Below are 57,671 nucleotides of genomic sequence, written 5' to 3' on the forward strand. Positions count from 1 at the left end.
CGTCGGTCGGCAATTGCAGGTATTCGGTGTAGAGCACCGCGATGCGGATGCCACGGTTCTTGATCGTCGTGCAGGCCGCCGTGTTAAGCGGCTGCTGACAGCGGACTTGGGTGCTGCCGACGGTCGGAAGCGGATAGGTGGCGTTCGGATCGCAGCTTGCGGACTTCAGGATCAGCTTGTCTTCGACCCCGTCGGTGACGAGAAATACCACTTCCTGCGGCGTATCGCCGGCCTGGTTGGTGCCGCTGCCGGGCGCGGGCATGATGTTGTTGACACCCGTGAGCCCGCCCGCGATGTCCGAGCCGTAGTCGGTGGAACATTGGTTGATGATGACGCAGTTCTGGTGATCCACCGGCATCAGCTGAATGTTGGCGATCTGCGTCCCGGCGGTCGTCGGCGTCGTCAGCGTCTGGACCGTGTTCAATTTGTAGTCAAAGGTGTAGAGGGCAGCCTTGTACGTCGTGTTGTTGAGCGCGGCCATGCACTGCATGACGCCGCCCGAAACGCCCGATTGCGGGCACGTCCATGGCCCCACCATCAATTGTTTGACGGCATTGGTTACGAGATCGATGCGCAGCGTGATGTTGTTGGCGCGTGCAACGGTGAGATTGTCCTTGTTCGACGAGCTCGGGTTCTGGTTATTGGGATGAACCTCATGGCACGCGAACGCACAGTTCCTAGCATAGGACGGCTGGTTCTTCGTTGCCGTGATCATGTTGTTGATGTCGGCCTGCGTTGCCCCAAGCGCCATCGATGGCGAGACGTCCAGCAGCATATAGAAGTTCATGTTGGGCGCGCTTGATGCTCGCGCCGTCGCGGAGCCGCCGACCTGCCAGGTCTGCTTGCCGAGGACGCCGGGAAAATTATTGACGGACTGCGCGGTGTAAGAAACCGTGATGGTCCGCGCGAGACCGGAATCGGTGACGGTGACAGTCGGCGACGGAACAGAAGCCAGGCCGGGAAGATTCGCCTTCGCGGCGAACACAGCTTCCGCGGTCGCCTTGACCACTGCGGTGTCGGTCTGCGTCAGCATCGCCGGCCGCACGGCAGCGATTGCGGCGGCGTCGGCGGCCGCGTCCAGCTGCTCGCGCTTGCGCGAGGCCAGCGTGTAGTCGAGTGTCATACCCAGAAGAAAGACGATCGGAACCAGCGTCAGCGCGAAGATGATGGCGACGTTGGCCTTCCGGTCTGTCGCGAAACAGAGCACTGCGCGGCGGAGCATGAGGTTCATCCTGGCTGCCTTCCTTGGGCAGCGGCCCTTTCCCTGACATCGACGAAAGAAGATTACCGGGGGTCGCCCCCAACACTCGTCCATTCACGGGCTGGAATATGTCGATGGCTGTCTTAACCAACGCTTACAGGCGATCCGCAAACACGGACCGCTCCGGATCGAGATGTCCCATATCGAGAAGGCATCATTAATGTCGCTTAAACGCGACCGCGGAGATTGGCGGTAAAGCAGCAAGAACACCGTAGAACAACGGAGGAAATGCGATTTGCGCCTGCCGACAGAGCCCGCTTCCGGCCCCGGTGCGGCACGGCCCAAACAGAAAATCCGAAACGGCGCGAGGCGCCCTGCTCGCCCGGTTCTGCCCAGGGCTGTCGCATATGAGGAAAAGCGCGAGAGCCCTGACGGCTCTGCCGGGCCCGCGTAGAGCCATATTGCCGTTAGACTCCACGGCGCAAACGTGGACAATGCTCCGACGCACGTCACGTGCGCAGTGCACACCAAGATGCGCCAGGGGAAACAAATGCCGGCTGCCGGTCCGTCGTCCGAACCCATCATTCCAACCGCTCCGCTGACCTCCCAGATGCGCGATTCGCTGCGCGCGATCGTGGGTGAGAAGGGCCTCATCGAGGACGAGCACGGCAAGCAGCCGTTCGTGACGGACTGGCGCGGACTGCTGGTGGGCCGTGCCGGAGCCGTCGTCCGTCCCGGCAGTACCGAGGAGGTCGCGAAGGTGGTCAGGCTCTGCCACGACCATGGGGTCGCGATCGTGCCGCAGGGCGGAAACACGGGCCTGATGGGCGGAGCCACGCCCTGGCCCGCGCATACCGGCATCGTGTTGTCGCTTGGCCGGATGAACCGCGTGCTGGACGTCGATGCCACCGGCTATACCATGACAGTGGAGGCCGGCTGCGTGCTGCAGGCTCTGCAGGAGACAGCAAGCCGGCACGACCGGTTCCTGCCGCTCAGCCTTGGCGCCCAGGGCTCGTGCATGATCGGCGGCAATCTGTCGACCAACGCCGGCGGCGTGCAGGTGCTGCGCTACGGCAATGCCCGCAACCTCGTCCTCGGCCTCGAGGTCGTGCTGGCCAATGGCGAGGTCTGGGACGGGTTGCGTGCACTCAAGAAGGACAATACCGGCTACGACCTCAAGCATCTCTTCATGGGCGCCGAAGGAACGCTCGGCATCATCACGAAGGCCGTGCTCAAGCTCTGGCCGGCTCCCAAGGACGTCTGCACCGCGTGGCTGGCGATCCGGGATCCGCGCGCGGCGCTGGAGATCCTGTCGGAAGCCCATAGCGCCTCCGAGGACAATGTCGGCTCCTGCGAGTTGATGAGCCGCGCCGCCGTCGACATGGTGCTCCGCCACATTCCCGGCACGCAGGATCCGCTTCGAGCGGACACGCCATGGTACCTGCTGCTCGAATGGTCGTCCTCGCGGGCGCGCCAGGACGGGGCCGAGGGCATCGCGGCGAAGATGGAGCAATTCCTCGCCGACCAGCTCGAGGCCGGGCGCGTGATCGACGCGGTGATCGCCCAGACCGGAAGCCAATCGCAGAACATGTGGCGCATCCGGGAAAGCGTCGCCGAGGCGTCCCGCGCCGAGGGGCCGGGGCTCAGCTTTGATGTGTCGGTCGCCATCTCCAGGATTCCGGAGTTCATCGATCTCGGCCTAGCGGCCGTGCGCGACATTCTCCCGAGCATTCGCCCCTATCCTCTGGGGCACATCGGCGACGGCAATCTGCATTTCTCGTTCATGGGGCCATCAGGTATGGATCAGCAGACGCTGACCCAATACAAGGCCGCCATCACCCGTGCCGTGAACGATCTCATCACGTCCATGGGCGGCTCGATCTCGGCGGAACACGGCATCGGCATCGACAAGCTCGACGAGCTCAGCCACTACCGCTCGAAGACCGAACTCGACATCATGCGAACCATCAAGCGCGCGCTCGATCCGCAGAACATCATGAACCCCGGCAAGGTGCTCCGGCTGTGATTGGGCTCCCGGCGCCAACAATTTGTTCAACCTTGGCGGGCCGCAAAGATGTTGCGACCCGCCCGCGGTTCTTAGAGTGCTATCCGCTGCCCTCAAGCCACCGAGCCGCCGCGCGGGTTGACAATCGTATACCCTCGCAGCGAACGCGCGTGCATTCGCGTCGCGCGCCCGCCCGAGTTGGCGTCATAGGCCATCCAGACATCGCCTCCGAGGTGCTGCTCAAGGACGAAAACGTGACCTCGTCGCGCAGCAACCATTCCCGGTGCGGGTGACGTCCGCGGAAAGCGGAGCCAGTTGGACGCAAGATTCAATTCCGGGACGATACGGCCGAATACGCGCAGAGCCGCGCCGCAGCCGCAGAACGAGGAGGGACAACCGGCCGGACGGCCACCGACAACGCCAGCGCCGTGAGCACCGGAGACGGTCGCCGGCGTGGTCGTGCCCCCAGCATCAGTCACTGTCAGTTGTGTCGAGCGGTACGCTTGCAGCGTGGACCTGGAGATCAGCGAAGATCTGGAAGCCAGCGAGGGCCTGGAAGCCCGCTCGCGTCGCGTCTGCGAATACGAGAAGTCGCAGGGCATGGTGACGTTGCATTCAGGAGCTTGATGAATGCGATAAGGGCGCGCTTCCGAAGCGACAGAACCCAGGATAACGAGCACGCACGCAGAAAATACTCGCTTGAACATTGCAAGGACTCCAAATGAGAGACCCTGCCCCGGGACACGAGAAACCAATAACAGTTTGTCTGAAATGGGCCTAAAGCGCGGCTGAAAATGGCTGCGTCGCGTGCCACGACTGCACGATCTCATAGCCTACACGTAGCGCCCGAGATGATTAACTCGCAGCGCACGAATGCTCGATCAGCGCGTCAAGCTCGCGGCGTGCAACCAAGTCGGATTGCGCAAGAAGGATCCAATGAGCGCTCCTCCTCCCCGCGTTGACCGGATCGCCAGGACTCGCTGCCGCTCATTGCATCATCGCGGCCGCGATCTTCTCCGCCGACATCAACACGGGAAAATTGGTGTTGGCGCACGGCACCACCGGGAAGATCGAGGCGTCCACGACGCGCAGGCCCTGGATGCCCTTGACGCGGCCTTCCGTATCGACCACCGCCATCGGATCGTCGGCCCGGCCCATGCGGCACGAGCACGAGGCGTGCCAGACACCGATGGTCGCCTTGCGCACGAAGGCCTCCAGCGCCTCGTCGTGGTTGATCACCTGATCGAAGGTAAAGCCTTCGACGACGAAATTGTCGATCATGTAGTGGCGCAGCGCCGCCGGCCCGTCCATCAGGGCCGCGGCGATCGTGGTCAGGATCCTGTTCGTCGTATTGACCACACCAATTTTGCGCACGCGGTCGGTGTAGGAGGCGGGGAACGGCTTGTCCGTCACCGCCCTGACCGCCTCGCTCATCTGCACGGCCGCCATCTTGCGGAAGCCGCTCATCAGCCGGTCGAGGTCGCGCCGGTCGGACAACAGGTTGAACTCGACGATCGGCTCCGCGGCGGGATCGCGCGAGGCCAGCTTGACTTGCCCCGTCTCCGAATAGGTCTTGTTGACGAAGGTGAGCAGCGAGCCGATCTGCGCACCGACCGCGTGCCAGGCCGACTTGCTGAGCACGACGACGAACATGTCGCCCTTCGGCACGCCTTCGAGTCCCGACGAATAGCGCAGGCCGACCTGCATGTGGCGCCTTGTATGCTCGTTCATGCGCGCGCCGCGGCGGATGTAGGACGACAGCGAAATCGAGGGATGGTCCATCAGGCGCTGGCCGACGCCCGCCAGGCCCATCAGGACTGGGATTCCCAGGTCCTTGAGATGGCCGACCGGACCGATGCCGGCGCGCAGGAGGTGCGCCGGCGAGTGGATCGCGCCGCTGGAGAGGATGATCTCGCGTCCCCGGAACTCCTGCTCACGCCCGCCGACAACGGCCTTCACCCCGACGCATTGCGTGCCTTCGAACAGCAGCTCCCGGACCTCCGTGTCCGTAGAGATCGTGAGGTTGGCGCGCTTGCGGGTGTCGCGATCGAGATAGCCCATCGCGGCCGAGACGCGCTGCTCGGCCTGATTGGAATGCGTCACCGGGAAGAAGCCGTCGACGAATTCGCCGTTCTGGTCCGGCAGATATTGATGGCCGGCCTGCTGGAACGCCTCGGCGAGCGCCTGCGAATGCCTGGTCCAGTGCTCGCGCGGAATCCGGCGGACCGGGATCTTGCCGTCCTTGCCGTGGAAGGGACCGTCGAAATCGAGGTCGCGCTCGACCTTCCTGAAGAAGGGCAGCACGTCGGCCCACGACCAGCCCGCAGCGCCGCGCGCGTCCCATTCATCGTAATCGGTCGGCGCGCCGCGGTTGGCCATCTGGCCGTTGATCGACGAGCCGCCGCCGAGCACGCGCGCCTGCTCGTATTTGCGTAAGGGAGGACGCGCTTCATTCGGATTGTTGTGGCTGACGACCTGGGTCGTGACCTTCAGCTCGGTCCAGTGGAAGCGCGGATCGAAATAGGCGGTGCCGGGATAGCTGTCCCTGATTTCGGCCGGCTCGTTGCCGGGCGGCGTATCCTGTCCGGCTTCGCAAAGCAGGACCTTGTTGGCGCTTTTCGCGGAGAGCCGGTGGGCCAGCACGGACCCCGCCGAGCCGCCGCCCACGATGATGAAGTCGTACACGATTGGCGCTTCCTCTTGTTCTTGTTGGGAGAGCTTAGCGCGTTATTGTTTTGCCGTGGAAGAACTTTGGATTGCGTCGGTGCCTGCTTCTCGTGTCCCGGACGCGCTGCAACGCGTAGCGTTGCTGCGCTGCGTCCAGGACACGAGCGTCACGGCTTGACACAAGGTGCTTACGGCCTGATCGAAAAGTTCTCCGGCGGACCGGCCTTGCGCAAGGGCTCGGCGAGCCGGGCGAACTCGCACAACAGCGAGCGCGTCTTCCGGGGATCGATGATCTCCTCGACCCAGAACTTCTCGGCCGAGCGGAACGGCGAGCGCAGCTTGTTGAGGCGCTCCTGGATTTCCTCCAGCTTCGCCGCCTTGTCCTCGGCCGCGTCGATGTCGGCGCGATAGGCGGCCTCAATGCCGCCTTCGAGCGGGAGCGAACCCCAATAGGCCGACGGCCAGGCATAGCGGATCGAGAAGCGGTCTGCCGGCTGGTGCACGACGCCCGCAACACCGAACGCGTTACGCAGGATCACGGTGCACCAGGGCACGGTGGTCTGGTTGACCGCGGCCATCGCGCGAACGCCGTGACGGATGGTCGCGGCCTTCTCGGCATCGAGGCCGATCATGAAGCCGGGACAATCCATGAGATAGACGATGGGCAGATGGAAGGTCTCGGCGAAGTCGACCCAGCGCACCACCTTCTGGCAGGCATCCGCGGTCCAGGAGCCGCCGTAGTGAAAACTGTCGCTGGCGAGCAGCAGCACCGGCCTGCCCTCGAGCCGTGCAAGGCCGACGATGATCGGCTTGCCGAAGTTCTTGCCGACCTCGAAGAACGAGCCCTTGTCCACGACGGACTCGATGATGGGCCGCATCTTGTAGACCTGCTTGCGGTTGCGCGGCACCGCGTTGAGCAGCGCTTGCTCGCTGCGCTCCGGATTGTCGGTGCAGGGCAAGGTCGGCGACAGCTCGTAGACCGACGACGGCAGATAGGAGAGGAAGCGCCGGGCGCAGGCGAACGCCTCTTCTTCCGTGTCGACGGCGTGATCGACCGCGCCGGCGCGGGTCTGGATGTCGGCGCCGCCGAGCTCTTCCTTCGAGAGGTCCTGCCCCAGCGCCTTCACCACCGGCGGGCCCGCGACGAACATCGCGGACTTCCTGGTCATGATGGAATAGTGGCTGGCGGCAAGGCGCGCGGCGCCAAGACCCGCGACCGAGCCGAGACCGAGTGCCACCACCGGCACGCGCGACAGATTCTCCGTCGTGAACCGATACCAGCGCGTGCCGCCGATGCCGCCCGGCAGATTGGCAGCGCCCTTGGTCTCGATGGTCTTGACCGAGCCGCCGCCGCCGGAGCCTTCGATGATGCGGACGATGGGCAGACGGAGGTCGTGCGCCATCTCCTCCGCCATCAACGGTTTTGCCGAGATCGACGCATCGGCGGAGCCGCCGCGTACGGTGAAATCGTCGCCGACCACGACCACGGTCCGGCCATCGACGCGCGCGCGGCCGAACACGCAGTTCGCCGGCGTCAGTTTCTTCAGCTCGCCGCTGGAATCGTATTCACCGATGCCGGAGACGGCACCGATCTCGTGGAAGCTGCCTTTGTCGATCAGCTTGTCGATACGCTCCCGAACAGTCAGCCGGCCCTGGTCATGCTGTCGCTTGACCTTGTCAACGCCGCCCATCTCCCGCGCGAAGGCTTCGCGCCGGGCGAGCTCGTCGAGTTCCGGCTTCCAGTTCATTCACTCCCTCCGAATTGATCGGCTTGTTATTGTTATGCACGGCCATTGCGACCGGTTTGCGCGGGATACGGTTGTTGAAGACGTCGCCTTCCGCGCCCTCGACCAGGCTGCTGAGCGACCGGCCGAGCTCGAGCATCAGCGGCGCGACTTCGGCATGCAGCCGTTCCTCGTCGTACATCGCGGACAGAAGGCCGATCGTGATGACCACGAAGGTCTGGTACTGCGGCGACCAGATCGGCACCGCGAGCCCGTTGATGTGCGGGCTCCACAGGCCGCAGGCCACGACATAGCCGCGCTCGCGCAGCATCTCCCGGTTGGCTTCAATGCGCGGCTTCAGGATCTTCGCGGCCTCGGGAGCCTCCCGTTCCATGTCCGCGATGAAGGCATCGCCGATCTCCGGCGCCAGCGCCGCGGTGTAGGCCGCGCCCGCGGCGGTCGAGGCCATCGAGATGCGGCTGCCGGTGCCCTCGTGCAGGCCGAGCGCGGTCGCCGAGCGCGCGAACAGGAGATAGACCAGATGGAAGCGATCGGGGATGACGAAGCCGACCGTCCCCGGCACTTGCTCGGCCACTTCCTGGAGTCGTTGGCGGATCATGCTGCGCAGCTGCGCGCCCTTCATCATCGAAGCGCTCATCGCCACCGCGCTCGGGCCGATGCGATATTTTTGATCACGCGGCAGATAGACCAGCTGTCCCATCCGCGTCAGCGTGTGCGTGAGCCGCGACACCGTCGAGCGCGGCAGACCGCAGCGATTTGAGATCTCGAGATTGCCGAGCCTGCTATCGTGGCCCTCGAAGCATCGCAACACGTCGAACGCGCGCGAGACCACCTGGATGACATCTCCCTCGCCGGCATCGCCAGCGAGCATGCCTTGCCTACTCAACCGCTCGGATCGTCGTCCCATGTTCCCTACCGTTTGTTCCGCTGTGCGGAATTAAATTCCACTTGCAGACGACGCTACCTCAGGCATTTTGCGACGACAACAAAAAGGCGATGGCATGCCAGAAATTAAGATCGTCACCGAGGTCGCGGGGCGAATCTGCGCAACTCCCGTGCAGGTTGGAGGAACCGTCGCGGATGGCGATGAGATTGTGGTGGTCGAGGCGATGAAGATGGAGATACCGGTGTCCTCGCCCGCGAGCGGCACCATCACATCGCTGCTGGTGAAGCTGGACGATGTCGTTGCCGAGGGACAGGCTGTTGCGACCGTCGCGAGCTGAGTGTTCTATCCGTCGTCTGCGCGACAATCTGTCAGCCTTATTCGCGCAGGCAACGGTGCGGCGTTGCCATCGCTCGATCGCGGTGACATGATCTGCTGCAAACAAAACGTTGTTTCAAACAAAGAAAGAAAATCTTCGCGGCAAAGCGAGGATCATTGGAGGGAAACATGCTTCGTGGGCTGATCATACTCGCGCCTGCCTTGGTGGCAGGCATTTCTTTTGCGTCTACACGCTACGCGTTCGCCGAAGACGTCAAGCTGCCGGCGACCTTGACCTTCACGGCCTATGACACCGGAACCGCCGGCTTCAACATCGCGGTCGGCGTCGGTAAGATGATGAAGGACAAGTTCGGCACCGACGTGCGCGTGCTCCCCGCAGGCAACGACGTCGCACGGCTCGCGCCGCTGCGCGCCAAGCGGGCGGTCTCCGCGGCGATGGGATCGGGCACCTATTTCGCGCAGGAAGGCGTATTCGAGTTCGGGTCGAAGGAATGGGGCCCGCAGCCGCTCCAGATTCTGCTCTCGTCCGTCGACTGCAATTGCGGCTCGCTCGCTGTCGCTGCCGACACCGGCGTGAAGGAGCTGAAGGACCTCAAGGGCAAGCGTGTCGGCTTCGTGGTCGGCTCGCCCGCGCTGAACCAGAACTCGCTCGCGGTGCTCGCCTTCGCCGGACTGACGCAGAAGGACGTCAAGGCCGTCGAGTTCGCGAGCTACGGCGCGATGTGGAAAGGGCTGATCAACAACGACGTCGATGCCGCCTTCGGCACCACCATCACCGGCCCCGCCAAGGAGGCCGAGACGTCGCCGCGCGGCCTGATCTGGCCGCCGCTGCCGGCCAAGGACAAGGAAGGCTGGGCGCGGATGCAGAAGGTCGGCTCGTTCTTCTTTCCGCAGCTGGCGACCTGCGGCGCCGGCATCTCGCCGGACAAGCCGGTCGAGCTCGGCAATTACCCCTACCCGATCTTCGTCACCTACGCCTCGCAACCCGCCGACCAGGTCTATGCGATCACGAAGGCGATGATTGTAAACTACGATGCCTTTAAGGACTCCGCGCCCGGCGCCGGAGGTCTCGCCGCCGACCGCCAGACCAAGAACTGGGTGGTGCCGGTGCATCCCGGCGCAGTGAAGGCGCTGAAGGAAGCCGGGCAGTGGAGCGATGCGCAGGAGACGCACAACAACAAGCTGATCAAGCGGCAGGAGGTGCTCGGCGCGGCGTGGGCGGAGTACGGCAAGTCCAATCCGCAATCGGACGACAAGTCGTTTCTCGACGGCTGGATGAAGGCGCGCGCAGCGGCGCTTGCGAAGGCCGACATGCCGAACGGGTTCGAGGAATGATGAACTCGCTCTCGGCGCCAAGAGGAAGGTGCGCGCTCCCTCCCCCGCTTGCGGGGGAGGGCTGAGGAGAGGGTCTCTTCTCGGCGGGATTCTCCAGGAGGCGAGAGCCCTCACCCGCGCCTTCGGCGCGACCTCCCCCGCAAGCGGGAGAGATTGAAGCCGCGGCGCGAGCGATTCTGACACTGCCATTCGCCTAGCTTGCTTCCAACAACCCACGCGCGGGATCAATGATGTCTTCTGCTTCCACCTCCACCGCCCCGCAAGACGAGGCCAAGCGGGTCGTCTTCGACGATCCGCACGGCGCCGCCGGGAACATGCAGGAAGCGGAGGTCACGCGCGTGCGCACCTTGCGCGGTGCCTGGCGCTGGATGCTGGTGGTTGCGACGGCCGCGACCATCCTGCTCTGCATCAACCAGCAATTCTCACTGCGCTTCTTCATGGGCTACACCCAGCTCAACACGGAGTATTTCTATCTCCTGATCGCCTTGATGCTGCCGTTCACCTTCCTGATCTTTCCGGGCGCGGAACGCGCACCGCTCGATCGGATTCCCTGGTACGACCTGTTGCTCTTCGTCGTAACGTTCGCGGCAGCACTGGTGTTGATGTCGAACGTGCGCAAGGCGGCAGAGGCCGGCTGGGAGTTCGGCGGCGCGCCCAATAGCGTCATCGCCGCAGGCCTCGTGATGTGGGTGATGCTGATGGAGGCACTCAGGCGCACCGGCGGCTGGAGCCTGCTCTTGAGCGTCCTGCCCTTCACGGTCTATCCGCTATTCGCCGAGGCCGGCTGGCTCGGGCCGTTCCGCGGCACGCAATCGACGCTGGAACAGGCGACCGCCTACCACGTGCTCTCAGGCGAGAGCCTGCTCGGCATCCCCATCCAGGCCTTTGCCGACACCGTGATCGGTTTCCTGGTGTTCGGCACTGCGCTCATGATGACCGGCGCCGGCAAGTTCTTCATCAATCTCTCTTTCGCAATGTGCGGCACCTTCCGCGGCGGTGCGGCGAAGGTCTGCATCTTCGCCAGCGGTCTGCTCGGCATGATGTCGGGCTCGATCATCTCCAACGTGCTGACCGCCGGCACCATGACCATTCCCGTCATGAAGAAGAGCGGCTTCCGCGCCTCCTATGCCGCCGCGATCGAGGCCTGCGCCTCGACCGGCGCGGTGCTGGCGCCCCCGGTGATGGGCGCGACCGCCTTCGTGATCGCGCAGTTTCTCAACGTCAGCTACGCGGAAGTCGCCGTCGCCGCGATCATTCCCGCCGTGCTCTATTACGTCGGCCTGTTCATGCAGGTCGACGCTTACGCCGCGCGCCACGGGCTGAAAGGCATCCCGCGCGCCGATCTGCCGCGCGTCATGGATACGATCAAGGACGGTTGGTACTACGTTTTCGTCATCGCGCTGCTGATCGTGATGCTGCTCTATTTCAAGCGCGAGAGCCACGCGCCGTTCTACGCCACCGCGCTGCTGCTGGTGCTGAACCAGTTCTTCTCCAAGGACACACGCTGGACGTTTGCGACGATCGGTAAGTTCCTCGAGGTCAACGGCCGCACCTTCGTCGAGCTCGTCGGCATCCTCGCCGGGTGCGGCCTGCTGATCGGCGCGTTCTCAATGACCGGCGTGGTGTCGAGCCTTGCCAACGATTTGCTGCACATTGCCGGCGACAATGCCTTCCTGCTGCTCGGCATGTGCGCCCTCACCAGCCTCATCCTCGGCCTCGGGCTGACGACGACGGCCTGCTACATCTTCCTCGCCATCCTGGTCGCCCCCGCGCTGGAGAAGCTCGGGCTGAACAAGATAGCGGTGCACATGTTCATCTTCTACTGGGGCATGCTGTCGTCGATCACACCGCCCGTCGCGATCGCTTCGTTCGCCGCCGCAGGCATCGCGGGCTCGCCGGCGATGAAGACCGGCTGGGAATCGATGTGGGTCGGCAGCATCATCTATTTCATCCCGTTCTTCTTCGTGCTCAATCCGGCGCTGGTGCTGCAGGGACCGAGCCCCTACTTCGCCGGCCTTGGCCTGATGGGACTTGCCGCGTTCGGCACGCTGTTCATCTGTGGCGGCATCCAGGGCTACCAGCCCTTCATCGGCGATCTGCGCGGCACCGGCGCGCTCGAATGGCCGATCCGCGTGCTGCTGGTGATCGGCGGCTTCGTGGTGGCGACGCCGGGCGGGGGAATCATGCCGCTGTCGCAGCTGCAGGTGACGCTGACGGGCCTTGCCATCCTCGTGCCCACGGCCCTGCTGGCGCTTGTCCTGGTCCGGCGGCAGACCATGGTGCCGGACGGGTTGCGCGCCCCCTGATTGCGTTGCACAAGAGAGGCGATGACACCGCTCGCGCCTCTCGCCGCCGCCTGGTCCCGCTCGAAGCCGCCCTTGCTGCGGTTCCTGGACAATTGCCTCAACGAATTCTCCGCGGAAACCTCAGGCCACGTTGCCGATTACATTCCCGAGCTGGGCAAGGCCGATCCTGCCTATTTCGGCATCAGCCTCGCGACGCTGGATGGCCACGTCTACGAGGTCGGCGACTCCAGGGTGCCCTTCACCATCCAGTCGATGTCGAAGCCGTTCGTGTTCGCGCTGGCGCTGGACCTTCTGGGTGCCGGCAAGGTCGAAAGCGCGATCGGCGTCGAGCCCTCCGGCGATCCCTTCAACTCGATCCGGCTCAATTCGGAGAACCACCCGTTCAACCCGATGGTCAATGCCGGCGCGATCGCCTGCACCGGGCTGATCTACGACAGCAAGGGTGCGGACGCTTTCGAGCAAATCCGTCTCGCGCTCGGCCGCTTTGCCGGACGCGAGCTCGCGCTGGACGAGGCCGTCTACGCGTCCGAGAGCCAGACCGGCGACCGCAACCGGGCGATCGGCTATCTTCTCAAGACCAACGCGGTGATCTCCGACAATGTCGCGGGGGTCCTCGACGTCTATTTCCGGCAATGCGCCGTGCTGGTCACGGCGCGCGACATCGCGGTGATGGCGGCGACGCTCGCCAATCGCGGCATCAATCCGGTCACGGGCGAGCAGGTGCTGAGCGCCTACGCCATCTCGCGCACGCTGTCGGTGATGACCTCGTCGGGCATGTACGACTATGCCGGCGAATGGATCTACCGCATCGGCATTCCGGCCAAGAGCGGCGTCGGCGGCGGCATTCTGGCCGCGCTCCCTGCCCGCCTCGGCCTCGGCAGCTATTCGCCGAAGCTCGACAAGCACGGCAACAGCGTGCGCGGCATCAAGGTCTGCGAGGCGCTATCCTCGCACTACGATCTGCACATGCTCAACCGCAGCGACGATGCCCGCAACGCCGTCATCGCCGACTACGATATCGGCAAGAGCCCGTCACGCCGCGTGCGCCGGCCGCAGGAGCGCGAAATCCTGGCCGCGCATGAGCAGGAGGTGCGGGTCATCGAGCTGGTCGGCACGCTGTCGCTGTCGGCCGTCGACTACGTCTCGCGCCGGCTGGCGGGACGACCGCGGCCGCAAATCGTCGTGTTCGACCTGCACCGCGTCACCTCGACCACGCGCGCCGGTGCGCGGCTCGTCGCCGAGACCTTCGAGGAGCTCGCCGCACTGAACGTGACCGTCGTTCTGTCAGGCGTCAGACGCGCCTCCAAGGAATGGGACAGCTTGCGCGAATGGACCGCCGAGCTGAAGAACGTCCGCGACTTCTATCTGCTCGACACCGCGATTGAATGGGCCGAGGACCAGATCGTTTATCGCTATGGCGGTTCGATCGATTTTCACGAGTTCACCGAGCTTGCCGAGCAGCCGTTGCTGGCCGGGCTAAGCGAGGAGGAACTGACGGATCTCGCTTCGATCTGCACGATCCGAACCTTTCAGGCCGGCGCCAAGATCATCACCACGGGCGATCCGGCCTCCTCCCTGTTCTTCCTGCGCAGCGGTGCGGTGCATGTCACGCTGCCCGACGGCGTGCGGCTGGCGACGCTGACCGCCGGCATGGCCTTTGGAGAGATGGCACTGCTGGAGACGACGCGCTCGGCCGACGTCTTTGCCGACATGGCGGCGACCGCTTACGAAGTGCCACTGAAGGCGTTCGAACGTTTTCGGAAGCAACACCCGCGCGCCAGCGAGCGCGTCATGCGTAACCTCGCGCAACTATTGGCCGATCGCCTGATCGTCGCCAACGCGAGGGTGGATATCTTGACGGCGACGTGAGCGATCAAACACTGGTTGGGATGAGCCGCGCCTGGCGCCTCGATGGAGGTGCGTTCCCTCCCCCTTTCCTACCGACTCCCCGCCTCGCTCAACCGCCGCTTGATCTTCGCCGCGCTCTTTTCCAGCAGCTCGGACGGCTTCTGGCCGGTCGCGGCGCACAGGCAGGCCCAGTAGTAGACGACATCGCCCAGCTCATCGACCAGACCCGCCTTGTCGAGCCAATCGTCGCGCAGCAGCTTCTTGATGTGGTCGGCGACCTCGCCGGCTTCGCCGGCAAGGCCAAGTCCGAGATAGGACAGAAGCTCGCTGGATGGATGCTCTTCGACTTTCGCAATGCTGGCGGCCCAGGCCGCATATTCATCGATCGTCATCGGCATCCCTCGCCGCTGCTGTCGGATCAACCCACCACTTCAGTCACGGGCTGAAGGTCGATCTCGAATGTCTCCAGGAACTTTGACGTCATGATGTAGAAGCCGACCGAGAGCTGCAGCTCGACGAGAGCAGCCGGCGTCAGTTTTGATGCAATCGCCTTGAAGGTCGCATCCGTCGGCTTCTTCAGCGTCACGATCTCGTCGGTGAAGGCGAGCGCGGCTCGCTGCACCTCGTTGAAGCACGTCGCCGCCTGCCAGTCCGCGAGCGTCTCGTTCTGCTCGTCGGTGACGCCGACATTCTTGCCGATCCGCTTGTGCGCGACGATCTCGTACGGCGCCTCGCACAAGATGCCCGTGCGGGTGATTGCAAGCTCGCGGACGACGGGGTCGAGCTCGCCCTTGTGGCGGATCGCGCCCCCCAGGCGGCAGTACTGCTCGAAATAGCTCGGGGAGTGCGCCATCATGCGGAAGATGTTGGCGTTGCGGTTCTTGTCGAGAATTTCGCGGGTGCGGTCGGACGCCTTGGACGGATCGCTGTAGTTGATACGGGCCATGATTTTCCTGAAGTTTTCCCTGAATCTTTGATGCTTTTTGTCGTTGTCGGCGGGAGTCCTCCGAAACTCTATTCTTGCGCCGACGCAGGAGCAACATCATCGAGTCAAATTGCCGCCGCATTGCTGATCGACCCTGACACAGTCGATATTCGCCGCGTGGGGACAAATCGCGGTGAGTACTCGCAAGTGGGGTGTTCCGAGTAAAACAATTGGCCGTCGGGTGCGCTAGCCGTACAACGATGAGTCACGCCCAAGTCTAGGGAGAAAACGGCATGAAGGAAGCCACGAAGGGGGCGGCCTCGGGAGCGTTCGCGCATATGCTGGCGGTGACGGCGATGCTCGTCATCGCCAGCATCTTGTTCTACGGGCGCTGAGTTAAGCGTTTTGAAGTTTTCGTCATTCCGGGGTGGCCCTCGCACAGGCCAGGCCCAGAATCCCGTTCCAGGCTCGGTCCTATGACCGCCCCCGAATGACGAATCCCACTATGTCGCTTTGGCAAAGTACGGCACGAGCCTGCCGGCGAACGGCCTGAAGCTCGCAACGACCGAATCGCCTATCGCGAGATCGTTCTCACCGTGCGCCATCATGCGAAATCCCTCGGCGCAATCGACCAGCAGGATGTTGTAGGGCACGTGCGCGCGCGTCTCGGGCGTGGCGGCCCGGCAGACCAGCGACGTCGCGTAGACCCAGCCCTTGCCGCTGGCGCGCTGCTCGCGCGGACCGGAGGCTCCGCACGCCGCACAGAAGGCGCGGCGAAAGTACTGCACATGCCCGCACGCGGTGCAGGTCTGGTAGATGATGGCCTGTTCGCCCTTGGTCCAGTCCGCCAAACGCTCGCTCATCGCACCCGCTCCAGGAACATGCTGACATGGGACGACAGCACGCCGCCGTCGCCGTGCAGGAGCGCGATCGAAGCGTCGCGCACCTGGCGGCCAGCCGCCCGCCCCGTCATCTGCAAATGCGCCTCGACCAGATGCGCCATGGCGCCGCCGACGCCGCAATGGCCGTAGCTGAGCAGGCCGCCATGGGTGTTCAGCGGCATCGCGCCGTCGCGGCCGAAATGACCTGATCGCACCCGGGCCGCCGCCTCGCCGCGTCCGGCAAGGCCGAGATCCTCCAGCAGCGTTGCAAGCGTGATGGTGAAGCTGTCGTAGATCGCGGCGTAGCGGACGTCGGAGATCGCAAGGCCGCAAGCCTCCTTGGCGCGCGCGATGGAAATTTCTGCGCCGAGTTCGCTGAGCGCAGGCGCGGCCGTGACGTGCTGATGGGTGTGGGCCTGGGCGCAGCCGCGGATGCGCACGCCCGTCTCGCCGGTCCGCTCGCGGCTGACGACGAAGGCCGCACCGCCGTCGGACACCGGACAGCAATCGAGCAGTTTTAGGGGCATCGCCACGGGCTTCGAAGCCATGACGTCGGCGACGGTGATGGGATCGTGGAATTGCGCGCCGGGATGGGTGCAGGCGTGGGCGCGCATCAGCACCGCGAACTCGGCTAGGTCCTCTTCGGTCACGCCGTACTCATGCATGTATCTACTGGCGACGAGACCGTAATAGGCGGGAATGGTCGGGCCCAGCGGCACCTCGTAGTCGGGATGGCCGACCTGTGCCAGCGCCTGGATCGAGGCGTCGCGGCTCTGCCCGGTGAGGCGGTTCTCGCCGGCAACGACGAGGACGTGGCGGGCAACGCCTGCGTCGACGAGGTGATGCGCCAGCATGGTCATCGCGAGGCCCGTGGCGCCGCCGACCTGGACAGCATGGGCGTAAGCGGGACGAATGCCGAAATGCTCGGCGAACACGGTCGCCAGCATGATGTGCGGCGAGACGGTGGAATAGCCGCAGAGAATGCCGTCGATGTCCGAGCGCGTCAGCCCGGCATCGTCCAGGGCGGCTTGCGCGGCCTGGCTCATCAGGTCGAGCGAGGATGAGCCTTCATGCTTGCCGAACGGTGTGAGGCCGATTCCGGTGATGAAGCTCATGTTGTCCCATCTCCGCTGTCATTCCGGGGCGCGACGAAGTCGCGAACCACGATGCGCACTTGCGCATCTGAGAACCCATAACCACCATCGTGAGTATGGATTCCGGGCTCGCGCCCCAAGTGGGCGCGCCCCCGGAATGGCGGATGAGAGAGGCAGGGTCATCACTTCATCCCCTACTCCGGCGCCGAGCGCGTGACGCCGTCGCGCACCATGGCGGCGATTTCATCGGCGGAATAGCCGATCTCGCGAAGAATCTCCGCGCCGTGCTCGTTGAGCCGCGGCGCCAGCCGCACCGGCTCGGCCTCGGTCTCCGACCAGGTCGCCGTCACCTTCATGCTGCGGATCGGCCCTTCGGTCGGATGGGTCACGACCGGGAAGAAATTCGTCGCCTCCAGATGCTCATCGTGCAGGATCGAGGCAAGGTCATGCATCGGCATCACCGGCACGTCGGCCTTGGTGAGCAGCTCGATCCACTCGGCCGTGGTGCGCGTCTCGAAGATGCACGCGAGCTCGGCATAGACGACGTCGATGTTGGCGGCACGCCCCGCGAAGGTCGCGAATTTGGGATCGTTGCGCAAATCGTCGCGCGCGGTCGCCTTGAAGAAATTCTCCCACTGCTTGTCGTTGTAAACGATGACGCTGAGATAGCCGTCCGAGGTCTTGTAAGGGCGGCGATCCCGCGAGAGGTGGCGGGCATAGCCGCCCTTGTCGAGCGGCGGCTCATAAGTCAGCCCGCCCATGTGGTCGCCCATGACGAAGCCGGCCATGGTCTCGAACATGGGAATGTCGACGCGCTGGCCGCGGCCGGTGCGGTCGCGGTGCACCAGGCTGGCGCAGATCGCACCGACGGCAGTGAGGCCGACGATGCGATCGACCAGCGCGTTCGGCACGTAGCGCGGCACGCCGTCGCCCGTCTGCGCCATCAAGGCGGGGAGCGCGGTGGCGCCCTGGATCAGGTCGTCATAGGCGGGTTTTGCCGCATAGGGCCCGTCCTGGCCGAAGCCGAACACGCCGGCATAGACCAGGCGCGGATTGATCGCGGACACGACGTCGTAGCCGAGCTGAAGCCGGGCCATGGCCTGCGGACGGACGTTGTAGACGAGCACGTCGGCGTCCTTGATCAACCGCAGCACGGCCTCGCGTCCCGCCGGCTTTTTCAGATCGAGACAGATCGAGCGCTTGCTGCGGTTGGTGTTGAGAAACACCGGGCCCATGCCGGCGTGACGCATCGGGCCGATCAGGCGGGTGACGTCGCCGTCGAGCGATTCCACCTTGATGACATCCGCACCGTAGTCGCCGAGCATCTGGGTCGCATACGGCCCCATCAGCACGGTGGTCATGTCGACGACCTTGATGCCCTTCAGCGGCCCCATCGTTCGCTCCCGATTGCGCAAGGGCCAAGGCGCGGCCCTGCGATTTCGGTCCAGCTAAGGGCAGCGCCGCGGCCCGCGCAAGGGCGAGCCGCGTATGGCGGCATGCATCGTGCGGGCGGTATCGACCGCTATTTCTTCTGGCGGGATTCGCGAATCTTGAGGAGCCGGTCCAGCTCGTCGTTCTGCTGGGTGATCCGATCGGCGATCCGCGACTCGTTCTGCTCGCCCGAGGCGGCGGCCGCCTGCTCGATGAGCTGGCGGATATTGTCCTCGAGGATCGCGATGCGATCGTTGAGTGCGTCCATCGACAGCGAGTCTTCGTAGTCAGTGCTCATGATGCATTCCCTGCAAATCAATCAGGAGCATTAAGACGGGCCGAGGCAGGCCCACCATGATTTAACGCAAAGAAGTGGGCACGGCGCGGGGCGCCCGTGCCCACCCGAGGCGATCCTACTTCAGCGGCTCCAGCACGGAGACGTAGTTGGCGACCGCGGCACCGCCCATATTGAAGATGCCGCCGAGCTTGGCGTTCTTGAGCTGCATGCCCTCGGGCGCCTGCCCTGCGAGCTGCATCGCGGTCATCACATGCATGGAAACGCCGGTGGCCCCGATCGGATGGCCCTTGGCCTTCAGGCCGCCGGACGGATTGACCGGCAGCTTGCCGTCCTTCAGCGTCCAGCCTTCCTTGATGGCGCGGGCGCCCTGCCCCCTCGGCGTCAGGCCCATGGCTTCGTACTCGATCAGCTCGGCGACGGTGAAGCAGTCATGGGTCTCGACGAAGGAGAGATCGGACAGGGTCACGCCCGCCTTCTCCAGCGCGCGCTGCCAGGCCACCGTGCAGCCCTCGAACTGCAGGATGTCGCGCTTGGACATCGGCAGGAAGTCCTGGGCATGCGCGGTGGCGCGGAAGCCGATCGACTTGGCCATGCCCTTGGCGGTCTCGGCATCGGCCAACACCAGCGCCGCAGCGCCGTCGGAGACCAGCGAGCAGTCGGTGCGCTTCAGGGGGCCGGCGACGTACGGGTTCTTCTCGCTCTCGGCGCGGCAGAAGTCGAAGCCGAAATCCTTGCGCATCTGGGCGAAGGGATTGGCCACGCCGTTCTTGTGGTTCTTGGCCGCGATCAGCGCCAGCGCATCGGACTGATCGCCATATTTCTGGAAGTAGGAACTGGCGATCTTGCCGAACACGCCGGCGAAGCCGCCGACCGTGTCGCCGTCCTCAGGCAGATAGGACGCCTTGAGCAGGTTCTTTCCGATCTCCGCGCTGGGAGTGCGCGTCATCTGCTCGACGCCGACGACCAGGACGATTTTCGCAGCGCCCGCATCGATCGCGCGCAAGCCCTGATGCACTGCGGCAGAACCCGTGGCGCAGGCATTCTCGACGCGGGTTGCCGGCTTGAAGCGCAGCTTCGGGTCGGCCTGGAGCACCAGCGAGGCGGTAAAATCCTGCGGCGAGAAGCCGGCATTGAAATGGCCGAGCACGATCTCGTCGACATCGCCGGCGGAAATGCCGGCATCGGCCAGTGCCTCATTGGCAACGCGGGTGACGAGACTTTCGACGGTTTCGGTGTCGAACTTGCCGAACGGCGTATGCGCCCATCCGACGATGCTGGCGGTCATGGTCTTTTCTCCCTGGGGTCTCTTCCTGAGCTAAGTCTTAGCCCAGGGATGGCAAGACTTCACGCAGCTTTCAGGGCCTTGAGCGTGCGCTGGCAGATGGCAGTTATGCCGGCCCAGTTCCCGGCCCTGATCTCGGCCGTCGGGCACAGCCAGGAGCCGCCGACCGCGACCACATTGGGCTCGGCGAGCCAACTCGCCGCATTGGCCTCGCCAACCCCGCCGGTCGGGCAGAACCGCACGTTCGGGAACGGGCCGCCAAGGGCACGCAGGCCCTTGATGCCGCCGGCCTGCTCGGCCGGAAAGAACTTTGCGACGTCGAAGCCGTGCGACAGCGCCATCATCAGCTCGGACGCTGTGGCAATGCCCGGCGCGAACGGCAAGGAGCTATGGGCGGCGGCTTTGAGGAGGTCGGGGGTCAGGCCGGGGCTGATGCCGAACGCGACGCCGAGCTTCTCGACACGGGTAAAGTCGGCCGGATTGAGGATCGTGCCGATACCGACCACCGCCTCGGGCACTTCGGCCATCATCGCCCTCGCCGCTTCGATCGCCACAGGGGTGCGCAAGGTCACCTCCAGGGTGCGGACGCCGCCGGCGACCAGTGCCCGTGCCAGCGGCACGGCGTCCTGGATGCGCTCGATGGTGAGAACGGGAATGACGGTCGCGTCCCTGAATAGCGCGACGAGGTGGTTCTGTTGGGCAGCAGTGGGCATCTCGTGGATCTTTTCGTTTTACTTGGTCGCTTGGCGCGTGGCCGCCGGCCGGTGCCGCTTCTTGGGCGGCATGGCATAGCCCGGAATGATGGCGCCGGCATAGCAGATCACGACGCTGGCGAGGCGATGCCCGGCCTGGGCCGCCTCGACCGGATCGGAACCGGCCAGCCGGGCCGCGATATAGGCTGCGGCAAAGCTATCGCCGGCCGCCGTGGTGTCGACGACGGGGTTCGTCATGGGTTCGGCGCGGACCTCGTGGGTGCCACCGGGGAAGCGCAGCAGGCTGACGGGCTCAGGAAGCCGGAACACCAGCTCGGGCGTGGGGATGCGCGCCATCAATTGCTCGTTGCTCTCGCCGGGATACAGCGCGAGCAGATCCTCGGTCGAGGTCAGCACGATGTCGGCGGCCGCAAACGCTGAAGCAAACGCCTCGCGCGCGACATCACGGTCCGGCCACCCCCGCGCGCGAAAGTTCGTGTCGAACACGAAGCGGGTGCCGAGCAGGCGCGCCCGCTTGATCGCCGCGAACAGGCGGTCCCGCCCCGAAGCATCGTAGATGGAGAGCGTGATGGCGGAGAGATAGACGATATCGTAGCTCATCAGCGAATTGAGCAGCTCGTCCGTCTCCGGCAGGCTCATCAGCTGCCGCGCCGCCGCGCTGTCGCGCCAGTGGAAGAACTGGCGCTCGCCCTTTGCATCCGTCTGGATCATGTAGAGGCCGGGCAGTTTTCCGGCCAGGCGCACGACGCGCCTCGTGCCGACACCTTCCGCAGTCCAGGCCGCGATCATCTCATCGCTCAAGGCGTCGTCGCCGAGCGCGGTGAGATAGTCGACCTTGACCTCGTGCCGCGCGAGGTACACTGCGGTGTTGAGCGTGTCGCCGCCGAAGCCGCGCGAATACAGGCCGCCACCCTGCCCCGCAGACGCGCCCCCCTGGGCCTGCCTGAGCTCGACCATGCATTCGCCGATGCAAGCAACGCTCGCCATCATGTGACCCGCGCAGTCAGAGATCAGGCGACGAAATTGCCGCCGAGCTCGTCTTCGATGTGAATGCGGATGATGTCGTCGAACGTCTTCTCGGCCGTGGTGAAGCCGAGCTCGAGCGACCGCTTCGCATTGAAATTGCGCGGCCAGCCACCCACGATACCGACGATGAACGGATCCGGCTCGCGCTTGATCCGGGCAGCGACCTTCTCGCCCGCAACCCGCTTGAGCGCGGCGATCTGCTCGCCGACCGTCGCCGACAGGCCCGGCATGGTCAGATTGCGGCGCGGGCCGACCGCGGCCAGATCCATCGTGCCGGCGTGGAGCAGGAAGCCCACCGCGGAGCGAGGCGTCGCATGCCAGTGGCGGACGTCCTCGGAGACGGGAAGAACCGCTTCCTTGCCCGCCAGGGGTTCGCGCAGGATGTTGGAGAAGAAGCCCGATGCCGCCTTGTTGGGCAGGCCGGGCCGGATGCAGATGGTCGGCAGGCGAATGCCGATACCGTCGAGGAAGCCGCGGCGCGAATAGTCGGCCAGCAGGAGTTCGCCGATCGCCTTCTGGGCGCCGTAGCTGAGCAGCGGCGTATGGAAGAACTCGTCGCCGATCGCATCCGGGAACGGCGCGCCGAACACCGCGATCGAGGACGTGAAGACCACGCGCGGCTTGTAGCCGCCGCCAACGAGCCTGACGGCATCGAGCAGCATTCGGGTGCCGTCGAGATTGATGCGGTAGCCCTTGTCGAAATCGAGCTCGGCTTCGCCGGAGACGATGGCGGCAAGATGGAAGATCACGTCCGGGCGGCCGGCGATCAGCTTTTCGGCCGCGCCCGGCACGGCGAAATCGCCCGACACCGTCTCGACGGGGAAACCGGCCTTCTCCGGCTTCTTCGGCTCGACCACGTCGTGCATGGTCAGTTTCGTGATGTCGGTCTTGCCGAGCCGGCCGTCGCGCAACAGCCGTTCACAGAGTTTGCGGCCGACCATGCCGGCGGCACCGAGAACCAGAACGTGCAAGAGCTAACTCCTTGTTATTGGCCGGAACGCGCAGCCCCTCGCGCGCTCCCGTGGCAGACCCCCGCGATCACTCCTTCACGGCGCCGGTCATCGCGGACACATAATGCTCCACGAAGAAGGCGTAAAGGATGACGAGCGGCAGCGAGCCGGCCAGGGCTCCCGCCATCAGCGAACCCCAGCGGTAGATGTCGCCGTCCACGAACTCGTTGACGATCGCGACCGGCACCGTCTTGTTGCTGGTCGACTGCAGGAACGTCAACGCGTAGATGAACTCGTTCCAGCACAGGGTGAAGCAGAAGATAAAGGCCGAGATCAGGCCGGGGATTGCGAGCGGCAGGACGATCTTGGTCAGGATCTGCCAGCGGCTCGCCCCGTCGATCAGCGCGCATTCCTCGAGTTCGAACGGAATGGTCTTGAAATAACCCATCAAGAGCCAGGTCGAGAACGGGATCAGGATAGTCGGATAGGTCAGGATCAGCGCCAGCGGCGAGTCAAACAGCCCGTACTGGAAGACGACGGTGGCGAGCGGGATGAACAGGATCGACGGCGGCACGAGATAGGCGAGGAAGATCAGCCCGCCGACGAGATTGGCGCCCTTGTAGCGCAAGCGCACGATGGCGTAGGCGGCCAACACCGATGCGATGATCGAGAGCACCGTGGCGCAGACAGCCACGTACATCGTGTTCCAGAGCCAGTACGGATAGTAGCTCTCGAACAGCAGCTTGTGGAAATGCTTGAAGGTCGGATTCCAGGTCCAGAACGGGTTGTACCTGTCGAGATCGAGCAGCTGCTCGTCCGGCTTCACCGAGGTCAGCGCCATCCAGTAGAACGGAAACAGGAGCACCACGACGATGATCGCGAGCGGCAGGTACAGCGTCACGAGCCGGCGCGGCACCGACTGCAGATAGCTCATGCCCTCGCTGTTATCGACGCGGGAGGGCCCCGATATGACGGCCTTGAGATCGACTTTCGAGGCAGGAAGATCAGTCATTGTTCTCCCCCTGTTGCCACTTGCGACGCTGCAGGCCGAACCAGGACACCATGATCGCCGCGAGCAGGAATGGTATCATGGCGCTCGAGATCGCCGCGCCCTCGCCGAGCTGCCCGGCGATGATCGCGCGCTGGTAGGACAGCGTCGCCATCAGATGGGTGGCGTTGACCGGGCCGCCTCGCGTCATCGCCCAGATCAGCTGGAAATCGGTGAAGGTGAACAGCACCGAGAAGGTCATCACGACGGCGATGATCGGCGTCAGCAGCGGATAGGTGATGAACCGGAAATTCTGCCAGCGTGTGGCGCCGTCGAGCGTTGCTGCCTCATAGAGCGACGGCGACACCGTCTGCAGGCCCGCGAGCAGCGTGATCGCCACGAAAGGCACGCCGCGCCAGATATTGGCGAAGATCACGCAAATGCGCGCCCAGGTCGTATCGCCGAGGAAGTTGATGTTTTGATCGATCAGACCGAGATGCTTCAGCGACCAGGAGATGATCGAGAATTGCGAGTCGAAGATCCACCAGAACGCCAAGGCCGAGAGCACCGTCGGCACGATGAAGGGGATGAGCACCATCGCGCGCAGCATCGCCTTGAACGGCATATTCTCGTTCAGCAGCAGCGCGAGATAGAGTCCGATCGCGAATTTGAGGGCGCTGGCGACGAAGGTGTAGAGCAGCGTGTTGAACACCGACAGCCAGAAGATCGAATCGTCCCACAGCCACTCATAGTTCTCGGTGCCGACAAATTGCCCGACCCTGCCGATGCGGGTGTCCGTGAAGGACAGCCAGATGCCGAGCCCCAGCGGATAGGCCAGGAAGAAGATCAGGAACGCCATGGCCGGCACCATGAACCAGAAGCCGAGCCAGTTGCGATTGTGTTTGAGCTGGGTCCAGGCGCCGTCCTCGCTCATCTGAGGCTTGGCCCGGGGAATTGCGACATCAGCCATGCCCGATATCCCTGATCGAAATGTTGACGAGCGGGCGGCGCGACTGCCGCCCGCTCCGTGACCCTCAGCGATAGATGCGCTTCAGCTGGCGCTCGGCTTCCGCCATCGCGCCCTTCGCATCCTTGGTGCCGGTGCAGTAATTGGCGAACATGTCGACGACGATGAAGTCGGCGATTGCCGTTGCCGCCTTTTCGCCGACCGTACCGATACCGGCCGCCGGCAAAGTGCGCTTGGACGCCTGCGAGAACACGGCATTCTTGGGATCGGCCTTCCAGATCGGCGCCGATTCATAGCCGTTCAAGGTCTGCGTCAGATAGCCCTGCGCGCCATCCAGCCACTTCTCGTAGTTCTCCTTCTCCAGCATGAAGGCGACGAATGCCTTCGCCGCGTTCGGATATTTGGTGAAGTTGAAGGCGAGGATCGGCAGCGCAAGCTGCAGCTCGCTCGGCTTGCCGACCGGTCCGACCGGCCAGAGCGCGTGATAGGTGTCCTCGGCGAGCTCCTTCTTGCTCGCATCGGTCTTGGCGGCGACGTAGATCGAGATGCCGTTCGCCGTGCAATAGAGCTCGCCGGCGAGGAACGCCTTGTTGTTGGAGGAATCGTTCCAGGACGCCGTGCCCGGGATGAAGGCCTCGTACAGCGACTTGCAATACTCCAGCGCCTTCGCCGTCTCCGGCGAATTGATGATGATCTTGTCGTTCTGGTCGACCGTGTAGGCGCCGTGGCCCCAGAGCACCCAGTGCAGCCAGGAATTGCCATCACCCGACGCATGCCCGAGCGCGAAGCCGGCCGGCGTGTTGTTCGCCTTCAGCGCCTTGCACATCTCGAGGAAACCGGGAAAATCCTTCGGGAATTCCTTGAACCCCGCCTTGTCGAGCGCCGACTTGCGGTACGTCATGTAGCCGCCATTGGTCGCGACGGGAATGCCGAGCCAGTCGTTGCCTTGCTTGCAGGTCTTGGCGGCGGCATCGGTCCAGCCGCCATATTTATTGCCGAGATAATCAGCAACGTCGTTCATCTTCAGCACTTTGGTGGGGAACAGCTGCGGCAGCGTGTGCAAGCCCCAAGCGAGATCGAGCCCGGAGCCGGTATTGGCCGCGACCGAGGCCTTCGGCTGCACGTCCTCGAAGGATTCGCTGAACACGTTCATTTCGGTGCCGGTGGCGGCCTTGAACGCCGCGACCATTGCGTTGAACGCATCGTCTTCCGCCGGCACGAAGCGCTTCCAGCGCATCACGGTCAGCTTGGCACCGGGCTCGGCCTTCCAGGGCGCGCTCTGCGCCCAGGCCTTGGCGAAATCGAACAGTGCCGGCCCGGTGAGCATACCGGTTGCAGCCAGTGCCGTTCCGCCTTGAAGCAGAGTCCGGCGGGTAAAGTCTTGCATGTCGTCCTCCCTGTGATGCTTTTTTATTATCTCAACTCGAACTTGCGCTACGCGTTCAGGCGCTTCCCCGTCGCCTCGTCGAACAAATGGACCAGCGACGGGTCGGGCTTCAGCCGGACCTTGTCACCCGGGTTGAACTGGTGGCGCTCGCGGAAGACCGCGACGACCTGCTCGCCGCCGATCTTGGCGAACACTTGCGTCTCCGAGCCGGTCGGCTCGACCACGACGATCTCGGCTTCAGCGCCGTCATCGGCAATGGTGAAGTGCTCGGGCCGCACGCCGTAGACGGCGGGAAGGCCGTCGGACGCTGCGGGCGCGGACTTGAGCGGCAGCTTGACGCCGTTCGGCCCCTCGAAGGTGGCGACGCCGTTGCTGCGCACATGCCCCTTCAGGAAGTTCATCGCGGGCGAGCCGATGAAGCCGGCGACGAACTGATTGTCAGGCTTGTCGTAGAGCTCGAGCGGCGTGCCCATCTGCTCGACGATGCCGTCATGCATGACGACGATCTTGTCGGCCATGGTCATGGCTTCGATCTGATCGTGGGTGACGTAGACGGTCGTCGTCTTCAGCCGCTGGTGCAGCTCCTTGATCTCGGTACGCATGGCGACGCGCAGCTTGGCGTCGAGGTTCGACAAGGGCTCGTCGAACAGGAAGACCTGGGGATCGCGCACGATGGCGCGGCCCATCGCGACGCGCTGGCGCTGGCCGCCCGAGAGCTGGCGCGGATAGCGATCGAGCAGCGGCGTCAGTGCGAGAATTTCGGCAGCGCGCCTGACGCGCTTGTTGATCTCGTCGGAGCCGGCATTTCGCAGCTTCAGCGAGAAGCCCATGTTGTCGGCGACCGTCATGTGCGGATAGAGCGCGTAGTTCTGGAAGACCATTGCAATGTCCCGCTCCTTCGGCTGGACATTGTTGACGACGCGGTCGCCGATCGAGATCGTGCCGGAGGTGATGTTCTCGAGACCGGCGAGCATGCGCAGAAGCGTCGACTTGCCGCAGCCGGAGGGGCCGACCAGAACGACGAATTGGCCGTCCTCGATCGGTACAGTCACGCCGTGCAGGACTTCAAAATTGCCGAACGATTTCCGCACGTCGCGGATTTGCACAGACGACATCTAGCTCCCTCCTCGAAAGTCCACGACGCATCGAGCGCCGCGACCGTCTTGTTTTTCAGACTTCACCGGACCAGGCCCGATCTTAGCGGGCAACATTGTCGGCAGTTTGTGCGGTTTTGGCAATTTGTCTTTGGTTAGTCGGTGCTGGTAGCGCTGTCAACGTTCCTTTGTTTGCAGGCCCGACTATGATAAGAGCAACAAATGGGTCGAAAACGCACCAAGTCAGGCAAAATCCGGCTGGCGGAAGTCGCCGAGCTTGCCGGCGTCAGCCCGATTACGGCGTCCCGCTTCTTTCGTAATCCGGAGGCCCTGTCGATCGGCAAGCGGACGCGGGTCGAGAGCGCGGCCAAGGAGCTCGGCTATGTCCCGAACCTTGCGGCGCGCGCGCTGGCCTCGCAACGCACCGAAGTCATCGGCGTTCTGATCCCCTCTCTCACCAACAACGTGTTTTCGGACGTGCTGCGCGGCATCTACGATGCGTCCGAAGGCAACCGCTACTCGATCCAATTGTCCAACACACGCTACAGCATTCTCCAGGAGGAGAAGCTGCTGCGCCTGTTTCTCGCGCAGAAGCCGGCCGGCCTGATCGTTACCGGCATCGACCAGACCGCGGAGTCGCGCGCGATGCTGGAGGCCGCCGACTGCCCGATCGTGCAGATCATGGAGATCGGCCCCGATCCGGTCGACATGATGATCGGCTTTTCGCACTATGACGCAGCCCGCGCAGCGGTTGCGCACCTGTTCGAACAGGGGCACCGCAAGATCGGCTTCGTCGGCGCGCGCATGGACCCGCGGGTGCAGCGGCGGCTTGACGGATATGTCTCGGCCATGAAAGACGCCGGATTGTTCGAGCAGCGCCAAGTCGTCACGACCGCAACACCGACCTCCGTGACGCTCGGCGGCGCTCTGTTCACCGATCTGCTGGCGCGAGAGCCGGGCCTCGATGCGGTGTTCTGCGCCAATGACGACCTCGCGCTCGGCGTTCTGTTCGAATGCCGGCGCCGCGACATCGCGGTCCCCGACCAGATCGCGATCGTCGGCTTCAACGACCTCGAATTCATGGCATCCGCCGTCCCCACCCTCACCAGCGTGCGCACCAACCGCTACGAGATGGGCAAGACGGCCGCCACCATGCTGATCGAGGCGATCGATGGACGGCGTCCGGAGCATCCGGTGCTCGATCTCGGCTTCAAGGTCATCGAGCGGCAAAGCTCGTCGTCGCGCCATTCGGAGAGCCGGCCGGCCGTTTCAGCCGTAGGTGCGGCGAACAAAATGGTAGCGTTACCAAGTAGCCATGACTAGTATCGCCATTGTGAGGAAACGACCCGTCAGCGGGCCAGCGATCCATCATTCGCGCCGTTGGGCATCGCACGAGCCGGCACTCCAGGCCGGACGTGTGCGTTTGCATTGCAGGAGAAGCCAATGACAAAAAAAACAACCAATGGGCATGCGCCCGCCGGCAACGGCTCGCGACGCCACCTTCGCTCGCAGGAATGGTTCAACAACCCGCATAACCCAGGCATGACTGCGCTCTATATGGAGCGCTACCTCAATTACGGCCTCACGCGCGCCGAGTTGCAGTCCGGCAAGCCGATCATCGGCATCGCCCAGACCGGCAACGACCTTTCTCCCTGCAACCGCCACCATATCGAGCTCGCGCACCGCGTCCGCGAAGGCATCCGCGAGGCCGGCGGCATCGCGATGGAATTCCCGACCCATCCGATCCAGGAGACCGGCAAGCGTCCGACCGCAGCGCTCGACCGCAATCTCGCCTATCTCGGCCTCGTCGAGATCCTCTACGGCTACCCGCTCGACGGCGTGGTGCTGACCACCGGCTGCGACAAGACCACGCCGGCCTGCATGATGGCGGCGGCGACCGTGAACCTGCCCGCGATCGTGCTGTCGGGCGGCCCGATGCTGAACGGCTGGCATGCCGGCGAGCGCACCGGCTCCGGCACCATCGTCTGGAAGTCGCGCGAGCGGCTCGCCGCCGGCGAGATCGACTATGAAGAGTTCATGGAAATCGTGGCCTCCTCGGCGCCCTCGGTCGGCCATTGCAACACCATGGGTACAGCCTCGACCATGAACGGGCTCGCCGAAGCACTCGGCTTCTCGCTGCCGGGCTGCGCGGCGATTCCCGCACCCTATCGCGAACGCGGCCAGATCGCCTACGAGACGGGAAAACGCGCCGTCGAGATGGTCTGGGAAGACCTCAAGCCGTCGGACATCCTGACCCGCAAGGCGTTCGAGAACTGCATCGTGATCAATTCGGCGATCGGCGGCTCGACCAACGCACCGATCCACATCAACGCCCTCGCCCGTCACATCGGCGTCGAGCTTTCGATCGAGGACTGGCAGAAATTCGGCCATGACGTGCCGCTGCTGGTCAACATGCAGCCTGCAGGCTTCTATCTCGGCGAGGAATTCCATCGCGCCGGCGGCGTGCCGGCGGTGGTACGCGAATTGATGAAGCACAAGCGCATCCATGAGGATGCGGTCACCGTCAACGGGCGCGGCATCGGCGAGAATTGCAAGGATGCGCCAAAGCCCGACAATGACGTGATCTGGGCTTATGACAAGCCGCTGGTGAAGGACGCCGGCTTCCTGGTGCTGAAGGGCAATCTGTTCGACTCGGCGATCATGAAGACCTCGGTGATCTCAAAGGAATTCCGCGACCGCTATCTCAGCAACCCGAAGGACCTGAACGCATTCGAGGGCCGTGCCATCGTGTTCGAGGGACCGGAGGATTATCACGAGCGGATCGACGATGCCTCGCTCGACATCGACGAGCGCTGCGTGCTGTTCATCCGCGGCACCGGGCCGATCGGCTACCCTGGTGGCGCCGAGGTCGTGAACATGCAGCCGCCCGCGGCGCTGATCAAACGCGGCATCCTGTCCCTGCCCTGTATCGGCGACGGCCGCCAGTCCGGCACCTCGGGTTCGCCCTCGATCCTGAACGCCTCGCCGGAGGCTGCCGCCAATGGCGGCCTTGCGGTCCTCAAGACCGGCGACAAGGTGCGCATCGACCTCAACAAGGGCAGCGCCAACATCCTGATCTCGGACGAGGAGCTGAAGAAGCGTCACGCCGAGCTGAAGGCCGCCGGCGGCTTCAAGTATCCCGAAAACCAGACCCCGTGGCAGGAGATCTATCGCAACACCGTCGGCCAGCAATCGACCGGAGCCTGCATGGAGCTCGCCACAAGGTACCAGAACGTCGCCGGCACGTTTGGCGTTGCGCGGGATAATCACTAACAACGTCTGTCATTCCGGGGCGCGACGCAGTCGCGAGCCCGGAATCCATCGAACCTCATAACACGCTGCACAATGGATTCCGGGCTCGCGCCAAGAGGCGCGCCCCGGAATGACGAACCTACAAGGAGAAAAACGACATGGCAGACCGCCTCAAGGGCAAACGCGCCGTCATCACGGCTGCAGCCGCAGGCATCGGCCGCGCATGCGCCATCGCATTCGCGCGTGAAGGCGCCACCGTGATCGCCACCGACATCAATGAAGCCGGAATCGCGGGCCTGACCAAGGAAGGCATCGCCGAGGTCGCAAAGCTCGACGTCCGCAACACCGCCGACGTCAACGCCTTTGCCAAGCGTGTCGGCAAGATCGACATCCTGCTCAACGCGGCGGGCTTCGTGCACCACGGCACCATCCTGGAATGCTCGGAAGAGGATTTTGACTTCTCGTTCGACCTCAACGTCAAGTCGATGCACCGGACCATCAAGGCGTTCCTGCCGGACATGCTGGCGGGCGGTGGCGGCAGCATCGTCAACATCTCGTCCTGCGCGGCGCTGCGGCCGCCGGCCAACCGTTACGTCTACAGCTCGTCCAAGGCGGCGGTGTCGCTGCTGACGCGCGCGGTCGCGCTCGACTTCATCACCAAGGGTATCCGCTGCAACTCGATCTGCCCCGGCACCGTCGAGACGCCCTCGATGCTCGATCGCGCCGCCGCGCAAGGCCCGCAAGGCAAGGAGATGTTCATCTCCCGCCAGAAGATGGGCCGGCTCGGTACCGCCGAGGAAATCGCCAGCATGGCGGTCTATCTCGGCAGCGACGAGAGCGCCTTCACCACCGGCGTCGACCTCGTCGTCGACGGCGGCTACATGCTCTGAGGGGCCGCCAGCATGAACAAGATCGATCTCAACGGCCGCATCGCTGTCGTCACCGGCGGCGCGCAGGGCTTTGGCCGTGCCATCACCGAACGCTTCGTCGCCTCCGGTGCGAAGGTCGCGATCTGGGATTTCGATGCCGCTCTGGCTGAGAAAACCGCAAAGGAGATCGGCGACGGCGCCCGCGTGTTCAAGGTCGACGTCACCGACACCGCGGCGGTCGAGCAGGCCCGCGATGCCACGCTCAAGGCCTTCGGCAAGATCGACATCCTCGTCAACAATGCCGGCATCGCCGGTGTCAACAAGCCGGTCTGGGAGACCGACCTCGAGGAATGGCGCAAGGTTCTGCGCATCAATCTCGACGGTCCCTTCATCGTCTGCAAGGCGATCGTGCCTGCGATGCTCGAGCAGAAATACGGGCGCATCGTCAACATCGCCTCGATTGCCGGCAAGGAAGGCAATCCGAATGCGGCGCATTACTCGGCGTCCAAGGCCGGCCTGATCGCGCTGACGAAATCGCTCGGCAAGGAGCTCGCCGCCCACGACATCCTCGTCAATGCGGTGACCCCGGCGGCGGCGAAGACCGCCATCTTCGACCAGATGACGCAGCAGCACATCGACTTCATGCTGTCGAAGATCCCGAAGGCGCGTTTCGTTCTGGTGGAAGAGCTCGCCGCGATGGTGAGCTGGCTGGCCTCCGAGGATTGTGCGTTCTCGACCGGCGCCGTGTTCGATATCTCGGGCGGGCGCGCAACCTATTGAGGACAGCATGATCCACGAGGGCGGATGCCTGTGCGGCGCGGTGCGGTTCAAGGCGGAGGGCGAGCCGCTCAACGTTCGCGTCTGCCATTGCCGTACCTGCCAGAAGGCGATGGGCTCGCCGTTCTTCGCCCGCGCGCAGTTCGACCAGCGCGCGCTGACCGTGGAAGGTGAAACGGAGCGCTACGCCTCCTCGGAGAATATCGACCGCGTGTTCTGCAAGCGCTGCGGCACGCGGCTGTTCGCCTGGCGGCGCAACGGCACGCTGCTGGCGGGCGTGTCCCTCTCCGTGTTCGACGACCGCAACGCCTTCGCGCCGACCGAGCACATCTGGGTCTCGGAAAAGCCCGCCTGGCTGAAGCTCGACGACGGCCTGGTGCAATATCCGGGGACGATCCCGGCATAGTTGCGCGATTGCACGGCAGCGTGCTGCGGGCGGATCATTTGCGGCGTGGCATTTCGGAACAGGCCACCCTATGTTGAGCTGAAGCGTCGCTGCACCGCCGGTTTGGCTGGAACGGCTGCAAGGCCGCGAGCGAACCGGAACGGATGAGCTGGTGAATATCTCCTTTTATGACTTGTCGGTGTGGGTGCTCCCCCTCGTGCTCGCCATCACCTTCCACGAAGCGGCACATGCCTTCGTTGCCGACCGGCTCGGAGACAATACGGCCGCGCAGCTCGGGCGGGTCAGCTTCAATCCTATCAGGCACATCGACCCGTTCGGCACGCTGATCCTGCCGGCGATGCTGCTGTTTGCGCATTCGCCGTTCCTGTTCGGCTACGCCAAGCCGGTGCCGGTGAATTTCCGCAAGCTTGGCAACCCGAGGCTCGACATGGTCTGGGTGGCGCTGGCCGGGCCTGTCACCAACATCGCGCTGGCGCTGGCCGCGGCCCTTGCCTTCCATGCCCTGCCCCTTGTCCCTGCCAGCTCGGCGAAATGGGTCGCCGACAACCTCAAGAATGCGCTCATCATCAACGCCATCCTCGCGGTCTTCAACATGATGCCGATTCCGCCGCTCGATGGCGGGCGCGTCGCGGTCGGGCTGTTGCCCCGTCCCCTCGCCCAGCCGCTGGCCCGGCTCGAGCCGTTCGGGATGCTGATCCTGATCGCGATCCTGATCCTGCTACCGCTGGCGGGTTCCCAGTTCGGTCTAAATCTTGATGTTATTTCAGCAATACTGCGGACGTTGACCGGTTATGTGATTCAGGCTGTTCTCTTCCTGACCGGCAATGCGTAGTTGAACAGCGCCACCGAACACAAGCCGAAGGGCCAGAGGCCGACTTGGTCAAAGCTGCCGATATGCTGATCGCGCGACGCGCAGACACCCGCGCCCGCGCCGATTTCGCCACCTGGAAGATGATGGCCAAGCTCAACGGATCGTCCGCGCTGCCGCCGGAGGCCCAGGAATTCCTGGCGAGCTACCATAACCTGCTGGCGCAAATGAGCGAGGATGAAGCCACCGAGACGACCATCGGCGCGATCTACAAGGCCTATTATGCCGAGATGGGTGGCGCTGGAACCCCGCCCGACGTCCGCCCACGTGCGGCTGAGCCGGCCGCGGACAATGTTACCGCCTTCCGCCGTCCGGCACCGAAGCCGAAGAAGGCCGCGTCCTCGGGGGCGGCGGCATATGCTGGTCCCCAGAAACGGCCGCTGCCGGTGGCGCTGATCTTCGCCTGCCTGGTCGTGGTCTATGTCGGCATCCGGCTCTACTGGCGCTGAACCGTCTTCTTCTTTTTCTTCTCGTCCCGCGGCTTGAACTTGATCTCGACGGTGCGCTCGAACCGGTCCTCGGCGAGTTCGGTCGGCGGGACCGGGAAAGGATCGGATTTGTGGACCATGGAGATCGCAGCCGCATCATAGGCCGGGTCTCCGGAGGATTCCACGACGTCGACGGAAACCACGTTGCCCCTACGGTTGAGCGCGAAACTCACCTTCGCAGTCTGATCCCTGGGCTCCTTGCCCTCCGGATTGACCTTGTGTGCCGCGAGATGTGCGCTGATCTTGCGGTTCCAATCGGCCGTTAGCTTCAGCAGGTCCTTGCCGATGCCGAGCACCGGCGCCATGGCCTTCTCGGCCTCGCGCGTTGCGTCTTCGAAAGTCTGCCGATCCGCTGCAACCGACTTCTGGGACGCCTCCATGGCCGGCGTTTCAACCGCAGCCACCTTCGGATCGTCGTCCTGTTCCTTCTTCGGCTTGTTCTCGGTGACGATACGATCGGCATCCTCGACTTGTTGCGGCCGATCCTGGGGAAGGTCCGTCTCCTTCGTCTCGGTCTTTTGCTCAGGCAGTGCCGGGCGCTCTTCGGACTCGTCCGATTCCGTCGGCGCAACGGGCAGATTGGACTCCTGAACCTCCGGCGACGTCATCTCCACCGCGAACTCCGCGCCGGCTGCCCCCAGACCATCGCCGTCATCATCGGCGCGCAGGTGCGCCAGCGCGAGCGCGGCGCCACCCAGATGAAGCCCGAGCGCCGCCACCGCGGCCAGGATCCAGAGCTTCCGGGATGGTCTGAGTTCGTCCGACATACGGGCCTTCTTAAGGCTGAGCGGCGCCTGCCGCGGGCGCGCCCGGAGCGCCTTCCAGCGCCACCAGTTTCACCCGCGTATAGCCGCCTGCGCGCAAGAGCTCCATGACTCCCATCAATTCCCCATACGGCACCGACTTGTCGGCGCGCAGGAAGACGTATTTGTCCTTGCTCATGTCGGACAGTCCATCGAGCGTGCCGATCAGCTCGGCGCGGTGGACCGGGTTTTCTCCGATGGCGAGCGTCAGATCCGGCTTGATGCTGAGATAGGTCGGCTTGTCCGGCTTCTTCTGCGGCGTCGCGCTCGACGTCGGCAGATCGATCGGCAGGTCGACCGTGGAGAGCGGCGCTGCGACCATGAAGATGATCAGCAGCACCAGGATGACGTCGATGAACGGCGTGACGTTGATGTCATGCGTTTCCGCGAAATCGTCGTCTTCGCCGTCATTGTCTGCGAGCGAAACGCCCATGGTTCACTCCGCTGCGCGCGAGTGCACGCTGCCGTGGCTGCGGTCGAGATCACGCGAGAGCAGCCGGCCCGCGGCACCCGAGGCGCGGCTGACGAGTTCGAGATAGCCCTTCGTCACGCGTGAGAAGTGATTGTAGATGATGACGGCGGGGATCGCGGCGACGAGGCCGATCGCGGTGGCGAGCAGTGCCTCGGCGATGCCGGGCGCAACGACGGCGAGGTTCGTGGTCTGCGACTTCGAGATGCCGATGAAGCTGTTCATGATGCCCCAGACCGTGCCGAACAGGCCGACGAAGGGGGACGTCGAGCCGATGGTCGCGAGCACGCCCATGCCGATCCGGATGCGTCGTGCCTCGGCGCGCACGATCTCGGAAAAGCTGGAGGCCGCGCGCTCCTTGATGCCGGCATCGCTGGACAGGCCGGCCGACATGCGCGCCTCGCGCAGGGCGGCCGCCAGGAAGGACGGCAGGATCCCCTCTTTGGCTCCGAGCGCCATCTGCGCTTCGGCAAGGGAACGCGTCTCCGAAATCTTCTTCAGTGCCGAACGAAGCTTGGCCGATGCGACCGACAGTTCGACCGACTTGGCGATGAAGACGGTCCAGGTCACCAGCGATGCGAAGGCGAGCCCGATCATCACCGCCTTCACGATGACGTCGGCCGACATGAACATGACCCAGGGCGACAGCTCCTTCATCGCCGGCGCGACGGCCGCAGCATCAGGCTTGGCGGTTGTCGAAACGGTGGCCGCCGTTGGAGCCGCGGGCGCGGTTGCCGTCGAAGCCGAAGGCGCCGGAGCACCGGGCCCGGTTGCTGCCGGGGCCGGCTGAGCCGTCGATTGCGCCGGTGCCGGCGGGGTTTGCGTCTGGGCGGAAACAGGAGATGCGAGCCAGGCGACCGCCAGCATCGCGGCTGCGGCAAGGCTTGCTTTTGAGGTCATGGTCTTCATACTTCGGCCCAGTAGCGAATGAGGTTGTGATAGATACCCGTCAATTTGACCGTTTCGGGATCGTCACGCCCGAGCCGTTCCACCAGCGCCTGTATCGCGGTGTCGAGGTCAAAGATCATGCTCCGAGCTTGATCGTCCCGTATCATGCTCTGAAGCCAGAAGAAAGACGCAACCCGCGTTCCCCTCGTCACGGGGGTGACGAGATGGAGGCTGGTGGAGGGATAGAGCACGCAGTCGCCGGCCGGCAACTTCACTTCGTGCGAGCCGTAAGTGTCCTCGATCACAAGTTCGCCACCGTCGTATTCTTCCGGCTCGGCGAGGAACAGGGTGACCGACAGATCTGTGCGAATGCGAAGGCCGGTCAGACGGTCACCGCGGATCGCGTTGTCGACATGCAGGCCGAAATGGTGCCCGCTACTTGCGGCATAGCGGTTGAACAACGGCGGGAAGATCTGGAGCGGGATGGCCGCCGCGACGAAACGTGGATTCGACGTCAGCGCCGAGATGATGCGGTTGCCGAGTTTTCGCGCGACCTCGCTATCGGGCGGCAGTTGCTCGTTGCGCTTGACCATCGCCGACTGGGCGCCGGCGGTGGAGCGGCCGTCCTCCCAGTCGCTCGCAGCCATGATGCGGCGGAAATCCGCCACATCATCCTTGCTGAGAACGGCTGGCAGGCAGGTCAACATGATCAGAACTTCGCAGTCGTGACGATGTAGAAGGCTCGGCCCGGCGCGACCGCCACGAACGGAACCGCGCTGCGATAGAACGAGTCGTAATAGAGCTTGTTCGTGAGGTTCTGCGCGTAGAACTTCATGGTCCAGTTCAGGTCGATCCTCTTCTCGACGAACGCATCGAAGCGCCAATAGCTCGGCAGCTCGTTGGTGTTGGCCGCAAACGTGCCGCCGTAAACCTTCGAGCGGTACACCGCCTGCCCGCCGAGCTCCCAGCCGCCGTCGAACTTGTACTTGGTCAGCATGCTGAACGACTGGTGGGCAACATTGGCGAGCTGCAGGCCTAGATTCGAGGCAACGCCGCTCTGCGTGACCTTGGACTGCATCAGCACCAGGCCGCCGAAGATGCTCCAGCGATCGGTGATCTTGCCCTCGGCTTCGATGTCGATGCCCTGGATCCTGTAGGCCGCGCCCGACGTCAGCAAGCCGCTGACGGTCTCGCGCGCGTTGTCCTTGGTGGTCTGGAACAACGCGCCCGTCACCAGCAGGTGGCGATCAGCGAGCTCCCATTTGGTGCCGACCTCGATCGCCTTGTTGCGCTCGGGCCCGAGCAGGAGGGTCGCGTTGGGCGGAACACCGCCGTAGTCGGTGGCGGTCGCGTCCAGCTCCGAGCCGAACGGATTGGCCGAGGTCGCGTAGGCTGCATAGATGCTGCCGATCGACATCGGCTTGTAGACGAGGCCGACGTTGTAGTTCACCAAATCGGCGTTCTGTTTCACATAGTTCGAATTGTTCGACGCGCTCTGGCTATAGCCGTCATAGCGCACGCCGCCGTTGACGATGATGGTGTCCTGCCAGTTCGCGGTGTCCATGACATAGACGCTGCTGGTGTTGACGCCATAGCGCGTCGGATTTCCGAGCAGCGACGGTATGCCGAAGGGAATGTAGGTGTACTGTGGCGAGTAGAGATTGACCCCCGTCACGGCGCCGGTGCTGGTGAAGGCGGAACCGGACAGCTCAGACGCGAGGCCGGCGTAGCGGTCGATCGAGATGTTCTCGTTCGCATATTCTACACCGAATACCGCGGTATGCTTGACCCCGCCGGTATCGAGCTTGAACGTGGCCTCGTTCTGGTTGGCCCACACGTCCACGGTCTGGTAGCGGCTCTGCGCGCTCGCCGTCGTGGTCCAGAGCAGCGGATTGGGGCTGGTGGTGTTCGGATTCTGCGGCAGCGTGCCGATGTAGTTGAGCACCGAGTGCTCGCCGCGCACCTTGCTGGTCAGCGTGATGGCCTCGTTGACCTTGTACTCGATGATGCCGGTGCCGAAATCCTGCCGCGCGGTCTGGAAGTCGCGGTTGAGGAAGCCGTACCAGTTTCCGCGCGGAATGCCGGCCGACGTCACCGGCACATTACCCTGCCTGTAAAAGGGCACGCCGAAATCGGGATAGCCGCTGAGGTCGGTGTGGACGTAGTTCGTCGTGATCTTGATGTCGCTGGTCGGAGTGTATTTGGTCGAGATGAAGGTGCCCCAGCGATCATCGGTGACGTAGTTTCGACCGGCCACGTTGGCATCCTGGAACAGGCCGCCGGCGCGCACCGAGAAGGTCGGGTCGATGACCTGGTTGACGTCGAGCGTGACACGCTTGGTCTGATCGGTGCCGAACTCGGAGTCCATGCGCTTGAAATTGACGTCGCCGGCCTGCTTGGTGACGATGTTGATGGCGCCGCCGGCCGTGCCGCGGCCGGCATAGGACGATGCCGGGCCGCGCAGGATCTCGATCTGCTCGGTGAAGAAGTTCTCGCGGATGGAAACGGCGGGATCGCGGATGCCGTCGATGAAAACGTCGTTGCGCGCGTCGAAGCCGCGGATGAAGAAGCGGTCACCGAACGCGTTGCCGCCTTCGCCTGAGCCCAGCGTCACGCCCGCGGTCGAACGCCCGATTTCCTTCAGCGTCGTCGCGTTCTTGTCCTCGAGCACTTCCTTGCTGAGCACCGTGATGGACTTGGGCGTGTTCAGCATCTTCTCGGGAAACTTGCCCGAGGCCTGGACGTGGTCGACCTTGTAGGGCGCGGCCGGATCGGCATAGGGATTGCTGTCGGGAGCGCCAGACGGCGCAGTCGGCGCGGCCTGCTGGGCCGCCTGCTCGCGTTGCGCGGCGCGGCGAAGCGCGTTGCGGGCACGGACCTGCTCCGGCGAAGGCTTCGAGGCCGTCGGACGCGGACGCGCGACAGGAGCGTCGACCGTCACCGGCGGCAGGTTCGACTGCTGCGCCTCTGCGCCGCTCGAGACCGTCGCGACTGCTATCAGGCTTGCAACGGCGGAAACTGTCTTGCCCGCAGCAGCCTCGAAATTGTTGTCGACAGACTTTTTCAGCACGGTCGAACGCAATGACCGCGGTGATCTAACATTCCCCATTTCACGCCCCACTAATTCAACGACGATTGGTCGCATTGCGACAACTCGACGCAATGGTGCTATCGGGCGTGTTAACGAGGGTCAACGCGATCAGGCCAACATTCCGACTGAATCCGTTCATTTCAAAACGATTCTAAACTCGATGGAGCTCGCAGTTTCGAACGGCTCTAAAGTTGAAGCGTTCTAATCTGCATTTCGATTGCTGCTGTCCCCAAATGCATTCATCAGGGCGCCGGTTGATGCGCGTGATCGAGACGGAGATGCTTGCAACAATGCGGTCCTATCGATCGGGCAAAATCAGGTCAATGCAACATGTCCGTCCGCACATTTGAATTTGTCCAGATCGGAGCGCGCACGGATTTCGCAAAGTTGAAAGGACTCGCGAGTCCTGCCGGCTCTCGTTCAATCACTGTGCGGCGGCTTCATCAGCGAGAACAATTCATCGACGGTCTTCTGCGCGACGGCACGCACGCGATCGGTGCTGTCCATGCCGGCGATATTGACGCCGTTTACGACGGCCTTGATCTCGTCCCGGAAGTCGGTGAGGAAGCGCAAGGGATCGCGCTGCTCGTTGGCCACACGCGCGATCAATCCCGTGATCAGGATCTGACACGCGATCAGCTTGCCATTCAATTCGTCCATGCTGCGCTCCCTTTGTGGCGGCGCCGATATGAACGATGCCGAAATTCCTGACAACCGAAACGGCTTCCGCGCGATTTAGAACCACTCTTGTTGCCAGCCCCAGGAGCGGCGCAGGCGCGGCGCGCTTGAGGTTGACCACGCCATCTGCGGGTGCCGCACAAGACCGGCCCGCCGATCGGTCCGGTCGGGAGATCCAGCGCTGCACACCGCCGCGCCAGAGCACTGCCCAGACGGTGCAAAGCTTTCCAATTGTTTAGGATTCTCAACTGTTAGTGCTGTTTACACTGGAACTTGGCGTGTATTATACAAACTGCTGGAACCCTGCGATTGCCCCGTAATTCGTAGCTGAGGGCATACGAGCCGACACGAGACGACATGAAAAAGTCCCGGCCGATCCTCTGGCTTCTGATCATCGCGGCAGTGGCCTCCGCGGGTTACTATGGCTGGCAGAAATTCGGGTCCGAGGCCGGAAAAACCCAGACCGCCCAGAAAGGTCCGCCCCGCCAGCCCGCCGTCCCCGTGAGCGTCGCGCCGGTTCAGAAGCTCGACTTCCCGGTCTACCTCACCGGTCTCGGCACGGTTCAGGGCTTCAACACCGTGCAGGTCCGCAGCCGAGTGGATGGTCAGATCACCAGGCTCGAGTTCAAAGAGGGCCAGATCGTCCAGCAGGGCGATCTTCTGGTCTCGATCGATCCCCGCCCCTATCAGGCCGCGCTGGACCAGGCCAAGGCCAAGAAGGCACAGGACGAGGCGAACCTCGCCAACGCCAATCTCGAACTCCAACGCGCCATGAAGCTTGGCGAATTCTCCACCGCACAGCGGGTCGATACCCAGCGCTCCACCGTCGCCCAGCTCACCGCCCAGATCGCCGGCGACGAAGCCGCGATCGCCAACGCCCAGACCCAGCTCGACTACACGCAGATCAAGGCGCCGATCACGGGCGTCGCAGGGCTCCGCCAGGTCGACATCGGCAACATCGTCAACGCCTCGACGCAGACGGGCATCGTCACGATCTCGCAGGTCGAGCCGATCACCGTGATCTTCACGGCGCCGGAAGACCAGCTCCCCTATATCAGCGAAGGCCAGCGGGCCGGCGCGCTCAAGGTGATCGCCTTCACCACCGACGGCAAGAAGACGCTGGCCGAGGGCAAGCTCGCGGTCATCAACAACCAGGTCGACACCAGCAGCGGGACCATTCGGCTCAAGGCTTTGTTCGACAACAAGGACCACGCGCTGTGGCCGGGCCAGTCGGTTTCGACGCGGCTTCTGGTGCGGACCCTGAAGGATGCCACGGTGGTTCCCGACGATGCGGTCCAGCATTCCACCAACGGCCTGTACGCCTATACGGTCAATCAGGACAACAAGGCCGAGATGCACAAGATCAAGGTCAGCTACGCCATCGATGGACGTTCGGTCGTCGATGAGGGCCTGATCCCCGGACAGCAGGTCATCGTCGGCGGTCAGTTCAAGGTGCAGCCCGGAAGCGTCGTCTCGACAGCGGTGGCGAGCTCGGATCCGGCCCAGAAAAAGGTTCGACAGGAATGATTGGGGGCGGGATTTCGGCACCTTTCATCCGTTATCCCATCGGCACCTCGCTGCTGATGGCCGGCATCCTTTTCGTCGGCCTCGTCGCCTATCCCCTGCTGCCGGTCGCACCGCTGCCGCAGGTGGACTTCCCGACCATCCAGATCACCGCGAACCTGCCCGGCGGCAGCCCGGAGACGATGGCCTCGTCGGTGGCGCAGCCGCTCGAACGGCAGTTCGCCCAGATCCCCGGCATCGCCCAGATGACCTCGACGAGCTATCTGGGCACGGCGTCGATCACCATCCAGTTCGACCTCAATCGCAGCATCGACGGCGCCGCCAACGACGTCCAGGGCGCCATCAACGCCGCCAGCGGCCAGTTGCCGAAGAACCTGCCCTCGCCGCCGACCTATCGCAAGGTCAACCCGGCGGACGCCCCGATCCTGCTGCTGTCGGCAACCTCCGAGACGCTGCCTCTGACCAGCGTCAGCGACGCCGTCGACGCCCAGCTCGCCCAGCAGATCAGCCAGCTTTCGGGCGTGGCGCAGGTCTTCATCGGCGGACAGCAGAAACCGTCGATCCGCATTCAGGTCGATCCGGGCAAGCTCGTGGCAAAGGGCCTGTCGATGGAGGACGTCCGCAGCCAGATCGCGATCACGACGGTCGACAGCCCCAAGGGCAATATCGACGGCGAGAAGCGCGCCTACACGATCTACGCCAACGACCAGCTTACCCACGCGAAGGACTGGAACGACGTCATCATCGCCTACCGCAACGGCGGTCCGTTGCGCATTCGCGACATCGGCCAGGCGGTCAGCGCCGCCGAAGACGCCAAGCAGGCGGCGTGGGCCAACGGCAAGCGCGGCGTGTTCCTGGTGATCTTCAAGCAGCCCGGCGCCAACGTCATCGAGACCGTCGACCGCATCAAGGCCACCCTGCCCCGGCTGGTGGCTGCCATTCCGCCCGCCATCAAGATCGAGCTGATCAGCGACCGCACCGCGACGATCCGCGCCGCGGTCGAAGACGTCCAGTTCACGCTGCTCTTGACCATTGCGCTCGTGGTCATGGTGATTTTCATCTTCCTGCGCAGCTTCTGGGCCACCGTCATTCCCACGGTGACAGTGCCATTGGCGCTACTGGGCGCGTGCGCCCTGATGTGGCCGGTCGGATATTCGCTGGACAATCTGTCGCTGATGGCACTCACCATTGCGGTCGGTTTCGTGGTCGACGACGCCATCGTGATGCTCGAGAACATCACCCGCTACATCGAGGAAGGCGACTCGCCGATGGAGGCCGCCTTCAAGGGCTCCAAGGAAATCGGCTTCACCATCGTCTCGATCAGCATCTCGCTGGTCGCGGTGCTGATCCCACTCTTGCTGATGGGCGGCATCATCGGGCGCCTGTTCCGCGAATTCGCCGTCGTGCTGGCGATGACGATCTTCGTGTCGATGTTCGTGTCGCTGACTCTGACGCCGATGATGGCCTCGCGCTTCCTGCGCGCCCATGGCGAGGTGCAGCACGGCCGGTTCTACCAATGGAGCGAGCGCGCTTTCGACGGATTGCTGCGCGGCTATGAATATGCTCTGGATCACGCCCTCGCCTGGCGGCGCACCACGCTTGCGATCTTCTTCGCGACGCTCGGATTGTCGATCTATCTGTTCGTCCTGATCCCGAAGGGCTTCTTCCCGCAGCAGGACGTCGGCCTGATCACGGCCACGTCCGAGGCCTCGCAGGACATTTCGTTCAAGGAGATGACCCGGCGCCAGGAACAGCTCGGCAAGATCATCCTCGCCGATCCCGACGTCGCCAGCGTTGCCATGTCTATCGGCGGCAGCGGCCGCGCCGGCAACAACGGCAATCTGTTCATCACGCTGAAGCCTCGCGATCAGCGAGAGGCCTCGGCGCAGCAGATCATCGCGCGACTGCGTCCCCAGTTCGACAAGGTCGAAGGCGCCCGCCTTTATATGCAGGCGGCGCAGGACGTGCGGCTCGGTGGCCGGCCGACGCGCACCCAGTTCGAATTCACGCTGCAGGACGCCAATCTGGACGAGCTCAACGAATGGGCGCCCAAGATCCTCGCCAAGATGCAGACGCTGCCGCAGTTGCGCGACGTTGCGACCGACCAGCAGACGCAGGGCACCACGGTCCAGCTCAAGATCAACCGCGATACCGCCTCGCGCTATGGCATCCAGCCTCAGCTGATCGACGACACGCTGTATGATTCCTTCGGACAGCGGCAGGTCACGCAGTATTTTACCCAGCTCAACACCTACAAGGTGATCCTGGAGATCCTGCCGGAGATGCAGGGCAACCTCGATACGCTCAACAAGCTCTATCTCAAATCGCCGCTGACCGGCGAGCAGGTGCCGCTATCGACGTTCGCGACCTGGACTACCGATCCGGTCCGCCCGCTCTCGATCAGCCACCAGGGCCAGTTCCCGTCGATCACGATCAGCTTCAACCTCGCGCAAGGCGTCGCGCTCGGACAGGCCACCGAGGCCGTGCAGCGGGCGATGGCCGAACTCGGGACGCCGCCGACACTCAATTCCAGCTTCCAGGGTACCGCGCAGGCATTCCAGCAGTCGCTCGGCACCGTTCCGCTGCTGATCCTCGCCGCGCTCGTCGTGGTCTATCTGATCCTGGGCATCCTCTACGAGAGCTACATCCATCCAATCACGATTCTGTCGACCCTGCCCTCGGCCGGGGTCGGCGCGCTCGCGATCCTGATGGCGGCCGGCTTCGACTTCAGCCTGATTGCGTTGATCGGAATCATCCTCCTGATCGGCATCGTAAAGAAGAACGGCATCATGATGGTCGACTTCGCGATCGCCGCCGAACGCGACGAGCACAAGACGCCGGAGGAATCGATCCGCCAGGCCGCGCTGCTGCGCTTCCGCCCCATCATGATGACGACGATGGCCGCGCTGCTCGGCGGCGTGCCCTTGATGCTCGGTCACGGCACCGGCGCCGAGATCCGCCAGCCGCTCGGCTACGCCATGGTCGGCGGCCTGATCGTCAGCCAGGCCCTGACGCTGTTCACCACGCCCGTCGTCTATCTCTATCTCGACAAGCTCAACAACTGGTTTTCCACCTGGGGCCGTTCGGGTGACGACGAAGGCCACGAGGCGCCCGCGCACACCGTCAAGGAAGCCGCCGAGTAAGCTTGCGCAGCGTCTTGCGCGACGCTACAGCGAGACCCCGGTTCACGCCAACGCGGTTTCGCCATGCTCATGCAATCCAGACTTGTCGCCCTCGCCGCTGCTGTCCTGTTGTCCGCGAGCGCCGCCTATGCGCAGCAGGGTGCGAAGAAGAACGCCCCCGCCCCGGCGGCACAGCCTGCGCCGGCCCCGACTCAGCCCCAGGCCGACGGCGCGCCGGCGCAGCAATCCGGCTGGATCGTGCGTTGCACCAGCCCGAGCCGCGAGGCGCCGCTCGAATGTGCGATGGAGCAGAACGCGGTGCTGACCAAGACCGGCCAGACCGTCGTCCTGATCAACATCCGCATTGCGCCGGACACGCGCACGCCGATTGCGCTGCTTCAGTTGCCGCTCGGTCTCAACCTTCCGGTCGGCGCCAAGCTTCAGGTCGACGAGGGCAAGACGGTCGACCTCCAGATCCAGACCTGCGAGAACCGAGGTTGCTATGCCTCGACCCCGGTCGCGGCCGACCTGCTCGCGTCCTTACGGTCGGGCAAGCAGTTGAAGGTCTCCATCCAGAACATGGCCAAGGAGACTATCGCAATCCCGATGCCGCTCGGCGACTTCGCCGGCGCCTACGACAAGATCAAGTAACGGCCAGCCGTCAGGTCACGATGTCGCTCGCCCGCAGCAGCGTCGTGAAGCCGCCATAGATCATGCGCTTGCCGTCGAACGGCATGCCCTCCATCTTCAGCCGCGGGTCTGCCATCACCTTCTTGTTGATGGCATCGCGGGCCTCACGGTCGCGGTAGGCGATCCAGGCGAACACAACGATCTCGTCCTCCTTCGCGATCACCGCGCGAGGGAACGAGGTGAGCTCGCCATAGGGAACGTCGTCGGCGATGCATTCGACATAATCGAGCGCACCGTGCTCCATCCAGATCGCGCAGGCCGTCGAGGCCATCGCCTTATAGGCTTCGATGTTGTCCTTGGGCACGGCGAGCACGAAACCATCGACATAGGGCATCACTGATCTCCTTGGTTGCATGGTCCAAGGACGATGGAGCGCACGGCGATCCGACAAGGACAAGCGGATCTTAGATGAGGCAAACCGTCGCGAGCCGGACCTCGTCCTGCCGAGCAGCTTAGCGAGAGAGCAAGACGAAAAAGTGCCCGGAACTGGCTGGGGAACCTGGACCCTACGCCAGTACTTCAGATGGCCTGGAAATACCGCGAAAACAGCCCTATATCGATGCCTGCGTTGGGGGCGCCCCGTTGGGGGCACCGTTAGGGGCAGGCGAAGTGAATGTGATTTTGCGAGCGGAAAAATGTGGCGGTGATCGGCGCTACCTGACCCAGCCCCGGGGCGAAGGAACGACTTGGTATGCCGTCGCTGAGCTCCCTAGGACGCTGCGGCGGGCCCTCGGCAAGAAGCGGCTCCTGAAGTCCCTAGAGACGACAGACCTCCGGGTGGCCCGTATAGCTCGCTGGAACGCCGTTGCGGATTTGAAGTCCGAGATCGCCAAACACCGGACGCCCGGACCCGAGGATCAAGACCCGCTTCTTTTGGAAGCCATGGCTCTCCGGGAGGAATTCGTGCGGGCCGATGCCGCGCGGCGAAATGACCTCATGTATCAGATCACGGACCGGGCCGAAGAAATCGATCTGGTAGCCGGCGGGACCCGTGACGACTACGAGCCTTTTGCAGAACCCCGGGCGGCCACCAAGCAGGCCACCGACTTCGTTCCGTTGGCGTCCGCAAAGGTCACTCCCGCCGACCTCTACGTTGAACGGTGGCTTGCGGCCTCGACCTATAGCGAGCGCACCAAGGCTGACGCCCGTACGGCGCTTGCGCAGTTCAAGGACTGGTGCACGAAGGCGAGCCAAGGCTTCTTCATCGAGACCACGACCGATAGGGTTGCCGCCGATTTCCGTGATGAGGCGTTCGTCAAGGCTGGCGTGCACTTCAAGACGGCCAACAAGAAGCTGTCCGCCCTAAGGCAATACTGGACGTGGTTAGAGAAGAGCTTCGGCGTGAAGTCGAATCCTTGGATGCGCAAGTCGCTTCCCAAGGCCAAGGCACACAGGATCGCCCCGGACGGTCCGATGGGTCCCGAGCGGCCGTTCACCGATGATGAGGTTCGCATCCTTCTCGGCGGCCCGGCAGACACCGACATGGCCAACGCCATGAGGATTTCAGCCCTTTCAGGAATGCGTCTCGATGAGATCGGCCAGCTTCGCGTCGGTGATTGCCGCGACAACACGTTCAGTGTCACTCGCAGCAAATCCGCAGCGGGCGTGCGAACCATTCCGATTCATTCGGTGCTGCGGCCGATGATCACGAAACTTGTCGGCACGCGCGATGCGACGACCTACTTGTTCCCCGACTTTCAGGACACCGGCTGGGATGGCAACCGGACCATGGCTCTCTCGAAGCGGTTCACTTACTATCGCAAGAAACTTGGCGTGCACGACAAAAGACCAGGCGCACGTAGGTCCAAGGTCAACTTTCATAGCTTTAGGCGCTGGTTCGCGACGAAGGCTGAGGATGCGGGCCACCGGGAGAACGTCGTGGCGGACATTATGGGCCACGAGAGCCAGGTCGGAATCACCTTTGGGCTGTACTCCAACGCCCAGCTGAAGCGCCTGAAGAAGGCTTGCATAGAGTCCGTCAAGTTGCCGGCCCTCTAAATCTGCACAGCGCGACGGGGCTTAGCGCAAACTGCGAGAAAAATTCTGAGGAATTTGTTGCTAACTCGTTGGCACGGCTGCGATTTGTTCCTACGCTAGGTGTTTCTTAGCTCTGCAAGCGCGGCACGAATCGCCTACTGATCATGCGGCCGGCCCGCCGCACAAGGGCCCGGTCGAGAGGGATGTGATGGCGCGTCAAACGAAGAGAAAGCTGACGGAGACTACAGCCAAGAACGACTCGACAGCCGACGATGCCATTAGGTTCTATCGAGCCAACGAAAAGCCATACGGGCCTTTCAGCAATTTGTACCGGCGCCCGGTCGAGTTTGAGGGCGTAGTTTATCCAACATCTGAGCACGCTTATCAGGCCGGAAAAGCCCTAAAGCCGGCTGTGAGAGATTGGATACTGGCTGCTCCCACTCCAGCTCTCGCAGCGATGGCGGCCCATGGCCTGTACACCTGGGACATCGTGCCCGATTGGTCGAAAGTTAAATTCGATCGGATGCGACGAGTCTTGAAGGCGAAATTCGAACAGCACCCTGACCTCGCTGAGCTCCTCCTCTCGACAGGTTCGAAGCGACTTGTGGAGGCGGGAACTGTAAATAACGCAGTAAATCGTCTTTGGGGCGAAGTGGCCGGAAAAGGAATGAATATGTTGGGCGTGATGCTGATGGAGATTCGGGATGAATTGAAGAAGGGCAGCGTCTCCCCGGCTATATCTTCCCCGCGAGCACCTTCGCAGCGAAAAGCAGCCCGCAAAGATCGCATCAGCCGACCGCCAGCCGCCTCGAAGCGGAAGAAAGCCAAGCGGGCATGACGCCTTACGAAGAGGAGCTGGCTAACCTTGCGTCGACCGTCGACAAGGCGGGCATAACGGACATCGACGGATTGAAGGCTGCAATCGAGGGAGCAAGCGAGGCCAGCCTAATAGCCATTGGGTCCGGCGGGTCATTCACTGTTGCGTCGCTCCTCTGCAGTTTGCACGAAGCTTATACCGGGCGCGTATCGCGAGCTGTGACGCCCTTGGAACTAATCTGTAATCCGACATTAGCCTCCACCAGTCCGATATTTATCATCTCCGCCGAAGGCAAAAACCCAGACGTAATCGAAGCGCTACAAAGGGCCCGCGAGCACAGTTCGCGTTCAGTCCACGTAGTTACAAATCGGAGTGAAAGCCCATTGATGGCGCGCGTCTCTGAGCTCCACGACGTTACGCCCCACGTATTTCCCTTAGCCGACAAAGATGGCTACCTAGCAACCAACAGTCTCGTATTTGACGCTGCGCTAGTTGCGCGAGCTTACGGAGAGCTGGACCGGCAAGGGCGGAAGATCCAATTTAATGTCGACCAACTTCAGTTCGACGATCTCCCTCTTCGGGACTGGATCGAGAATTCGAAGCAGTTCGCCAAAGAGGTGGCGTCACGGCGCAGTTTGATTATCGTCTTCTCTCCTCACCTCCGCCCTATCGCGGAAGATTTGGAATCTAAGTTTTCAGAATCTGCGCTCCTCTTTTGCCAGCTAGCCGACTTTCGATCGTTCGCGCACGGCCGCCATTTATGGTTGACCGAACGGCCAAACGATTCTGCTCTGCTTGTGTTGACCGAGCCGGCCGTTACTAGGCTTTGGGATGATATGCATACGAAAGTGCCAACCCAGGTTCCACACTTCCGCCTTGCGCTACCTGGTGCGGAGCCTAAAGACCTCATAGCAGGCCTGATAGCCGGCATGCATCTCGTGTCTTCAGTTGCAAATGCATCCCAAAGAGACATCGCTCGCCCAACAGTCTCCGATCTTGGTCGACAGTTGTACTATGCGGACTTGACCTCGCTTATACCGCCGCCGCTCGAAGCCGGCCTGCGAGGCGAGCATTCAAAGTATGAAGTTTTGGGCGCCCATTGGCCGTCGCCTCGATCCAGCGGAACTATTCGACGGGCGAGGCAAGCCACAGAAGAGGCGTTCAACTCGCAGCGCTTTCGTTCAATCGTGTTCGACTACGATGGCACTCTGTGTAGCTCCAACAATCGCGACCTGCAGCCTCCACCACTTATTGTGTCCCAGCTGGAGCGCCTCACACGCGCTGAGATAATCGTCGGCATCGCATCCGGGCGTGGTGGCTCAATTAGGGATCACCTGCGATCGCTGCTTGCCCCCGAGCTTTGGCCATTCATTCGTCTGGGCCTATACAACGGGGGCTGGATCGGCGAGCTCGGTCAAGAGCCGCAGACAACAGAACCACTGAGCGAATTCCTTATCCATGCTAAGCGCCTGATCCTTGGGCTAAAGTCTCTCGGAGTACCAATCGAGGAAGCGAGGACAACGGCCCCATATCAACTGAGCATTAGGTTCCGAAACGGCGTCCGCACCGAGGACATGTGGTTTGTGATTGTTGATACTTTCAAGCAAGCCGGCCTCGATACAAGTACGATCGTACGGAGCAAGCATTCCATCGATGTGCTGTCGCAAGATGTCAGCAAATCACACTTGGTGGCGAGCATTGTTCGAGAACAGTCTGTCGATCCGTATGAAGTTGTCACCATGGGCGACCTAGGTGCGTGGCCGGGCAACGACGCCTCACTGCTCCAGCATCGTTTTTCGCTGAGCGTAGACCTTCCTTCTCGTAGAATTGACCGCGGCTGGAAGTTAGCTCCACGCTACAAGCGGGACGTCGATGCAACTCTTTGGTATCTAGAGCGCCTAGAAATCGAGCCTGGTCACCGCCGCTTTTATTTCGATTTGTCGCGAGACTGATGATGAAAGAAAAGATTGCACAGGAGCTGTTGGCCACGGTCATGGACTGGACCGATCAAGATTCTGTCTTGCAGCACAGTCTAAGTCTCCAGCTGCTAGCCGACTATAAGTATAATCATTATCAACGGTACGGTCCGGGCCAGCGTTTCATTGAGAGTTTAGCGCTCTGGCTGGACCAATTCGATAGGGCAGACCGCACCACGGCCCTGGAGTTCATCCAGAAGAAACTGATTTTTATATCTGAGCAAGAGATCGCCCATCTCGTAACCATTGCCTATCCCGATGTGATTGTTCAAGAACGCCTTCGGCTTGTGGCAGAAGAGAGCCAGATCGCCCCCTTCAAAGTTGGGCAACTTATCCAACACCCCCGGTTCGAGCGTCTTGGGCAAAAATCGTTATACCTCGGTTTAAGCGATGGCGCCCATACGAACGATCTTCGCCGAGCAAGCAATGGCGCTATCAGCAATGAGCAAATCTGGCAGGCCTACGAGCTAGGCGAAACAAAGGCCGAAGATATGCTTGCCAAACTCCGAAAGTCGCTGCGGAAGTCAGCGGAAGCAGCGGGAGAACCTCCCCGCGACAACGTAGACGCGGAGCGGTTCAATCTTGTGTGGCTTGTCGACGACTTTTCCGGAAGTGGAAACACGTACATCCGATTCGAGGAAAAAGAAGGACAACGACGGTTCGCGGGAAAGATACAGAAGATTTACGATATGGTCTTGGATGGCGGACTGGTTAACCCGAGCTACTACGAAATCTATTTGCTCCTGTACGTCGCCACCCGCCAAGCTATTGATCACATCGAATACTGGTCCGAGCGCTTTACATCGGAGCGAGGACTAAAGCCATTACGAGTTCGAGTTCTCTGCCCCATTGAACGTGATGCGTCGCTAACTCCCACCACCGATCCGGCAGTGATGGCGATGCTCGCGAAGAGTGGATACTACGACGATCGGGCGTCAGATTCCCACATTGCAATCGGCGGCACGAAAGATGCGCGCTACGGTTTCGCAAAGTGTGCCTTGCCGCTCGTCCTATCCCACAACACTCCTAACAACAGCGTCTATGCGCTATGGGGACCCGAAGAGTTTAATTTTGTTGGACTCTTCCCGAGGGTAAGCAGGCATCGGGCAAACTAATGGCTTATCGAGCAAACCCATTTCTTGAAAGGATGTCGGAGCGTACGACCTCGGATCAGGAGTTCGTTCAAATGTTCGCGCCAAAAGTGCTGGAGCGACTGAATGAGGACTGTCTTCGGGGTGGGGTACACATTTTCCGGAGCCCACCTGGTGGCGGAAAGACGACGATACTTCGGGCATTCACCCCAAACGCACTTCGTGCATTTTGGCACGGCGGGCCCATGGGGGTTGATACTTATCGTCAGCTTGTCGACCGTGGCGTAATAGATGCCGAAACTGGACCGCAGACGCTAGGCGTGTTTCTTTCCTGCGCTTCTGGATATGCCGATCTCCCGCCCGGTGCCTCTGCAATTAGTGAAGGCATGTTCCGCGCCCTCCTAGACTGCCGCATCGTACTTCGCAGTCTCCGCAGTCTAGGCGAACTGGTTGGGTCTACCTCCACCCAAACCATGGAAGCTCTTCAGCTACATTACGATGATGAGGCGCTCCAAGACCTTGGCTCGATCCCGTTACACCAATCCGCAGCAGAAATGATCCGATGGGCGGAGCAGCGCGAGCGCGAGGTCTATTCTCAATTGGATTCTCTGACATACGTGCCGGGAGCCGCCGCGCCGGCAGATGTCCGGTTTGAATCCTTGTTGTGGCTGCAGTCCGTGCGCTTCGTCCATGAGGGGCGCGTCGTTGCACCCAAACGCCTTTTGATGATCGATGATATCCAGAAATTGCGTAAGACGCAGCGTTCTCTGCTGATTGACGAGTTCGTTACGTTGAGGCCGCAAATGCCGGTGTGGCTTGCTGGGAGAAGCGTTGCATTTGGCGAAGAATTTTTATCGCAAGGAGTGCGCCCTGGTCGGGACGTTAATTTTTACTCGTTGGAGGACATGTGGGGTGGTCGCAGCGGTCAGTTCGTGGCATTCGCTCAGAACATCCTAGACAGGCGCTTTGCACTCCAATCAGTTGTACCCGGCAATACGTTCCAACAATACTTGGCGGAGGCCCTAGATCCGAAAGACGTGGAGTCGCTCTATCGAGAGGCTCGCGAACGCTTTGATCGAGGAACGGCACGAGTCAAACGAAATCCGAGATATGCGGAGTGGCTCGCCAAAGCTGTGTCGGGAGCCGCCGCTCACAACTACGAAAACGCTATTGAGCTTTACACAACCAGAATCCTCATCGCACGCGACGAGGCCAACCGCCAGTTATCGCTCCAATTGGTTCCTCTGGCGCCAGAAGAATTTGACGATAGAGATAGTTCCGCTGTTAGAGCTGCAGCTGAGATTTTCATGAACTACGAGATAAAGACGCCCTACTACTTTGGCTTGGAGCGCCTTTGCGCCATGTCGACGAATAACGTCGAGGAGCTGCTCGCATTAGCAGCGGCCCTTTATGACGGAATGCGGGCGAAGCAGGCACTCCGTCGCCAAGGTGAGCCGTACCTTCTGCCACGTGAGCAAGAACGGCGGCTGAAGGACGTTGCGGCCAAGAAGATTGATTTCATTCCGCGCAACCATACAGAAGGGTTACTGGCTCAGCGCTTGCTAAATTCCATTGGTACATTTTGCAGGGATCGAACATTTGTCGTCAACGCACCGTACGCCCCCGGCGTTACGGGGATCAGGTTGTCTGCGTCGGAGATCATCAAGCTCCAGCGGATATCCAAGGCGTCTGGATCTGCGTTCACTGTAATCAAGCGGGTGATCGACGAATGCGTAGCCGAAAATCTCTTGGTCGCACGAGATAGTAGCGCCAGCACCTCCCGGGAGGGTGGGACCGTCTTCTATCTAAATCGAACGCTATGCTCGCATTTCGGGCTGCCGCTGCAATACGGCGGCTGGCAGGATGTCACAGTGCAACAGTTGGCCGAGTGGATCGAAACCGGCCTGCAGCCTGCCCGAGGGTTAACCTTGGAGGCTGCACTGTGATTTGGGAAAATTATGTCTTTCGAAGAGGTCCCGATGTCGAGGAACTTTGGGATCAAATGTTCACCGAACGAAAGCAGGTAGGCCGGCCGACACGGTTGCTGTTCATTACCGGTAGAGGATTTGATGTTCGCGCGACAAACGTCCTAGCGCGGTTTGTAGACAGATTGAAGGCTTCGGAATGCGAAGTTGAGCGGGCACACCTGCTGTTCGTTGGTTTTACGAGCTACCATTTATCAAACGATTTGCGGGTGCAGACTCAGAAAAACGAAGCTGAGATGCTGGCTTATTTCGAAGGTGTTGGCACCTCGCACACGGTGATGATTGGTGGCGCCGCGGAGGGAGAGGACGACATCAATTCGAACATCGCCCTCCGGCGGGGAGCTGACGAGATACTAAAGTCGGTAACGGACCAGACGGACATTGTCCTAGACGTGAGTTCTTTGCCTCGGGTAGCTTACGTGACCATTCTTCTCTCATTGCTTGCCCGCATCATTCCCGAGGGCAGCAAGAATGGCGGATTGTTCGCAAACGGGGTTTCATTGCAGGTCCTTGTTGCGGAAGATGCACAACTAGACAGCAAGATAAGTTCGGAAGATCCCAGCAACGATTTGACGTTGATTCCTGGATACTCGGAAGCTCTTCAATCGGAGTCGCAGCAAGAGGAGCCAATGGTATGGTTTCCCATTCTTGGTGAGAACCGCTTGGCTCAACTCAGGAAGATACAAGCCAGTATTCGTGAATTTGCAGAGATTTGCCCGATCTTGCCCCACCCGTCGCGGAACCCCCGTCGCGGTGATGAGCTTTTGTTGGAATATGACAGCGTGTTGTTCACTCAGCGGGCGACGCCGATTGGCAACGTGTTCTATGTGAACGAAACACATCCCTTCGAGGTTTATCGTCAGCTGTTAGGAGCCATGCAGCGTTTTCGAAAGTCTCTCGGTCTAATCGGTAGATGCCGTCTGGTGGTGACCCCGCTGGCCAGCAAGTTAATCACCGTCGGAAGCGCATTGGCCTGCTTCGAAATGAAACTTATTTCCATGGACTACAAATCCAGCGTGGCGATCCCGTACGCGGAACCAAAACGATATGAAGCGGACCTGGAGCTGGTGTTACAATCGCGTCCCGTCATTTCGGCGCTCTTGTTGACCGGCGACGCATATCAGACGGACATTTGTTCTGAAGCCCCGGTCGCCGCCCCTCCGAGCTAAGCCGTGGGCCCAGCCGTCCGGTCGAAACTGCTTTATGGGTCACTAATTTGAGGTGTCACCTCGTGGCGGCGGCTACGAGCTTTCCCCCGTGCCCTCCTAAGTTTTGCTAGCCACATCCAGCTTCAGTTCGCCGGCTCGCACCGGTTGGCCGATGTTCAGGCTGGCAGCCTTCCCCGACCGAGCTGAGTCGTTTTATCGCATGGCCAATTGCCAAACGTTCGTTTGGTGAGGAGGCAAATAGTAAGACGCACCTACCCTACCTTGAGCGGCGGTTCTGGGGCCGCCAGAAGTTACAGGCCGTGGTGTCTGGCGGCGCAACCCACTTGACCATGATGATTTCACCCCGCCGGCCTGGTCTGCATACTCAGGAAGAGAATCAGAAGACGCCCGCACTTGGCCACGCATCACTATGCACACAGGTTGGCCCAACCTGACAACGCCCGCTTCGTTAAGCGGGAAAGCCGCAAAAGTTGGCAGGCCGAGTTTCGCCCGCTGCTTCAAATATCTTCTCGAAGAACCGCAACAGAAACTTATCGATGGCACTTTGCTCGATCACGTTGAGCAGCGCTTCGTGCTCGACCGAGTCCTTAATCATCATGGCGATACCGTTCCCGGGACCTCCGCTCCAGGCAATCCGTCTGCCTTTAACGCCAACGGCACCCGCCACCATCTTGATAGGCACTTCGAAACCATACTCGCGGGTCATGCAGTCAATGAAATACGGGACGTATTGCCGGTAAAGCCGTTGGACCTGGTCGATAAACAGGTATTGGTACTGGCCGCTCTCGCCATGCCGAAGGATGTCAGCGTTGAGGCACCAGATTTCACCGTTGTGGAAATGCTGGGCGATGTTGTCGATGTTGTTAGTGTTCCCCGCGGCTTCACACATGGCGGCGCCCCACTCATTGGCCAGCCAGGAATAGCTGCCGCCGAGCGAGAATGAGGCGTATCGGCTCGCGGTCTGATTCAGGATTGCATGGGACAGAAGCTTGGATAAATCCTTTGTCGGACTTAGCTTGAGATAGAATACTTTCTCAAACGGCATCACGGGCTGGGAGCCATCCCTGCGCGAACCCAAGGGTACATGCTCGGCAAACCAGAACGCGGGCGGCCGGACCGGGACCACCTCTTCAAATTTGGGTGCCGCCGCGGCTGTCTGCTGCTTCAGGAATGGCCTAAGTCCTTCGACGAAAGCATTGGTAAGCTTCTCAGAGGCAGCCTTGATATCTTCTTTCGAGGCTCCCTCGGGCAGATTGTATGTGAAGGGCCAGCGCTTCTGCTGGATATCGAACGGCAATGAGTCCACTGAGCCGTAAGCCAGATTGAGCACCCCGATGCAACGCTCCCAGCCTCTCGCCTTCAGCGCATAGCCCAGCTCGATCGCGACGTTCGGGTTCATCACCGGACGCAGCCCGACCTCGTTACCTTCCTTATCCTTTTTGGAGGGCGACGTGGCTACCGGGGTCAGGTCAGCGACAAAGGCCGCGGACATATCGATCTTTGCAAAGATTGCGGCCGCGATGTCGGGCATGCCTGAGAGACCTTTGGTGTCATGGTCCAGCTCCAGGTTGACGCGACGATCAGCTTCCGATGGCTCCTCAACGTCCTCTGCCTGCTTAAGCTTCTTGATGGCAGCCTTGAGCGCATCCCGCACGAAATAATGCGAGATTTTGGGATCGTAATCCGAGAGCCATGACCAGAATATCTTCACCCCTCAGCCTCTCCCGCGCCCCGTGTTTTCATACGTTTAGACCATCGTGACAGCAACTTTCAATTGCGTCATGATGGTTCTGCGTCGAAAGACGAATATAAACCAACGAGAAGATTGAGAAATGTTTGGGTTCATTGCCGGCGCCGCGATTGTCGTAGCCGCACTTACGGGCGCTTTCCATCAGGGCCTGACCAATCCGGACGCAGAGAGCTTCTTCAGCTCGAACTCGCACATCGTCCAGGACGGGAGCGCCATCGACTAACGCGACGACCGAGTAAGCAAGGTCCCAGCTCCGGGACCTTTTTAGGCCCAGATTCCACAAACCATCGGCGGCCCCATGTCCAAGGTTTCAAAGCTCAGGGAATTAACGACCAAGCCTGCGACACCCGAGCACCAGGAGGAGTTCGACAAGCAAACATCCGACGAAGCGGACGACCGCAGCTTTTGCTTACTTCTGTCGGCAATGCTGGAGAACAACCTCGACAGAGCGATTGATCACTGGATTGCGGATGACGAGGAAGATCTGCGCAAGAGCCTCTACGAGCAGGACGGACTGCTGGCCACGTTCGCGCGCAAAATATCGTTTGCCATTGTGACCGGCATAGTTGGGCCAGTTTCCCGTGAGAACCTTCGGCTGATACGCCATGTCCGCAACGCGTTTGCTCACGCCAAAAGGCCAATAACTTTCGCCACACCTGAAGTCGCCAAAATCTGCGGAGATTTAGTCCGCATCAACATTTTCGATCCACCGGAAGAACCTGACCAAGAACCAAACTTGCTCCCGCGGAAGCGGTTCGAGGTCGTATGCAACGAAACAATGATTCGACTGAGTGCTTTACGGGCTTCAAGGTATTGTTCTGGGACGACGACGGGATAGAGCGGCCAATCATCGGGGGAGGCTTGCCCTAGTGACCGAGCAGGGCCAAACCATACCTTAGGGCCACGCCACCGATGATAGTCCCTAGAGTAACCAGCCCGCCCCACAAAAAGGGTCGACGACCTACGGCCTTGTTGGCGAAGCTGAGCTGGATAAAGCCGCCCCACCATTTGCCATAGTGCTCTTTAAATTCACCGGACCTCTTGGCGATCTCCACCAAGTCCGAGTACTTCGCATCTTGGTCAGACACCGCCGACCTCCTGAGTTCTCGCCGAACGCCTTCACTCACTTCTAATGCCGCAAAGCCGCAGGAATACCCGCCACCCCTCAGGTTATCCCCGCATATAGCATCGGGGCGGGCTTGTTCCAGATTTGTTCTCGGGCGGAGCCAATCCTGTTTTGCCCGACGGCACAGCGAAACTTCGTTTTTTAGAAATTGTGGAGTGACAACGGGGATCCCTCGCCGGTGCCCCGTTCGCCCTAGGTTGGAGCTCGAACAGAGGCAGGGGTAAAATAATAAGGGCAAACGCGCCAAAAACCGTCATGTTTGTCTAAATCAATAGAGCGGTGGTATGCCCACCGCGTTTTTTCTGCTTTGTGGGTCGTCATGGAGAACGTTGAGCCCATCGACACCATTCCCCGGGACCTGACGCGTGTCAGGGACAGATGGGGAATCGTGGCCGACCCCGGATATCTCGCCTTACCCTTCGTCATCCTGCTCTTCCAAGGGAAGCTGGGGCTGCGGCCGGACGACCTCAACGTTTTGATGAACTATCTC

At 62.4% G+C, this 57,671-nt stretch carries 52 protein-coding genes (2 of these 52 cut by a window edge); 24 read left to right on the forward strand and 28 right to left on the reverse strand.

Annotated features, from left to right (window positions below; translation table 11 throughout):
- Window positions 1–1,222: the 5' portion of a TadE/TadG family type IV pilus assembly protein gene (locus tag RX330_RS22625; RefSeq protein WP_212086721.1), read on the reverse strand. The gene continues 188 nt to the left of window position 1, outside the view; 1,222 of the gene's 1,410 nt are visible here — the first part of the coding sequence; its start codon is at window positions 1,220–1,222; the stop codon falls past the left edge of the window.
- Window positions 1,223–1,751: 529 nt separating this feature from the next.
- Between RX330_RS22625 and RX330_RS22630 the strand changes: the two genes are divergently transcribed.
- Window positions 1,752–3,227 carry an FAD-binding oxidoreductase gene (locus RX330_RS22630; protein ID WP_212086723.1) on the forward strand — a complete coding sequence of 492 codons (1,476 nt, stop codon included), beginning with the start codon at window positions 1,752–1,754 and terminating at the stop codon, window positions 3,225–3,227.
- A 92-nt stretch (window positions 3,228–3,319) separates the two neighbouring features.
- Here RX330_RS22630 and RX330_RS22635 read toward each other — a convergent pair whose 3' ends face one another.
- The 4 genes from RX330_RS22635 to RX330_RS22650 form a co-directional block, all read right to left on the reverse strand.
- A complete protein-coding gene (locus tag RX330_RS22635; RefSeq protein WP_317239867.1) occupies window positions 3,320–3,913 on the reverse strand; it encodes a hypothetical protein in 594 nt (197 codons plus the stop codon).
- Between the two features lie 280 nt (window positions 3,914–4,193).
- On the reverse strand, window positions 4,194–5,891 hold the full coding sequence (locus RX330_RS22640) for a GMC family oxidoreductase (protein WP_317239868.1): 1,698 nt from the start codon (window positions 5,889–5,891) through the stop codon (window positions 4,194–4,196).
- A 170-nt stretch (window positions 5,892–6,061) separates the two neighbouring features.
- Entirely contained in the window at window positions 6,062–7,621 is a 1,560-nt protein-coding gene (locus RX330_RS22645) for an acyl-CoA carboxylase subunit beta (protein ID WP_317239869.1), read from the reverse strand.
- A complete protein-coding gene (locus RX330_RS22650; RefSeq protein ID WP_212086731.1) occupies window positions 7,551–8,525 on the reverse strand; it encodes an IclR family transcriptional regulator in 975 nt (324 codons plus the stop codon). Before RX330_RS22650 ends, RX330_RS22645 begins: the two co-directional genes overlap by 71 nt.
- A gap of 94 nt (window positions 8,526–8,619) precedes the next feature.
- Here RX330_RS22650 and RX330_RS22655 point away from each other — a divergent pair, with 94 nt between their 5' ends.
- The 4 genes from RX330_RS22655 (at window position 8,620) to glsA (ending at window position 14,350) form a co-directional block, all read left to right on the forward strand.
- Window positions 8,620–8,841, forward strand: a complete 222-nt coding sequence (locus tag RX330_RS22655; protein WP_212086734.1) for an acetyl-CoA carboxylase biotin carboxyl carrier protein subunit — start codon at window positions 8,620–8,622, stop codon at window positions 8,839–8,841.
- A gap of 167 nt (window positions 8,842–9,008) precedes the next feature.
- A complete protein-coding gene (locus tag RX330_RS22660) occupies window positions 9,009–10,175 on the forward strand; it encodes a TAXI family TRAP transporter solute-binding subunit (RefSeq protein ID WP_317239870.1) in 1,167 nt (388 codons plus the stop codon).
- Between the two features lie 230 nt (window positions 10,176–10,405).
- Entirely contained in the window at window positions 10,406–12,481 is a 2,076-nt protein-coding gene (locus tag RX330_RS22665) for a TRAP transporter permease (RefSeq protein ID WP_317239871.1), read from the forward strand.
- Window positions 12,482–12,502: 21 nt separating this feature from the next.
- Window positions 12,503–14,350 carry a glutaminase A gene (gene glsA, locus RX330_RS22670; protein WP_317239872.1) on the forward strand — a complete coding sequence of 616 codons (1,848 nt, stop codon included), beginning with the start codon at window positions 12,503–12,505 and terminating at the stop codon, window positions 14,348–14,350.
- Between the two features lie 68 nt (window positions 14,351–14,418).
- On the opposite strand, the gene RX330_RS22675 is transcribed toward glsA, so the two are convergent.
- From RX330_RS22675 to RX330_RS22740, 14 genes are all read right to left on the reverse strand, one after another.
- Window positions 14,419–14,721 (reverse strand): nucleoside triphosphate pyrophosphohydrolase family protein, encoded by a 303-nt coding sequence (locus RX330_RS22675; protein ID WP_212086755.1) that lies wholly within the window; start codon window positions 14,719–14,721, stop codon window positions 14,419–14,421.
- 26 nt (window positions 14,722–14,747) lie between these two features.
- Complete coding sequence (locus tag RX330_RS22680; RefSeq protein ID WP_317239873.1) at window positions 14,748–15,275, reverse strand: carboxymuconolactone decarboxylase family protein; 528 nt, start codon at window positions 15,273–15,275, stop codon at window positions 14,748–14,750.
- Window positions 15,276–15,757: 482 nt separating this feature from the next.
- Window positions 15,758–16,117: a Zn-ribbon domain-containing OB-fold protein gene (locus tag RX330_RS22685; RefSeq protein WP_317239874.1), complete on the reverse strand. Its 360-nt coding sequence runs from the start codon at window positions 16,115–16,117 to the stop codon at window positions 15,758–15,760.
- On the reverse strand, window positions 16,114–17,250 hold the full coding sequence (locus tag RX330_RS22690; protein ID WP_212086775.1) for a thiolase family protein: 1,137 nt from the start codon (window positions 17,248–17,250) through the stop codon (window positions 16,114–16,116). Before RX330_RS22690 ends, RX330_RS22685 begins: the two co-directional genes overlap by 4 nt.
- A gap of 173 nt (window positions 17,251–17,423) precedes the next feature.
- On the reverse strand, window positions 17,424–18,623 hold the full coding sequence (locus RX330_RS22695) for a CaiB/BaiF CoA transferase family protein (protein WP_317239875.1): 1,200 nt from the start codon (window positions 18,621–18,623) through the stop codon (window positions 17,424–17,426).
- 128 nt (window positions 18,624–18,751) lie between these two features.
- Window positions 18,752–18,958 carry a hypothetical protein gene (locus RX330_RS22700; protein WP_212086780.1) on the reverse strand — a complete coding sequence of 69 codons (207 nt, stop codon included), beginning with the start codon at window positions 18,956–18,958 and terminating at the stop codon, window positions 18,752–18,754.
- A 115-nt stretch (window positions 18,959–19,073) separates the two neighbouring features.
- Window positions 19,074–20,243 carry an acetyl-CoA acetyltransferase gene (locus RX330_RS22705; protein ID WP_212086782.1) on the reverse strand — a complete coding sequence of 390 codons (1,170 nt, stop codon included), beginning with the start codon at window positions 20,241–20,243 and terminating at the stop codon, window positions 19,074–19,076.
- Window positions 20,244–20,302: 59 nt separating this feature from the next.
- A complete protein-coding gene (eda, locus tag RX330_RS22710; RefSeq protein ID WP_317239876.1) occupies window positions 20,303–20,953 on the reverse strand; it encodes a bifunctional 4-hydroxy-2-oxoglutarate aldolase/2-dehydro-3-deoxy-phosphogluconate aldolase in 651 nt (216 codons plus the stop codon).
- An 18-nt stretch (window positions 20,954–20,971) separates the two neighbouring features.
- Entirely contained in the window at window positions 20,972–21,940 is a 969-nt protein-coding gene (locus RX330_RS22715; RefSeq protein WP_317243953.1) for a sugar kinase, read from the reverse strand.
- 23 nt (window positions 21,941–21,963) lie between these two features.
- Window positions 21,964–22,950 (reverse strand): D-erythronate dehydrogenase, encoded by a 987-nt coding sequence (gene denD / locus RX330_RS22720; RefSeq protein WP_212086787.1) that lies wholly within the window; start codon window positions 22,948–22,950, stop codon window positions 21,964–21,966.
- 67 nt (window positions 22,951–23,017) lie between these two features.
- Window positions 23,018–23,941: a carbohydrate ABC transporter permease gene (locus RX330_RS22725; RefSeq protein ID WP_212086789.1), complete on the reverse strand. Its 924-nt coding sequence runs from the start codon at window positions 23,939–23,941 to the stop codon at window positions 23,018–23,020.
- Window positions 23,934–24,851, reverse strand: a complete 918-nt coding sequence (locus RX330_RS22730; RefSeq protein WP_375847797.1) for a carbohydrate ABC transporter permease — start codon at window positions 24,849–24,851, stop codon at window positions 23,934–23,936. The genes RX330_RS22725 and RX330_RS22730 overlap by 8 nt, the downstream gene beginning before the upstream one ends.
- Before the next feature lie 100 nt (window positions 24,852–24,951).
- A complete protein-coding gene (locus tag RX330_RS22735; protein WP_212086791.1) occupies window positions 24,952–26,271 on the reverse strand; it encodes an ABC transporter substrate-binding protein in 1,320 nt (439 codons plus the stop codon).
- Window positions 26,272–26,318: 47 nt separating this feature from the next.
- Window positions 26,319–27,386, reverse strand: a complete 1,068-nt coding sequence (locus RX330_RS22740; protein ID WP_212086793.1) for an ABC transporter ATP-binding protein — start codon at window positions 27,384–27,386, stop codon at window positions 26,319–26,321.
- Window positions 27,387–27,587: 201 nt separating this feature from the next.
- Between RX330_RS22740 and RX330_RS22745 the strand changes: the two genes are divergently transcribed.
- From RX330_RS22745 to RX330_RS22775, 7 genes are all read left to right on the forward strand, one after another.
- Window positions 27,588–28,688 carry a LacI family DNA-binding transcriptional regulator gene (locus RX330_RS22745; RefSeq protein ID WP_317239878.1) on the forward strand — a complete coding sequence of 367 codons (1,101 nt, stop codon included), beginning with the start codon at window positions 27,588–27,590 and terminating at the stop codon, window positions 28,686–28,688.
- A gap of 120 nt (window positions 28,689–28,808) precedes the next feature.
- Entirely contained in the window at window positions 28,809–30,638 is a 1,830-nt protein-coding gene (locus tag RX330_RS22750; protein WP_212086796.1) for an IlvD/Edd family dehydratase, read from the forward strand.
- 137 nt (window positions 30,639–30,775) lie between these two features.
- Window positions 30,776–31,507: an SDR family oxidoreductase gene (locus tag RX330_RS22755; RefSeq protein ID WP_317239879.1), complete on the forward strand. Its 732-nt coding sequence runs from the start codon at window positions 30,776–30,778 to the stop codon at window positions 31,505–31,507.
- Window positions 31,508–31,519: 12 nt separating this feature from the next.
- On the forward strand, window positions 31,520–32,266 hold the full coding sequence (locus RX330_RS22760) for an SDR family NAD(P)-dependent oxidoreductase (protein WP_317239880.1): 747 nt from the start codon (window positions 31,520–31,522) through the stop codon (window positions 32,264–32,266).
- 7 nt (window positions 32,267–32,273) lie between these two features.
- On the forward strand, window positions 32,274–32,669 hold the full coding sequence (locus RX330_RS22765; RefSeq protein WP_317239881.1) for a GFA family protein: 396 nt from the start codon (window positions 32,274–32,276) through the stop codon (window positions 32,667–32,669).
- Between the two features lie 151 nt (window positions 32,670–32,820).
- Complete coding sequence (locus RX330_RS22770) at window positions 32,821–33,501, forward strand: site-2 protease family protein (protein WP_317239882.1); 681 nt, start codon at window positions 32,821–32,823, stop codon at window positions 33,499–33,501.
- Between the two features lie 62 nt (window positions 33,502–33,563).
- Window positions 33,564–33,986 carry a hypothetical protein gene (locus tag RX330_RS22775; protein ID WP_317243954.1) on the forward strand — a complete coding sequence of 141 codons (423 nt, stop codon included), beginning with the start codon at window positions 33,564–33,566 and terminating at the stop codon, window positions 33,984–33,986.
- Here RX330_RS22775 and RX330_RS22780 read toward each other — a convergent pair.
- The 6 genes from RX330_RS22780 to RX330_RS22805 form a co-directional block, all read right to left on the reverse strand.
- Entirely contained in the window at window positions 33,974–34,792 is an 819-nt protein-coding gene (locus RX330_RS22780) for a TonB family protein (protein WP_317239883.1), read from the reverse strand. The genes RX330_RS22775 and RX330_RS22780 overlap by 13 nt on opposite strands.
- A gap of 10 nt (window positions 34,793–34,802) precedes the next feature.
- Window positions 34,803–35,261 (reverse strand): TonB system transport protein ExbD, encoded by a 459-nt coding sequence (gene exbD / locus RX330_RS22785; protein WP_317239884.1) that lies wholly within the window; start codon window positions 35,259–35,261, stop codon window positions 34,803–34,805.
- A 3-nt stretch (window positions 35,262–35,264) separates the two neighbouring features.
- Window positions 35,265–36,206, reverse strand: a complete 942-nt coding sequence (gene exbB, locus RX330_RS22790) for a tonB-system energizer ExbB (RefSeq protein ID WP_317239885.1) — start codon at window positions 36,204–36,206, stop codon at window positions 35,265–35,267.
- Window positions 36,203–36,892 (reverse strand): Fe2+-dependent dioxygenase, encoded by a 690-nt coding sequence (locus RX330_RS22795; RefSeq protein WP_317239886.1) that lies wholly within the window; start codon window positions 36,890–36,892, stop codon window positions 36,203–36,205. The genes exbB and RX330_RS22795 overlap by 4 nt, the downstream gene beginning before the upstream one ends.
- 2 nt (window positions 36,893–36,894) lie before the next feature.
- Window positions 36,895–39,294, reverse strand: coding sequence for a TonB-dependent receptor (locus RX330_RS22800; protein WP_317239887.1), 2,400 nt, complete (start codon window positions 39,292–39,294; stop codon window positions 36,895–36,897).
- Window positions 39,295–39,696: 402 nt separating this feature from the next.
- On the reverse strand, window positions 39,697–39,936 hold the full coding sequence (locus tag RX330_RS22805; RefSeq protein ID WP_212086833.1) for a hypothetical protein: 240 nt from the start codon (window positions 39,934–39,936) through the stop codon (window positions 39,697–39,699).
- A 375-nt stretch (window positions 39,937–40,311) separates the two neighbouring features.
- Here RX330_RS22805 and RX330_RS22810 point away from each other — a divergent pair, with 375 nt between their 5' ends.
- From RX330_RS22810 to RX330_RS22820, 3 genes are all read left to right on the forward strand, one after another.
- Window positions 40,312–41,481, forward strand: a complete 1,170-nt coding sequence (locus RX330_RS22810) for an efflux RND transporter periplasmic adaptor subunit (RefSeq protein ID WP_212086842.1) — start codon at window positions 40,312–40,314, stop codon at window positions 41,479–41,481.
- Complete coding sequence (locus RX330_RS22815; RefSeq protein WP_212086844.1) at window positions 41,478–44,621, forward strand: multidrug efflux RND transporter permease subunit; 3,144 nt, start codon at window positions 41,478–41,480, stop codon at window positions 44,619–44,621. Before RX330_RS22810 ends, RX330_RS22815 begins: the two co-directional genes overlap by 4 nt.
- A gap of 63 nt (window positions 44,622–44,684) precedes the next feature.
- Window positions 44,685–45,251 (forward strand): invasion associated locus B family protein, encoded by a 567-nt coding sequence (locus RX330_RS22820; protein ID WP_317239889.1) that lies wholly within the window; start codon window positions 44,685–44,687, stop codon window positions 45,249–45,251.
- Between the two features lie 10 nt (window positions 45,252–45,261).
- Here the strand turns inward: RX330_RS22820 and RX330_RS22825 are convergent, their stop codons facing one another.
- A complete protein-coding gene (locus tag RX330_RS22825) occupies window positions 45,262–45,624 on the reverse strand; it encodes a DUF1428 domain-containing protein (protein ID WP_317239890.1) in 363 nt (120 codons plus the stop codon).
- Between the two features lie 275 nt (window positions 45,625–45,899).
- On the opposite strand from RX330_RS22825, the gene RX330_RS22830 reads away from it, so the two are divergent.
- From RX330_RS22830 to RX330_RS22855, 6 genes are all read left to right on the forward strand, one after another.
- The gene (locus RX330_RS22830) at window positions 45,900–47,288 is read left to right on the forward strand and encodes a tyrosine-type recombinase/integrase (protein WP_317239891.1); all 1,389 of its coding nucleotides are present in this window, start codon (window positions 45,900–45,902) and stop codon (window positions 47,286–47,288) included.
- A 187-nt stretch (window positions 47,289–47,475) separates the two neighbouring features.
- Window positions 47,476–48,105: an NADAR family protein gene (locus tag RX330_RS22835; RefSeq protein WP_317239892.1), complete on the forward strand. Its 630-nt coding sequence runs from the start codon at window positions 47,476–47,478 to the stop codon at window positions 48,103–48,105.
- Complete coding sequence (locus RX330_RS22840; protein WP_317239893.1) at window positions 48,102–50,036, forward strand: hypothetical protein; 1,935 nt, start codon at window positions 48,102–48,104, stop codon at window positions 50,034–50,036. Before RX330_RS22835 ends, RX330_RS22840 begins: the two co-directional genes overlap by 4 nt.
- Window positions 50,037–50,038: 2 nt before the next feature.
- Window positions 50,039–51,175, forward strand: coding sequence for a hypothetical protein (locus tag RX330_RS22845; protein ID WP_317239894.1), 1,137 nt, complete (start codon window positions 50,039–50,041; stop codon window positions 51,173–51,175).
- 221 nt (window positions 51,176–51,396) lie between these two features.
- Window positions 51,397–53,097, forward strand: a complete 1,701-nt coding sequence (locus tag RX330_RS22850) for a hypothetical protein (RefSeq protein WP_317239895.1) — start codon at window positions 51,397–51,399, stop codon at window positions 53,095–53,097.
- A gap of 56 nt (window positions 53,098–53,153) precedes the next feature.
- Window positions 53,154–54,305 carry a hypothetical protein gene (locus RX330_RS22855; protein ID WP_317239896.1) on the forward strand — a complete coding sequence of 384 codons (1,152 nt, stop codon included), beginning with the start codon at window positions 53,154–53,156 and terminating at the stop codon, window positions 54,303–54,305.
- Between the two features lie 448 nt (window positions 54,306–54,753).
- Here RX330_RS22855 and RX330_RS22860 read toward each other — a convergent pair whose 3' ends face one another.
- Window positions 54,754–56,016, reverse strand: coding sequence for a hypothetical protein (locus tag RX330_RS22860; protein ID WP_317239897.1), 1,263 nt, complete (start codon window positions 56,014–56,016; stop codon window positions 54,754–54,756).
- Window positions 56,017–56,137: 121 nt separating this feature from the next.
- On the opposite strand from RX330_RS22860, the gene RX330_RS22865 reads away from it, so the two are divergent.
- Window positions 56,138–56,278 (forward strand): hypothetical protein, encoded by a 141-nt coding sequence (locus RX330_RS22865; RefSeq protein WP_317239898.1) that lies wholly within the window; start codon window positions 56,138–56,140, stop codon window positions 56,276–56,278.
- Between the two features lie 75 nt (window positions 56,279–56,353).
- Entirely contained in the window at window positions 56,354–56,893 is a 540-nt protein-coding gene (locus tag RX330_RS22870) for a hypothetical protein (protein ID WP_317239899.1), read from the forward strand.
- Window positions 56,894–56,921: 28 nt separating this feature from the next.
- Here the strand turns inward: RX330_RS22870 and RX330_RS22875 are convergent, their stop codons facing one another.
- Window positions 56,922–57,143, reverse strand: coding sequence for a hypothetical protein (locus tag RX330_RS22875; RefSeq protein ID WP_317239900.1), 222 nt, complete (start codon window positions 57,141–57,143; stop codon window positions 56,922–56,924).
- Window positions 57,144–57,500: 357 nt separating this feature from the next.
- Between RX330_RS22875 and RX330_RS22880 the strand changes: the two genes are divergently transcribed.
- On the forward strand, window positions 57,501–57,671 hold the beginning of the coding sequence (locus RX330_RS22880; RefSeq protein ID WP_317239901.1) for a helix-turn-helix domain-containing protein. It continues 351 nt past the right edge of the window; the window shows 171 of its 522 coding nt (coding positions 1–171); the start codon lies at window positions 57,501–57,503; its stop codon lies off the right edge, out of view.

It is taken from the genome of Bradyrhizobium sp. NDS-1, assembly GCF_032918005.1.
GTDB classification, from domain to species: Bacteria; Pseudomonadota; Alphaproteobacteria; order Rhizobiales; family Xanthobacteraceae; genus Bradyrhizobium; species Bradyrhizobium tunisiense.

Coding starts and splice junctions, on each gene's coding strand:
- RX330_RS22630 (WP_212086723.1), top strand. CDS start 1,752: ATGCCGGCTGCCGGTCCGTCGTCCGAACCCATCATTCCAACCGCTCCG.
- RX330_RS22635 (WP_317239867.1), bottom strand. CDS start 3,913: ATGTTCAAGCGAGTATTTTCTGCGTGCGTGCTCGTTATCCTGGGTTCT.
- RX330_RS22645 (WP_317239869.1), bottom strand. CDS start 7,621: ATGAACTGGAAGCCGGAACTCGACGAGCTCGCCCGGCGCGAAGCCTTC.
- RX330_RS22650 (WP_212086731.1), bottom strand. CDS start 8,525: ATGGGACGACGATCCGAGCGGTTGAGTAGGCAAGGCATGCTCGCTGGC.
- RX330_RS22655 (WP_212086734.1), top strand. CDS start 8,620: ATGCCAGAAATTAAGATCGTCACCGAGGTCGCGGGGCGAATCTGCGCA.
- RX330_RS22660 (WP_317239870.1), top strand. CDS start 9,009: ATGCTTCGTGGGCTGATCATACTCGCGCCTGCCTTGGTGGCAGGCATT.
- RX330_RS22665 (WP_317239871.1), top strand. CDS start 10,406: ATGTCTTCTGCTTCCACCTCCACCGCCCCGCAAGACGAGGCCAAGCGG.
- glsA (WP_317239872.1), top strand. CDS start 12,503: ATGACACCGCTCGCGCCTCTCGCCGCCGCCTGGTCCCGCTCGAAGCCG.
- RX330_RS22675 (WP_212086755.1), bottom strand. CDS start 14,721: ATGACGATCGATGAATATGCGGCCTGGGCCGCCAGCATTGCGAAAGTC.
- RX330_RS22680 (WP_317239873.1), bottom strand. CDS start 15,275: ATGGCCCGTATCAACTACAGCGATCCGTCCAAGGCGTCCGACCGCACC.
- RX330_RS22685 (WP_317239874.1), bottom strand. CDS start 16,117: ATGAGCGAGCGTTTGGCGGACTGGACCAAGGGCGAACAGGCCATCATC.
- RX330_RS22690 (WP_212086775.1), bottom strand. CDS start 17,250: ATGAGCTTCATCACCGGAATCGGCCTCACACCGTTCGGCAAGCATGAA.
- RX330_RS22695 (WP_317239875.1), bottom strand. CDS start 18,623: ATGGGGCCGCTGAAGGGCATCAAGGTCGTCGACATGACCACCGTGCTG.
- RX330_RS22700 (WP_212086780.1), bottom strand. CDS start 18,958: ATGAGCACTGACTACGAAGACTCGCTGTCGATGGACGCACTCAACGAT.
- RX330_RS22705 (WP_212086782.1), bottom strand. CDS start 20,243: ATGACCGCCAGCATCGTCGGATGGGCGCATACGCCGTTCGGCAAGTTC.
- eda (WP_317239876.1), bottom strand. CDS start 20,953: ATGCCCACTGCTGCCCAACAGAACCACCTCGTCGCGCTATTCAGGGAC.
- RX330_RS22715 (WP_317243953.1), bottom strand. CDS start 21,940: ATGGCGAGCGTTGCTTGCATCGGCGAATGCATGGTCGAGCTCAGGCAG.
- RX330_RS22725 (WP_212086789.1), bottom strand. CDS start 23,941: ATGACTGATCTTCCTGCCTCGAAAGTCGATCTCAAGGCCGTCATATCG.
- RX330_RS22730 (WP_375847797.1), bottom strand. CDS start 24,851: ATGAGCGAGGACGGCGCCTGGACCCAGCTCAAACACAATCGCAACTGG.
- RX330_RS22735 (WP_212086791.1), bottom strand. CDS start 26,271: ATGCAAGACTTTACCCGCCGGACTCTGCTTCAAGGCGGAACGGCACTG.
- RX330_RS22740 (WP_212086793.1), bottom strand. CDS start 27,386: ATGTCGTCTGTGCAAATCCGCGACGTGCGGAAATCGTTCGGCAATTTT.
- RX330_RS22745 (WP_317239878.1), top strand. CDS start 27,588: ATGGGTCGAAAACGCACCAAGTCAGGCAAAATCCGGCTGGCGGAAGTC.
- RX330_RS22750 (WP_212086796.1), top strand. CDS start 28,809: ATGACAAAAAAAACAACCAATGGGCATGCGCCCGCCGGCAACGGCTCG.
- RX330_RS22755 (WP_317239879.1), top strand. CDS start 30,776: ATGGCAGACCGCCTCAAGGGCAAACGCGCCGTCATCACGGCTGCAGCC.
- RX330_RS22760 (WP_317239880.1), top strand. CDS start 31,520: ATGAACAAGATCGATCTCAACGGCCGCATCGCTGTCGTCACCGGCGGC.
- RX330_RS22765 (WP_317239881.1), top strand. CDS start 32,274: ATGATCCACGAGGGCGGATGCCTGTGCGGCGCGGTGCGGTTCAAGGCG.
- RX330_RS22775 (WP_317243954.1), top strand. CDS start 33,564: ATGCTGATCGCGCGACGCGCAGACACCCGCGCCCGCGCCGATTTCGCC.
- RX330_RS22780 (WP_317239883.1), bottom strand. CDS start 34,792: ATGTCGGACGAACTCAGACCATCCCGGAAGCTCTGGATCCTGGCCGCG.
- exbD (WP_317239884.1), bottom strand. CDS start 35,261: ATGGGCGTTTCGCTCGCAGACAATGACGGCGAAGACGACGATTTCGCG.
- exbB (WP_317239885.1), bottom strand. CDS start 36,206: ATGAAGACCATGACCTCAAAAGCAAGCCTTGCCGCAGCCGCGATGCTG.
- RX330_RS22795 (WP_317239886.1), bottom strand. CDS start 36,892: ATGTTGACCTGCCTGCCAGCCGTTCTCAGCAAGGATGATGTGGCGGAT.
- RX330_RS22800 (WP_317239887.1), bottom strand. CDS start 39,294: ATGGGGAATGTTAGATCACCGCGGTCATTGCGTTCGACCGTGCTGAAA.
- RX330_RS22805 (WP_212086833.1), bottom strand. CDS start 39,936: ATGGACGAATTGAATGGCAAGCTGATCGCGTGTCAGATCCTGATCACG.
- RX330_RS22810 (WP_212086842.1), top strand. CDS start 40,312: ATGAAAAAGTCCCGGCCGATCCTCTGGCTTCTGATCATCGCGGCAGTG.
- RX330_RS22815 (WP_212086844.1), top strand. CDS start 41,478: ATGATTGGGGGCGGGATTTCGGCACCTTTCATCCGTTATCCCATCGGC.
- RX330_RS22820 (WP_317239889.1), top strand. CDS start 44,685: ATGCTCATGCAATCCAGACTTGTCGCCCTCGCCGCTGCTGTCCTGTTG.
- RX330_RS22825 (WP_317239890.1), bottom strand. CDS start 45,624: ATGCCCTATGTCGATGGTTTCGTGCTCGCCGTGCCCAAGGACAACATC.
- RX330_RS22835 (WP_317239892.1), top strand. CDS start 47,476: ATGGCGCGTCAAACGAAGAGAAAGCTGACGGAGACTACAGCCAAGAAC.
- RX330_RS22840 (WP_317239893.1), top strand. CDS start 48,102: ATGACGCCTTACGAAGAGGAGCTGGCTAACCTTGCGTCGACCGTCGAC.
- RX330_RS22845 (WP_317239894.1), top strand. CDS start 50,039: ATGAAAGAAAAGATTGCACAGGAGCTGTTGGCCACGGTCATGGACTGG.
- RX330_RS22850 (WP_317239895.1), top strand. CDS start 51,397: ATGGGGGTTGATACTTATCGTCAGCTTGTCGACCGTGGCGTAATAGAT.
- RX330_RS22855 (WP_317239896.1), top strand. CDS start 53,154: ATGTTCACCGAACGAAAGCAGGTAGGCCGGCCGACACGGTTGCTGTTC.
- RX330_RS22865 (WP_317239898.1), top strand. CDS start 56,138: ATGTTTGGGTTCATTGCCGGCGCCGCGATTGTCGTAGCCGCACTTACG.
- RX330_RS22870 (WP_317239899.1), top strand. CDS start 56,354: ATGTCCAAGGTTTCAAAGCTCAGGGAATTAACGACCAAGCCTGCGACA.